This is a genomic window from Sphingomonas sp. TDK1, from assembly GCF_001650735.1.
In the GTDB taxonomy this organism is placed as follows: domain Bacteria; phylum Pseudomonadota; class Alphaproteobacteria; order Sphingomonadales; family Sphingomonadaceae; genus Sphingomonas.
Genome location: NZ_LXVY01000002.1, coordinates 111,953 through 165,707 on the forward strand (window position 1 = coordinate 111,953; position 53,755 = coordinate 165,707).

Consider the following 53,755-nt stretch of genomic DNA (forward strand, 5'->3'; position numbering starts at 1 on the left):
CGCCCTGCCCCGCCTGGGCAACGGCGCCTATGCGGTCGATCTGGTCGGGTCGCTCGGCTATGGCGTGCCCGAAAGCCTGGTCGGCAGCGGCACGCTCAACATCGATTTCCTGCGCGGGGTGATCGTGACCAGCGGCGCGGTGCGGGAAGTATCGACCACCACCGGCAACACCATCACCACCTCGGTGTTCACCGGCCTCGGCCAGCTCGCCTCGAACAGCAACGATTTCGCGGGCATCTTCGCCTTTTCGGGCGGCGACCTGAACGGCCAGATGAATGGCCGCTTCTACGGCCCGGGCGCGCAGGAAGTGGGCGCCTCGTGGAGCGCCGCCAATGCCGATGGCCGCGCCGCCGCCGGCGTGCTGATCGGCCGCCAGTCGGGCGCGCAGACCGGCAATACCGGGCTCGACAATCTCACCGCCGGCCAGATCTTCACCGGCGAGACGACGGCGCTCGCCGCCGCCTATGACGGCACCAGCGGCGCGCTCAACAGCGCTTCGGTGGCCGCGCAGCCGGTGATCGTCAGCTATGATGCGGCCTCGGGCAATTATACGGTGATCGCCGGCGCCCGCAGCGGCGTATTCCCCGCCAGCCCCACCGCCGGCACGCCGGACCAGCTGACGCTCGATGCGCTGAACGGCCTGCGCTATGTCCGCGCCGGGCGATGGGCGACCACGGCGAGCGGCAACGGCGTCAACGCCTATCTCACCGACGCTTTCGCCTTCGGCATGCCGACCACCGTCGCCGGCCTGCCGCGCACCGGCTCGGCCAGCTACGATGTCCGGCTCGCCGGCGCGCTGGCGGATGGCGGCCAGCCGGGCCCCTATACGCTGAGCGGCACCGGCACGCTGACGGCCGATTTCGCCAGCGGCGCCATCGCCACCAACGGCACCGCGACCGCAAGCTTCATCGATGCGAGCAACGCCACCACCACCGCCAATGGCAGCTTCACCGGATCGGCTACGCTGTCCAGCAGCGCCAACAGCTTTTCCGGCAACCTCAACCTCGCCCTGTTCGCCGGCTATAACGGCGCGCTGGTCGGCCACTTCTATGGTCCCAACGGCGAGGAAGTCGGCGCCAGTGCCGCGCTGACCGATGCCGCAGGCGAGGCTGCCGCGATCAGCCTGGTCGGCGGCAAGTCGGTGGGCAGCAGCGCCGCGGGCGCCGTGCTCGCCGCGCCCGACTTTTCGGGCGACGCCGCCAACGGCTATGGCGTCGTCGGCCTGCCCGGCCTTGCCGAGACGTTGGTACTGCTCACCGCCGCCGATCGCGAGGCGATCACCAGCGATGTCGGGTTCGATGTCTACCGCAAGACGCTCGCCGCCGGCGCGGTGCAGGCGCGGATCTACGATGCGGGCAAGGGTCCGCTCGCGCTCAGCTATGCCAGCTTCGCCGAGCTCGCCTATCTGGCGAATACCGCGCCCGCGGGCAGCGATCCGCAGCGTTGGTACCTGCCCTTCGGCCAGCGTACGACGGCCGACCAGATGCCGCGCACCGGCACTGCCAGCTATACCGGCCTGGTGTTCGGCACCGGCACGGCGGGCGGCGCCAGCTACACGCTGGGCGGCACCAGCGGCTTCGCGGTCGACTTTGCCCGCGCCAGCGCCAGCGGCAGCCTCACCATCACCGGCGCCGGAGCGGCGGGCAGCCGCGACTTCGGCAGCTTCGACTTCAGCGGCGCAGGCGTATCGGCCAACGGCTTCACCGGCTCGCTGAACGCCGCGGGCGGCTCGGGTAGCCTGACCGGCTGGTTCTTCGGTCCGCAGGCGCAGGAGATCGGTGCGAAGTTCGATGCGGTCCGCACGCTGGCGAATGGCGACAAGGCGGTTCTCAACGGCGCAACGCTGGCTAAGAAGGCGCAGTGACCCACAGGACGCTGCTCTCCCTCGCGCTGGCACTGCTCGCACCGCTGCCGGCGCTTGCCCAGGCGACCGCGCAGCGGCAGGTCTCGGCGGTCGAGCTGTTCGCGCTGGCCGCCAAGGCCGAGACGGGCGGCCAGCCGGGCGATGCCGAGACCATGTACCGCGCCCTCGCCAAGGACCCGGATGCCGAGGTCCGCGCCGAGGCCCGTTTCCGCCTTGGCCAGCTGCTCGAGCGGCTCGGCCGCAAGCGCGAGGCGGCGACAACCTATCGTGCACTGCTCGACGAGAAGCCGGATGCCGCCCGGGTGCGGCTGGAACTCGCCCGGCTGCTCACGCAGATGGGCGACGAGGGCGCCGCGCGTCGTGAACTGCGCCAGGCCCAGGCCGGCGGCCTCCCGCCACAGGTCGCGCAGCTCGTCGATCAGTTCGCCGCCGCGCTCCGCTCACGCAAACCCTGGGGCGCCAGCCTCGAGGTTGCGCTGGTGCCGGACAGCAACGTCAACCGCGCCACCGATGCCGCGACGCTCGACACCGTGCTCGCCCCGCTCCAGCTTTCGCGCGACGCCCGCGAGCAATCCGGGATCGGCGCGCATGCGGGCGGCCAGCTCTACGCCCGGGTGCCGATCGCCGAGAATCTGTCGCTGGTCCCCCGCGTCTCCGGCCAGGGCGATTTCTACCGCCAGGCCCGGTTCGACGACGTCTCGACCTCGGCGCTGGTCGGTCTTGAATGGAGCCTCGGCCGTGACCGGCTGCGCCCCTCGGTGGGCGGCACCCAGCGCTGGTATGGCGGCACCCCCTATGCGCGTACCGCTACCGCCGCGCTGGATTGGCAGCACCCGCTCGGCAGCAAGGCGCAGCTCACCACCAGCGCGACGATCGCCGACACCCGGTATCGCGGCAATGCGCTGCAGAACGGTGTGCTGCTCAACGGCGCGGTCACCTATGAGCGTGCCTTCAGCGCCCGCGCGGGCGGCAGCATCACCGTCTCCGCCACGCGCCAGACCGCCAAGGACCCCGGCTATGCCACCGCCTCGGGCGCGGCGAGCCTGCTCGGCTGGCGCGAATTCGGCCGTACCACCGTCTATGCCACGGCGGGCCTGCGCCGGCTGGAAGGCGATGCCCGACTGTTCCTGTTCCCCGAACGCCGCAGGGACTGGAACATCAGCCTCGGCGCCGGCGCCACCTTCCGCCGTCTCCAGATCCACGGCTTCGCGCCGATCGTGCGGCTCGATTGGGAACGCAACCAGTCGACCGTCGGCATCTACGACTATAGCCGCAAGGCCGCGACGATCGGATTCACCCGCGCCTTCTGAGCCCCACGCTCAGATCTCCGCGAAGAAGTCCGGCTGCACCCGCACCCGCTCGATCACGACCGGCTCCACCCGCACACCCATCGCGCGCTCCTTGAGCAGTTCGCACAGCGCCGCGCCGTCGATCAGGTCGATCGCCGGGGCGCCGTCGCGGGTGGCCTCCCGCCTGGCATCGGCGGTAAAGCTGCCGGTGGTAAGGATCAGCCCCTTGTCCGCCCGCCCCTGCATCGCCCCGCGGAAGTCGCGCACCGTCGGCGACGACACCGACCCTGCATAACGCTTGCACTGGAACAGCACGTGGAAGCTGATCAGGTTCATCCGCAGCACGCCGGTACCGTCGATACCGCCGTCGCCGGAACGCCCGGTCACCTCCACCTTCACGAAGCCGCTTTCGCGCAGCAGCCGGTGGCACAGCCGCTCGAACGCAGCGGGGGTCAGCCGGCGCAGCACCGATAGCAGCTGGTCCGCCCAGTCGGCACTGCCTTCGGCGATGTCGTAGAATTCCGACAGCGCTGTCGCCGAACCGCCTTCCTCCCCGCCGGGCGGCCGCTTGCGAAAGGCGGCGCGCGCGACCTTATGCGCATCGAGTACATGACGCTTCACGTCCTCGGCCCGGTTTTCGGCCGCGCGCCATCCTTCCTCGGTCAGCAGCCACACCCCGCGCCCGCCGCTCTCCACCAGGCCCGCATTCTTGAGATAGGTCCGCGCCCAGGACATGCGATCCGACACGATCGGCGCACCGCTTTTCGGATAGGTCTCGTGCAGCAGATTTTCGTGCAGGCCCAGCCGGGCGATCAGCGCATCCTCGATCTCCTCGACGGCGCCCGATCCGCCCAGATCGCGCAGGATCTGCAGCGTGGGTAACATATAGTCCGCATATTTGGGCATCTGTGGCATTGCGTACGCTCCCCCTAACGTGGCGCGGCACCCTCCCCTGGCGCGCGCCGGATGCGGCGATGCTTGCATGCAACCCCTGCCAAAATGATGCATAGCCATGCCGTCTGCCCCCGGAGCCCCATGCGCCGCCTTCTCCCACTGCCCCTGCTCCCGCTCCTCGCGCTCGCCGCCTGCAAGCCCGCGACGGCCCCGCCGAAGCTGATCGTCTGGGCCTGGGAACGCCCCGAGGACCTTCGCTTCCTGCCGGGGGATGCCGAAGTGGCAGTGCAGACCGGCTTTCTCGAGCTTTCCGGCGATAACTTTCTCGCCCGGGGCCGCCGCTATCCGCTGCGTACCGGTCGCCAGCCGGGCACCGCCCTGGTCCATATCCAGATCGATGATTCCCGACCGCTGCACTGGACGCCGATGCTGCGTGCCCGCGTTGCCGCCGCCGTGCTCCATTACGCCCGCGTCGTCCCCGCCCCACGCGTCCAGATCGACTTCGAGGTGCGGCAGTCGCAGCGCCGGATTCTCGCCGACCTCCTGCACGACGTCCGCGCCGGCCTCCCGCGCGGCACGCCGCTCTCGATGACTGCGATCGCCAGCTGGTGCCAGGAAGACTGGCTGGGCAGCCTGCCCGTCGACGAAATCGTGCCGATGCTGTTTCGCATGGGCCGCGGCGATGCCTCGATCCGCGCGCGCATCGAGGGTGGCGGCGACTGGACCGAACCCGCCTGCCGCAAAGCGCTCGCAATTTCCGCCGACACCCCCATTGCCCGCGCGCCCGCCGGGCGTAGGATCTACCTGTTCGCACCGCAAAGCTGGACTCCCTCCACCTTCGATGCGGTACGCAAAAGGGTGGAGCAGTGGCGATGAAGCGCGGGTGGTGGCTGGCGGCGGCGGCAGGCATGGCGGTGCTGGCGGGGACGCAGGCGGTCGGCTCGGGCGATCCGGGGCCGCTGCTCGATTACGTAACCAGCCACGCCCTGCACCCGATCGATCGCGCCGCCCTGGCCGCCGGTCGGGTCGGCATCGTCAAGCCCGATGCGCCCGCCGCGGTCCGCTATCTCGACTGGCGGCTGCTCAACGGGCTCGATACCGGCGCCGACGTCACCGAACAGCTCGCCACGCCCTGTTGCGGGGACTGGCAGGATCTTACCGGCGCGTGGCTCGCCGCCCGCCGCGAGGTGCCCGGCGTCGCGACGGACCTCTACTGGATCTCCACCGAGCGCGACGGCCCCAATTACACCTCCATCCCCACCTGCTTCGGCGACGCCTTCACCACCGCCGCCGCGACGCTGAAGGCACGGGTCGCCGCCCATGGTGCCGGATCGCCCTGGGTCCGCGCCTGGGTGGCCGGGCAGGATGCGGTGTTCGCCGCGTGCAGCAAGCCCGGCGTCTCGCTTCCGCCGCTCGATCCCGCCGCCCCCGCCTGGCTGCGGGCGGACCGGCTGTACCAGCAGGCCGCGCTCGCGCTGTATGACGGTCGCCTTGCCGATGCCGACCGGACCTTCGCCGACATCGGCCGCGATCCCCAGTCGCCCTGGCAGAAGCTGGCGCTCTACCTGCAGACCCGCACCGCGCAGCGCGCCGCCCTCACCACCCGCGATCCCGCCGCCTTCGCGCGCGCCCATGCCGCCATCGCCACCCTCGCCGCCGCGCCGGACGGCACCTATGGCAAGGGCGAGATCGGGCGGATGCAGCAGGTGCTCGACTATAACGAGCACCCCGCCGCGCTGCGCGACCGGCTGGACCAGGCACTGAACGCCAAGCCCGCCACGCCGGACATCGCGGTGAAGTTCAAGGATTACTGGAGCCTTTCGAACGACAAGGCCGAGCGGCCCGAGGCCGCCGACTGGATCGCCACGCTCGGCACCCGTGATCGTGCCGAGGGTCTCGCCCATGCGACCGCGCGGTGGCAGGCCACCCACCGCAATGCCTGGCTGCTCGCCGCGCTGAGCCTTGCCGGGCGAACGGACGCGGGCGCCGCCGCGCTTGCCGACGCGGCCGGGCGCGTGCCGGCCGACGATCCCGCCTGGCTTACCGCCCGCTATCATTGGCTGCGGCTCCGCATGGGTAGCGGAGCGGACGCCCCGCTGCGCGATCAGGCCGATGCGATCCTCGCGCGGACCGATCTCACCCCATCCGACCGCAACATCTTCCTCGCCATCCGCACCCAGCTGGCCACCAGCCTCGCCGATTTCGCCACCCATGCGCTGCGCCAGCCCTATTGCCAGGAAGGCCAGGCCGATTGCCTGGGCTATGCCGGCGCGATCAGCGACGGACAGCTTGCGCGCCGGGGGGCGGGCTGGGTGGCGTTCGGCTCGGACGCCACACTGCTGATCGATCGCCTGCCACTGCCCGTTCGGCTCGAGCTTGCCCGCTCCACCGATCTGCCGACCGAATTGCGGCTGGATCTGACGCTCACCAACTACACGCGGGCAGTGCTGCTACGAGACGACGCGGCGGTGGATGAGACGGCGCGCGCGCTCGTCACGCTGCTGCCCCAGGTGCGCGGCGACTGGCAGCGGATCCTGCGAACCGCGCCGGGCGCCGACAAGCGCTTTGCCGAGATCTTCGTGATGACCAAGATCCCCAGCCTGCGCGCCGATCTTGCCGACTATCACCGCCCTTCCGGCACCACTGCTTCGTTCGGCGGTTATTGGGAAGCATGGCTGGTGCAGCCTCCGCGCGGCCCGAATGCCCTTCGCTTCCCACCCGCCGGCGCCTATGGCGATGGCTGGTGGAACCGCCGGGAGTCGGGCTCGGACGATTCCGCCGTCGACCGCACCTGCGACAGCAAGTGCGGCGCCCCCTTCCCGATCCATCTCGCGCCCTTTGCGGTGCCACTGCAGGATACCGCCCTGCGCGAGCGGAGCGCCTATCGCACGATCGCGGACCTGCCCGAGGGAACGGCCGGCGGCAAAACCCTGTGGGAAGCGGCGCTGGCCTATGTCGCCGCGCATCCGAAGGATCCGCGCGCGGGCGAGACGCTGTATCGGCTGATTCGCGTAGGGCGCTGGGGCGGCAACGCCAACCAGATGGGCAAGCGCGCGTTCCGCCTGCTCCACACCCGCTACCCCGGCACAATCTGGGCCAAGCGCTCGCCCTATTACTACAACTGAGCCAGTCCCGCTCGGCGCGACGAGCAAGCATCGCTGGTGGCGGTAGCGGGTGCAGACGGGGAAGCAGCGGGGCATCGGCGGATGGCGGGGTTTGGGTACCGGCAAATGCAGCGGGCGGGCGTGTCCAGCCCCCCGGCCTGAACATGCCCGCCCGCGTGGATGCCAGGCTTCCCCCGAAGCGCGGCACCCCCGGTAGACCCGTCGCGCCGCGAGCCAATGGGAAAAACTCCGGCGCTGACAGCGCTATACGTCGGCTGGGTCACGCGGTCCTGTGACGGCCGTCACGCCAACGCAACGGTGCCTTCCGACGCGCTGCACCATCGTCCCCCTCGCAGCGGCGGCATCGACTTCCTATCTCCGCTACTGGAAAACCATTCAGAACAAAGCTAGAACCTCGTCTATGGCACTCACCACGATCTCCGTCCGCGGCGCGCGCGAGCATAATCTCAAGGGCGTCGACATCGACATTCCCCGCGACACGCTGACGGTCATCACCGGGCTGTCGGGGTCGGGCAAGTCGAGCCTCGCCTTCGACACCATCTATGCCGAGGGGCAGCGCCGCTATGTCGAGTCGCTCTCGGCCTATGCGCGCCAGTTCCTCGAGCTGATGCAGAAGCCCAATGTCGAGCATATCGAGGGCCTCAGCCCTGCCATATCGATCGAGCAGAAGACCACCAGCCGCAACCCGCGCTCGACGGTGGCGACGGTCACCGAGATCTACGACTATATGCGCCTGCTCTGGGCGCGGGTGGGCGTACCCTATTCGCCCGCCACCGGGCTGCCGATCAGCGCGCAGACGGTGAGCCAGATGGTAGACCGCGTGCTGGCGCTGCCCGAGGGCACCCGGCTGCTGCTGCTCGCCCCCGTCGTGCGCGGCCGCAAGGGCGAGTATCGCAAGGAACTCGCCGAATGGCAGAAGGCCGGGTTCAGCCGTGTCCGCATCGACGGCGAAATGTACCTGATCGAAGAGGCCCCGGCGCTCGACAAGAAGTTCAAGCACGATATCGAGGTGGTGGTCGATCGCCTGGTGGTGCGCGACGATATCGGCACGCGGCTGGCCGAGAGCTTCGAGACGGCGCTCAAGCTGGCCGAGGGGCTGGCCTATGTCGACCTGGTGGATACCACGGTCGAGGCGCTGCAGGGCGCGGGTGCAGTGGTACGAGAAGCACCCCAGACGTTCGCAGCCGAAGGACAGGACGGCCCCCACCCCAACCCCTCCCCTGAAGGGGAGGGGCTGAAGAAGCAGAAGGGGATGAAGAACACCGGCATCCCCGACAACCGCATCGTCTTCTCCGAGAAGTTCGCCTGCCCGGTCTCCGGCTTCACGATTCCCGAGATCGAGCCCCGGCTGTTCTCGTTCAACGCGCCCCAGGGCGCCTGCCCGGCGTGCGACGGCCTCGGCGAGAAGCTGGAGTTCGACGAGGACCTCGTCGTCCCCAACCACGATCTCAGCATCAAGAAGGGCGCGGTGGTGCCCTGGGCCAAGTCCAACCCGCCCTCGCCCTATTACATGCAGGTGCTGGGCAGCCTCGCCCGCGAGTTCGGCTTCAGTCTCGACACGCCGTGGAAGGACCTGCCCGGCGAGGTCAAGCTGATCATCCTCCACGGCACCGGCGGCAAGGCCGTCACCCTCACCTTTGTCGACGGCCGCAAGAGCTACGACGTCAAGAAGCCGTTCGAGGGCGTGATCGGGAACCTCAACCGCCGCATGCTGCAGACCGAGAGCGCGTGGATGCGCGAGGAGCTGGGCAAGTACCAGGCCTCCCACCCCTGCGAGGTGTGCGGCGGCGCGCGCCTCAAGCCCGAGGCGCTGGCAGTGAAGGTCGCCGGACAGGACATCGCCTATGCCACCCATCTCTCGGTGGTCGACGCGCTCGGCTTCTTCCAGACCCTGCCCAAGACCTTCACGCCGCAGCAGCGCGAGATCGCCCGCGCGATCCTCAAGGAAATCGACGAGCGGCTCGGCTTCCTCAACAATGTCGGGCTCGACTATCTCAACCTCGATCGCACCTCGGGCACCTTGTCCGGCGGCGAAAGCCAGCGCATCCGCCTCGCCAGCCAGATCGGCAGCGGGCTGTCGGGCGTGCTCTACGTCCTCGACGAGCCGAGCATCGGCCTGCACCAGCGCGACAACGACATGCTGCTCGCCACGCTCAAGCGCCTCCGCGACCTCGGCAACACCGTGCTCGTCGTCGAGCATGACGAGGATGCGATCCGCACCGCCGACTATGTGATCGACATGGGACCGGGCGCCGGCGTCCATGGCGGCGAGATCGTCGCCAAGGGCACGCTCGACGAGGTGCTGGCCACCGAGGGCAGCGTCACCGCCGACTATCTCAACGGCACCCGCGAAGTGCCGCTGCCGGCCAAGCGCCGCAAGGGCAACGGCAAGAAGATCACGGTGCACAACGCCGTCGCCAACAACCTCAAGGGCGTCACCGCGAGCATCCCGCTCGGCACCTTCACCTGCATCACCGGCGTCTCAGGCTCGGGCAAGTCCAGCTTCACGCTCGACACGCTCTATGCCTCGGCCGCGCGCCAGCTCAACGGCGCGCGCGTGCTCGCCGGCAAGCACGACAAGATCACCGGGCTGGAAAACTGCGACAAGGTGATCGACATCGACCAGTCGCCGATCGGCCGCACCCCGCGCTCGAACCCGGCGACCTATACCGGCGCCTTCACCAACATCCGCGACTGGTTCGCCGGCCTCCCCGAGGCACAGGCGCGCGGCTACAAGCCCGGCCGGTTCAGCTTCAACGTCAAGGGCGGCCGGTGCGAGGCGTGCCAGGGCGACGGCGTGCTCAAGATTGAGATGCACTTCCTCCCCGACGTCTATGTCACCTGCGACGTGTGCCACGGCGCGCGCTACAATCGCGAGACGCTGGAGGTGAAGTTCAAGGGCAAGTCGATCGCCGACGTGCTCGACATGACGGTGGAAGACGCGGTCGAGTTCTTCAAGGCCGTGCCGCCGATCCGCGACCGCATGGCGATGCTCGCCGAAGTGGGCCTCGGCTATGTCAAGGTGGGCCAGCAGGCGACGACGCTGTCGGGCGGCGAGGCGCAGCGGGTGAAGCTCGCCAAGGAACTGGCGCGCCGCGCCACCGGGCAGACGCTGTACATCCTCGACGAACCCACCACGGGCCTGCACTTCGAGGATGTGCGCAAGCTCCTGGAAGTGCTCCACGCGCTGGTGGAACAGGGCAACACGGTGGTGGTGATCGAGCACAATCTCGACGTCATCAAGACCGCCGACTGGATCCTCGACCTGGGGCCCGAAGGCGGCGTGAAGGGCGGCGAGATCGTCGCCGAAGGCACGCCGGAGCAGGTGGCGAAGGTGCCGGGCAGCTACACCGGGCGGTATCTGGCGCCGTTGCTCAAGCCGCGGGGAGGTGACAGGAAAGTCGCCGCAGAGTAGCCTTCCATAGCGGAGGGGCTATGTTCTACATTCACGTTCTTCGAGTTAAATGCGAACGCCATTCTCAAGAGGACTTTTTAAGGTCAATCAGCAATCCCGTGGACGTCATTACGAAATCCTTTCAGGCCAAGCCTACGGCTGACGTCGGGAGGGGCTCGGAATGGCACATTGGGAATGTGGAGGCCATAAAGGGCGGCGGTATAGCCTTCGCAATGGGTCGAACTCAGGCGGTTACAACGCCTCAGTTTGATTGGAGAACTCATGACTTCCTGGAGGAAGAGGCTATGCGCGCACCTTTCACGGTGGGCGTATTCGACCAAGACACCCAGGTTTGCGGCATCATCCGGAAGAGCGGCGTGTCTCAAAATATCAATGAAATCGGGATGAAACTCGCGAGACTGCTTAACTCAACCCCGTACCCCCGCGATTCAAACAGTCAAATAGTGGTTGAGCCAATACCCGACCCTATAAACTTTATTGAGGCTATTCATTCTGCAGCTGCTGTTACGAGATTCAGCTTCACCGTCAGCCGACCCAACCCCCATGACGTGAATAGGCTGATCCAAGGGCCCGCCAAAGAGTTCACTGAAAAGTCTGGCGGCGAGAAAACGAAGATTGAGGTTGAGGGAGCTGACCTTGACCGCGACCTTATTGAGGATGTTGCAAAGGCAGTTGCTGCAGATGGAGAGCAGGCAGCTGCCAATATCAAAGAGAATGAGCGCAGCCGTTCCAAGCGAATCTACCTGAGCGGAAATCCGGTCATTGAAAGGGTTGACCCCGGGGAGGACAAATCGATTTTCGAGGCAATTTTGGAACGCGCAAGGTTCGCATACCGACGCGTCCGCGGACCAGTGGAAAACTAATGGATAGTTTCTGGAAATGGCTATTTGTAAGGAGAGAAAATTCTCCTGCCGGTTTCCGGAATGTAGTCAATTTTTACCTATTACTTCATGCATCGATTGCGATCATTGCAACGTTACTGATTCGAAGCGATCCTTTCTCTTTTGCATCGAAAGCCCTTTTCCCAGCAACCTCGATTTTTATTGGCATGTCGATGGCTTGGACAACTCGCGCATCGACCATTCTCCAAACCAAAGAGCTCCGAGAGGCCCTTTTTAGGAACGATCGATCAGCCGAAGAATATATTTATGGCTTTCAATTAGCCATACTTATAATTCTTCTGATGGTTGGCTTTGTGGCCGTGATGGCCGGGGGCGGAATCAGGATACGCGTTTTCGGAGGTCATATCGATACACTCTTATCGGGATTTTGGCTGTACTTTTTAATTAGCCTTTCGATCCGAGAGTGTTGGGGCGTTATTAATTTCACTAACATGCTAAGTTTGCTTGAATACAAGCGAACTAAGTAACACGCAGCGCTCTTAACGCTGCATCCACTAGCGTAGCAGCGGCTGGATGCGTCGGCAGCCTGACGGAGGGGGACGCCGGAACCTCGCCAGCGTCGGGCTTCCTCCCCCTCCGTCGCGCGGTGCGCGCCACCTCCCCCTGGCGGGGGAGGATTGAGGTGGCTTCGCGCCTCTGCCCTATGCGCGCAAACCCCTTCTGCCGCCCCCGCTTCCGCGCTATATTCCCCAATATGGCCAAGCTCTCGCCCATCGAGTCCGAGTTCGAATCGACCGAAGCGGCCGAAGCCTATAACGCGTGGTTTCGCGCCAGGATCGAACCGCGGCTGGCCTCCAACACGCCGGGCATCCCGCACGACGAAGCCATGGCGCGCGTGCAGGCCATTCTCGATCGGCGCAAAGTGCGCTGATGCGGCCGGTCCTCTGGCACCCTGAGGCGCTGGAGGAATTCGAAGCCATCATCGACTTCATCGATGCGCGAAACCCGCCAGCGGCTGCGCGGCTCGCCGCAACGATCCGCGACGCCGCCGAACGCCTGCCCGATCACCCCTATCTCTACCGCCCCGGCCGCCTTCCCGGCACGCGAGAAGCGGTGGTCCACCCCAACTACATTCTGGTCTACCGCGTTGGCGACGTCATCGAGGTGATGGGCGTCGTGCATGCCCGCCAGCACTATCCCTGATCTGCCGCCCTTATCACCGAGCGCCCAGCCTCACCTACTCACAAACCCCGGCACCCCGCCCGCGGTGAGCGGACGCGCGCAAACCGGCACCGGGAACGTCCCCGATGCCGGCGGTACCGCGGCGCGCGCCTCAGGCGGCGATCTTCTTCGGGTCGATCCAGAGCGCCGACTGCGCCTTGTTCGGCACGAACTGCGGCTCGCCGAACGGGCAGCGGATCAGGCTTTCCTGCTCCAGGCATTCGGGAAAGCTGGCATAGAGCCCCTGCCACTTGCCATATTTGCAGTACAACAGCGCATCATTGCACACATAGGCGGCACGCGCGGCCATCGCCGGCTGACGGGTCGACGTGGCAAAGGTTACGACAACGGCCAGGGCCCCCAACTTCGCTGCGACTTGCATCCACCGCATCGTCTTCTCCCTCTGTTCGGTTTCGACTCTTCGAAGAGTCGCAGCTATCTTCCTGCACTATTTTGCTATTGGCAATGCGTCGAGCGATGCTCGCGCGTTGTTCCTGCCCGCCGCCCGCAAGCGGAAGGGGGTAGAAAGGCCCCGCCCCCGCCCGCTTCGTCGCATCCCGGGACGGCGGCGTCGGCGGCCGGGTTGACACCGCCCTGCCCCGCGCCCATCTCCCGCTGCGGTCGCTCCCCACGGTGCGGCCAAACGCCAACGGATCCGAGAAGGAACCATGCCCAGTAACGATCAAAGTAGACCGACCGCGCCTGTCCGGGCCGCCGCGCTGAACTGATCGTTGCCGATCACCGCACGCGCCGGCCCGGACGGGCCGGTCGGCAGTGAGGTGTTCCCATGAATGCAGCCATTCGTTTCCTGAACGACCTGCGCCGTATGGGCGGCGGGGCGCGGGACCTCAACACGGTGTTCGACGAACGCCTGACCTTCGGCGAGCGCCTCGCCGATCGGGTCGCGGCGGTCGGCGGCTCCTGGGGGTTCATCATCGGCTTCGGCGTGTTTCTCGGCGCCTGGGCGCTGATCAACACCGTCGTGCTGGCAGCGCACGCGTTCGACCCGTTCCCGTTCATCTTCTTGAATTTGATGCTGTCGATGCTCGCGGCGCTCCAGGCCCCGATCATCATGATGAGCCAGAACCGACAGGCGGCGAAGGACCGGCTAGAGGCGCGGCTCGACTATGAGACCAACCTGCGCGCCGAGGCGCAGATCGAGGAGCTGCATGCAAAGATCGATTCGCTGCATGCGGATATCGCCCGGTTGATGGACGTCCGGGCGCCGCGATAAGCGCGCGACAGCCTAGGCCGAGATCAGGGCGCGCGCTTCCTTCTCGGCCTCGTTGAGCGCCCGCTGCGTGGCGACGCGCTCGGCGCGGACGGCCATCGCCTCCCAGGCGGCCTGGGACCGGAGGTGCCGTTCGCGGACATTGTCGAGATCGCTCCGGGCGGCGGCGGTCCCGGCTTCGTCGGCCCGGGCGCGGAACAGTTCGATTTCGGTGGTCATCGGCGAGGCTCTCCGCTGGAGGAGGAAGGTAGTTGATGCGAAAACGGCGGCCCCGGATGGGACCGCCGTCTTGGGATCAGGTCAGTCAGCCGCCTGGAGGTTGACCGCCGCCATCTTGCCGCGGCGATCCTGCTCCAGTTCGTAGGTCACGCGCTGGTTCTGCTGCAGCGTGATCATGCCGGCGCGTTCCACGGCCGTGATGTGGACGAAGGCGTCGTTGCCGCCGGTATCCGGCGCAATGAAGCCATAGCCCTTGTCGGCGTTGAAGAACTTGACGGTGCCAGAAATGGTCATGGGTGTTTTCCTTACATTGTCGGCGCGCCCCGTGCGGGCGGACCTCGCGCTTCAGGGGCAGGGATGGAAGGAAAACGGAGCCGCAAAGCACCAGAGACCAACGATTTGCGACTTCAGCACCCCATATGTGGGCGTTTAGACCGGGGAATGCAATGGCGGTGCGAGGAACGGAGGCAGCACGGCGGCGCTGCGAGGCAATGCCCCGCCCCTGTCGGAGCGGGGCGAAGACCGGTCAGTCGGGCTTTTTGGCGACGGCGACGAGCGCCGGGCGCAGCAGCCGGTCCTTGATCATGTAGCCGGACTGGATCTCCTGCACCACGGTGCCGGGCTCCTTGTCGGCGACGGGCATTTCCATCATCGCCTGGTGTTTGTTGGGATCGAGCACCTCACCCAGCGCCACCACCTTGGAGATGCCGTGGCGGCCGAAGATCGCCTCCAGCTCGCGGCCGGTGGCTTCAAGGCCGGTGACCAGGCCCTTCATCTTCTCGTCCTCGCGCAGCTCGGCCGGAATGGCCTGCAGCGCCCGGCCGAGATTGTCCGCGACGGAGAGGATGTCGCGGGCAAAGCTGGTCGCGGCATAGGCGCGCGCGTCCGCCACTTCCTTCTCGGTGCGGCGGCGCAGATTCTGCATGTCGGCCTGGACGTAGAGATGCGCCTGCTTGGCCTCGGCCAGCTGCGCCTCCAGCTCGGCGACACGGTCCTGCTCGGCAACCTCGGGGGCAGCCGGTGCAGTGTCTTGCCCTAGCGATTCGCCTTGGGTCGGTTCGGTATTTTCGATGTTCTCGGACATGGTTCCCTGTTTTCTTCAGGCCAGCAAACGGGCCAATGTGGCCGCCGTGAAATCCACCATGGGCACGACGCGGGCATAGTTCAACCGGGTGGGGCCGATCACGCCGACGACGCCGACCACCCGGCCGTCCAGCGCCCGCACCGGCTTGGCGATGACCGACGAGCCGGAAAGTGCGAACAGCTTGTTCTCGGAGCCGATGAAGATGCGCGCCGCCTCGCCCTCCCGGGCGCTGTCGAGCAGGCGGGCGATTTCCTCCTTGCCCTCCAGCTCGTCGAGCAGCTGGCGGACCCGGTCGAGATCCTCGGTAGCGCCGGTGTCGATCAGCCGGGCCTGGCCGCGGACGATCAGCACCGGACGCCGGCCGCTATCCTCGCTCCACACGGCAAGCCCGCGTTCGACCAGATCGGCGGCGGCGGCGTCGAGTGCCGCCTGCTGCTGGCGCAGTTCCCGCTCGATACGGCCGCGCGCCTCGGCGAGGGTAAGGCCGGCAAGCGTGGCGCTCATATAGTTCGCCGCCCGCTGCAACGACATCGGATCGACGCCGCCGGGCAGCTCGACCACCCGGTTCTCGACCGAGCCGTCCTCGCCAACCAGCACGGCAAGCGCGCGATCCTGGCTCAAGGGCACGAAGCCGAACTGTCGCAGCACCGTCTCGGCCTTGGGCACCAGCACCAGTCCGGCACAGGCGGACAGTCCGGACAACGCCGCAGTGGTCCCGGCGATGGCGTCTTCCACCGGGCCACCCGCCCCGGCCCGCGCCTCGATCGCCGCGCGCTCCTCCACCGAGGGTTCGCTCGCCTGCATCATGCCGTCGACGAACAGGCGGAGGCCGCTTTCAGTCGGCATACGGCCGGCGCTGGTGTGCGGTGCGGCGAGCAGGCCCAACTCCTCCAGGTCCTGCATCACGTTGCGGATCGACGCCGGGGAGAGATTGAGCGCCGAGATGCGCGAGATGGTGCGCGAGCCCACCGGCGCCCCGTTGTCGAGATAGGATTCCACCACGATGCGGAACACGTCGCGCGCGCGGTCGGTCAGCTCGTGGATCGGCGGCGTGATCATGGTGGCCCGTATCTAGGCGGTGGGACGGCCAGGCTTCAAGGCCGGGCACCGATGAGGCTGGCAATCGGCAGCAGATCCGGCGCGGAGCCGATCGCATCGGCCATGCTGGCGTTCCGCGCTCGCTCGCAGCCGAAATAATAGGAGAGCGCGCGATGCCCTGCCTTTCCGTCCCACTGCACCTCGACGCTCGGCATGTCCGTGGCATGCTGGCCGCAGCTCGGCGTGCCAGGCGCGATCCGGACGCTGCCGCTGCGAGGACGATAGGGCGCGAGACGGGTCAGAAAAGACTCATATTGCCCGGGGGATACCCGGAAATCCCGTGCACCGCTGACGGCGGTGAAGCGCTGCCCCTCGAAGGTGCCGGTCCCGTCCGGCCGGACGGTGACGGAATAGACCGGGCAGGCTCCGCCGCAAGGCGTGGTCGTATAGCGGATCATCTCTCCCCGGACGATCGGCGCCGAGGGTCCGGCGGGCGTGCCGCTGCTGACCGGCGGCGGCGGGGGCGTCGGACGCATGGGCCCGGCAGGTGCCGGACGCGCGGGCCCCTGCGGTGGCGCGACCTGCGGAATGCAGCCGCCGAGCATCGCTCCACCGAAAACCAATGCAACCAGAACCCGCATCTGTGTCTTTCTCCCCCATGCCTTGTGCTCGCCTCTGTGCGACACTGGCGGAACGCGCCGCCACGGTCTAGGTGCCCGGCTCGACCTTTAGGGAGACTGAATCGCATGCGCCCATCCGGCCGCGCCCCCGACGAGATGCGGGAAATCACCATCACTCCGAACTTCACCCGTCACGCCGAAGGTTCGGTGCTGATCGGCTTCGGCGACACCCGCGTGCTCGTCACGGCCAGCGTCGAGGAGCGCGTGCCGCCGTTCCTGCGCGGCAAGGGCGAAGGCTGGGTGACCGCCGAATATGGCATGCTCCCCCGCGCCACCCATACCCGCGGCCAGCGCGAAGCGGCCAAGGGCAAGCAGTCGGGCCGTACCCAGGAAATCCAGCGTCTGATCGGCCGCTCGCTACGCGCGGTGACCGACCTCAAGCTGCTCGGCGAGCGCCAGATCACCCTCGACTGCGACGTGCTGCAGGCCGATGGCGGGACGCGCACCGCGGCGATCTCGGGCGCCTGGGTGGCGCTGCGGCTGGCGGTCAACAAGCTGATGGCGGCAGGCGCGATCACCGCCGATCCGATCACCACCCAGGTCGCCGCAGTGAGCTGCGGCATCTATCAGGGTACCCCGGTACTCGATCTCGACTACCCCGAGGACTCCTCGGCCGATGCAGACGCGAACTTCGTGCTGCTCGCCAATGGCAACATCGCCGAGGCGCAGGCAACTGCCGAAGGCGCGACCTATGACGAGGAAGGGCTGCTGCGACTGCTCCGCCTTGCCCGCATCGGCTGCACCCGCATCTTCGACGCCCAGCTGAAAGCGGTCGGATGAGCGGCGAGGGCGACACGCCCCAGGCGATCCGCAAGCTCGCGCCGGGCCGGCTGGTGATCGCCAGCCACAATGAAGGCAAGGTGCGCGAGATCCGAGAACTGCTCGGTCCCTATGGGATCGAGCCGGTCTCGGCCGCCGAACTCGACCTGCCCGAGCCCGAAGAGACCGGCACCAGCTTCGTCGCCAATGCCGAGCTCAAGGCGCTGCAGGCGGCGGACCTGTCCGGCCTGCCCGCGCTCGCCGATGATTCCGGCCTCTGCGTCGAGGCACTGGGCCTCGCGCCGGGCATCTACTCTGCCCGCTGGGGCGTCGCGGCGCCGGGCATGGACGGGCTCGAGCCTGTCGCCCCCTTCGAGGGCCGCGACTTCGGCCTGGCGATGCAGCGGGTGGAGAACAAGCTGGCGGCCCTCCCGCCCGAAACCAGCCGCGCCGCACATTTCGTCTGCGCGCTCGCCCTCGCCTGGCCGGATGGTCATGTCGAATGGTTCGAGGGCCGCGTGCACGGCGAACTCGTCTGGCCGCCGCGGGGCACCAAGGGCTTCGGCTATGATCCTATGTTCGTCCCGCTCGGTGAGGTGGAAACGTTTGGAGAAATGGATCCAAGCGCCAAGCATGCGATGAGCCACCGCGCCGATGCGTTCCGTCAATTGGTCGCTTCGGTGTTCTGATCGAAGCCGAATTGGCGCTTGCTCAACTTCGCGGGTTCGAAGGTTTAAGCTATCCTAACGACGTCCATATATTGATCGAGTAACGATCGCTGCCTAAGCACGGGCGACGATGGAGGACAAATTGGGGGTGCGCGGCACCGAACTATTCGATGAAGTCGATGCGCGGCTGAGCGAAATCAAGCGACTTTTCACGCAGTTCGCCGGCGAAGCCCCTGCGGCCGCCGGCGAATCAGCGCGTGGGCAGTTCCGCCGGGTGGATCTTGCGCGCATGATTCTATGGGGTCGCACGCTGCTTGAGCGCGAAGTCGCCAAGGACCTGTTTGCCGACCCGGCGTTCAACATTCTGCTGACGCTCTATGTCAGCCGTGCGGAAAGCAAAGACGTCTCCACGTCCGCCGCCTGCACGGCGTCCGGCGTACCGACGACAACGGCGCTGCGCTGGATCAACGCGCTTACCCGCCGCGGCATGATCCACAAGCGCAGCCTCGCCACCGACCGGCGTTTCACCTATTTGGAGCTTAGCGACAAAACGGGCGCCGCGCTGGATCGATATTTCGACCTTATCCTGGATCGCGCGTCGCAGCCGAGGGAACCATAACCCCATATTTGTTGGTGAGCCGTTCGAGCGAGAGCGAGACGTTTGCCGCCTCCGCGTCTTCACCCAATTGATCGAGTAACGCGATCGCGTCCAACAGGTGCGTACACACCGTCTCGATAGCTGCGCCCCGTTCGTCCATTCTGTCAAAAACTCGCGTATCTTTATATCCACATTGGATTTTTTGGTACGCAGCGACAAGTCAGGAATTATCCCGACGCGGGACACACCTAGAACACGGTCGATCGTAACCGCAACCCTTTGCGCATTGCGATAGTATATTCATTATGGATATGAAGAATGGCTCCGCCTGCAAGGAGGGCCAGTGACGCCGCTTTCTACGCTTCTTGAACGTGCCGAGACCATCTATCTGACACATGGCACCGGCAGCGCTGCCTATCTGCTCGAACAGATCGAAAGGGCAATTCGCGAGGGTGCTCCGGTGCAGCACATCTGCGAACTGGACCATTTGCTGCAACTGATCGAATATCGCGATCGCACGCTGGCCATTTACGGCAAGAAGTAATGCACCGCGGTTGGCGGCGCTCCCTCATGCGGCGATCCGGGAAGGATCGCTCGCAGCGGCGGTGGTGGATAGGGATGGATTCGAACCACCGTAGGGCGAAGCCCGGCAGATTTACAGTCTGCTGCCTTTAACCACTCGGCCACCTATCCATGGAGACCGCCGCTTGCGAGCGAGGGGGCCCAATGCCGAAGCGAATCGAACCTGTCAACGCCTTGCGTGCACTCTTTTGCGCGCATAGCGTCCCGCGCTTACATTTTGGGGGGATAACCGATGCGTCGCACCATGCTTGCACTCACCGCCACGCTGCTCGCCAGCGCACCGATCGCGGCCCAGACGATCCAGACCAGTCCGACCGATCGCGTGATCGACCAGGGCACGAACCATTCGGAAGTGATGCGAATCGCGCAGTATCTCACCGACGTGATCGGCGCGCGCCTCACCAACTCGCCCGGCATCCGCAAGGCCGAGGACTGGACCCAGGCCAAGTTCCGCGCATGGGGCCTGGTGAACGTCCACAAGGAGGGGTTCGAGTTCGGCCGCGGCTGGTCGAACGAAAAGCTGGCCGTACGCATGGTAGCCCCCCGCCCGCTCCAGCTGATCGCAGCCCCCCTGCCCTGGACCCCGGGCACCAACGGTGCGATCACCGGCGAGGTCGTGCTCGCGCCGCTCGCCGACGAGGCCGCCTTCGCCCAGTATAAGGGCAAGCTGAAGGGCAAAATGGTGCTGATTACCGAGCCCAAGGAAATCGAGGACCCGACCGAAGCATCCTTCAAGCGCTGGAGCGTCGAGGAAATGGCCAAGCGCGACTTCTATGATCTGCCCAACGGCGGCGGGGAACGCCCCTTCAATTCGGCCCGCCTCACCTTCGCAGGCAAGCGCGACGCCTTCCTCAAGGAAGAGGGCGCGATCGGCTATGCGATCATGTCCAGCCGCAACGGCAAGCTGGTCCACGGCCAGAACAGCCAGTTCCAGGTCGGCCAGTCGGGCGCACTGCCGGGGATCGAGATCGCGGCGGAAGACTATCGTCGCCTCGCCCGCCTCGCCAAGATGGGCGCCAAGCCGACGCTGGAGATCGACGCGGTCAACCGCTTCGACGACAGCGACACCAAGGGCTACAACATCCTCGCCGATATCCCCGGCACCGATCCCAAGGCGGGCTATGTGATGGCCGGCGCGCATCTGGACAGCTGGGCAATGGGCGACGGCGCCGCCGACAACGCCGCCGGCAGCGCGATGGTGATGGAAGCCGCCCGCATCATCCGCGCCTCGGGCATCAAGACCAAGCGCGCGATCCGCTTCGCACTGTGGGCGGGCGAGGAGCAGGGTCTGCTCGGCTCGATGGCCTATGTCGAGGCCCACATCGCCAAGCGCCCGGTCGATCCCAGCGCAACGGGCACCGTCCGCTACATGACGTGGAGCCGTGCCTTCCCGATCACCCCGGGGCCGGACCACGGCAAGCTCGCCGCCTATTTCAACCTCGACAACGGCTCGGGCAAGATTCGCGGCATCTATGCGCAGGGCAACACCGCGGCGATGCCGATCTTCGAGCAGTGGTTCACGCCGTTTCACGCCATGGGCGCCACGATGGTCTCCGCGCGGCGCACCGGCAGCACCGACCATGTCTTCTTCGACGCGGTGGGCATCCCGGCGTTCCAGTTCATCCAGGACCCCCTCGACTATGGCTCCATGGTGCATCATACGGACGTCGATACGTTCGATCATCTGAAGGCCGACGATATGCGCCAGGGCGCAACCATCCTCGCCGCATTCCTGATCAACGCCGCCAACAGCGATCAGCCGCTGCCGCGCGCGCCGCTTGCGACCGCGCCGACCCCGGCCGATCAATTCTATCCCTTCCCGGAGTCCGCACACTGATGAAACGTCGAGGCCATCGTCCCAGCCAAGCCCCTGCATCGCGGCCGCGTTTCTACGGCCGCCACGCGGTGCTCGCGGCACTCGCCAATCCCGAGCGGACGGTGCGCAAGATCTGGGGCACGCGCGAGGCGCTGTCGGCGCTGGACCTGCCCCCGGTCATTCCGATCACCTATGCCGACGCGGCCGATCTTGGGCGCCTCGTGCCGTCCGACGCGCCGCACCAGGGGCTGGTCGCCGAAGTCGATCCGCTCGAGGAGATCTGGCTTGGCGATCTGCTCGAGCAGGGCGCCGAGGACAAGCGCCCGCTGCTGGTGCTGGACCAGGTGACCGATCCGCACAATGTAGGCGCGATCCTGCGCTCGGCGGCAGCGTTCGACGCGCTGGGCATTGTGACGCAGGACCGCCATGCGCCGCCCGAGACCGGCACCCTCGCCCGCTCCGCGGCGGGGACGCTGGAAGTCGTGCCCTGGGTCCGCGTGGTGAACCTGTCGCGCGCGCTCGACGAGATCGCCGAGGCCGGCTTCTGGCGCGTCGGCCTCACCGGTCACGCCAAGGCGACGCTGGGCGAGGTGATGGGCGAAGGCCGCGTCGCGCTGGTGCTCGGCGCCGAGGGCGAAGGCATGCGCCAGAACACCGAGGCGCATTGCGACCAGTTGGCGCGCCTGCCGATCTCGCCCAAGGTGGAAAGCCTGAACGTGTCGAACGCCGCAGCCGTGGCGCTCTACGCGGTGAACACGCGCGACTGAGGACCACGGGCATGACCAGGATGTTGCGAACGCTAGCGGCGGTGGTGCTTGCCCCGCTGGTGCTGGCGAGCTGCCTGTTCGTGCCCGGCAAGTTTGATTCCGCGCTCACCATCCACCGCGATCGCAGCTTCACCTTCACCTACAAGGGCGAGGTGGTCGCCATCGACCTCAAGGGTCTCGGCGGCGACTTCATGAAGATTGCCGAGGAAGAAGGCGGCAAGAAGGGCGGCAAGAACGGCTCGGCCGATCCCGCCAAGGTGAAGGCGGCTGAGCAGGCGAAGCGCGACGAAGAATATCGCAAGCTCGCGATCGAGCTCGCCAAGGAAGCGGGCTATCGCAGCGTCGAATATCGTGGGAACGGCATCTTCTATGTCGATTTCGCGCTTTCGGGCGTGCTCGATCATGCCTTCGTCTATCCGTACAATCAGGACAATGAGATCGTCCTGCCCTGGATCGCGATCGAGCTGCGCGGCAAGGACGCGGTGCGCGTGAAGGCGCAGGGCTTTGCCCGGCAGAAGAACGAGGCGGCGGGCCTGGGCGGCATGGGCGGCGGCCTGTCCGAGGGCGCGGCGGCGGCCGATCGCATGGAGGGAAGCTTCACCCTCACCACCGATGCCGAGGTGATCAGCCAGAACAACGAGGCCGGCGCCGAGACCGTCGGCAGCGAGAAGGTGATCACCTGGAAGGTGAATACCCGCACCAAGGACGCACCGATGGCGTCGCTGCGCGTGGCGCCCTTGCGCTGATGCGAAAACGGGCGGGTGCACCGGCACCCGCCCGCCCTCTCCACACCCCTTTGGGGATAGGGTTCAGGCCAGTTCCCACTCCAGCGCGATCTGGGCCTTGAGCAGCTTGGACACCGGGCAGTTCGCCTCGGCCCCCTTGGCGAGCGCCTCGAACTGCTCCTGGCTGATGCCGGGAACGTCCGCGCGCAGCTTCAGGTCCGAACGGGTGATGGTGAAGCCGTCGCCGTCCTGCTCCAGCTTCACCGCCGCCGTGGTCTCGAGCGTGCCGTCGCTGAACCCCGCCTGGGCAAGCGCGAAGCTCAGCGCCATGGTGAAGCAGCCGGCATGCGCCGCCGCGATAAGCTCTTCCGGGTTGGTGCCCTTCTCGTCGCCGAAGCGCGTGTTGAAGCTGTAGGGCGTAGCCTCGAGCACGCCCGAAGGGCTGGTCAGCTGGCCTTTGCCGGCCTTGCCGAAGCCGGTGTAGCGGGCGGTGGCGGTGCGCGTGGTCATGGCAGGCTCCTGGAAAAGAATGGGCCGGGGAATCGACCCCGGCCCACATGTATCACTTGCACGTGACGTTGTTGCGATCGATCGAGCGACCGGCAGCGGCACCCGCCGCGGCGCCGAGCAACGTGCCCAGTGTCTGCGATCCGCCCGGCGCGATAAGGTTGCCGAGCACGCCGCCGGCGACGCCACCGACGATCAGGCCGGTAGTGCCGTCGTTGCGGCGGCAATAATAGCGGCCGTCCTGCCCACGATAGACGCGGTCGTTGCGCGACAGGCGACGTTCGCGCGCGCGCTGATCCTCGCGATAATAGCGGTCGGCATAATAGCCGTTATAGGCGGGGTCGGGGCGGTTATAGTCGTATTGGCGATAGCCGCCGCCGCCGGCATAGCCGGGGCCGTAGCCGCCCTCGGCGCAGCCGGAAACCAGCGTCGCGGCCGCGACCATGCTAATAGCGAAGATGCGCATCGGGTCTCTCCTGATCGATATGAAAGTGGGTGGCCAATGCACGGCCGCGCCGAAGGTTGCCGCCGCCGTGCCGATCCGGGGAGGATCAGGAAGGTGCGGCGTCGCTGCGGCGAAGCTCGTCGGCCTGACCAGCGACCAGCGTCGGGGCCGAGCCACCGGCCAGCGCGGGCGCAAAGGCCTCGCGCTCCTTGGCCGGAACGGACGCGGTGGGATCCGGACGGAACTGCTCGATCGCGCGCTGGCTGCCATCCGGATGACGTTGCCCCATCAGATCGGTCGGCACCGTTCCGGGCTCGGCGGCAGCGTTGCGACGCGCGCGCAGCACGCCCAGCGCGATCGCACCGATGGCGCCCAGTCCGGTCGCGGCGATCGCGGCGATGCCTGTGCGACGCAACGTCGAGCGCTTCTCGACCTTTGCCGCGGGGGCTGCTGCCTTGGGCGCGCGCTTCGGACGGGCCTTGGCAGCGGGCTTGGCACTGGCAGGGCGACCCTTGGTCTCAGGCTTGGCGACTGCAGCCGTTGCGGCGGCAGCCTTCGGCGTGCGCTTGCGCGGCGTGGTGGACTTCGGCGTCTTGCTGTCGGTGGCCATTTAGGGTTCCTTTCGGTTACGGGGCCGTCAACGGGCCGAGCCGCAGCCCTGTTCCGAGGGCGCTCCGATCACTTCGCGCAGATCCGCGCCCGATCGTTCACCCAGCACCCGTCCCGAAGCGTGACGATACCGAGCGGGTCCATCGCCTTGTCGTCGTCCGGATCCGCATTCCACGAGGCGTCGGCCTTGCCGTCGGCGCGGGTGGTCACCACGGCGAAGTGCGACTGGGCAGGCTTGCCCGCGCTCCAGGTGTTCAGTGTGTAGCCGCCGTCACCCATCGGATAGACCTGGCACCGGCCGTCGAGCAGCGTCTTGCCGTCGACCTCGAAGCGGCATTGCTTGGCGGCGGATTGGGGCGAGGCCTCGTCCTTCGTCACCGGCGTGGTGCTGGAAGTCGGTGTCGGGCTGGGCGTCGCGACGACCGGTGCGTCGACGTTCGCCGTGACGGCATTGTCGGCGGCCTGGGGACCGTTGCAGGCGGCCAGGGGTGCGAGAAGCAGCAGCGTCGCGGCGATGGAGCAGGTCTTCAAGGGCAAACAGCGTCTCCGCATGAGGTTGCCCCGCCCTACCCGCATGGCGTGTGTTTGGTTCCCGAACGATGAAGCAAGCAATAGCCCCTCCCCTTCAGGGGGACGGGTTGGGGTGGGGCATGACGGATGCGCGAGGGCCAAATTTCTCGATCAGCCCCCCACCCCCAACCCCTCCCCTGAAACGGAGGGGCCTAAATCGTCCTCCCCCCTCCCTTCCCGCGTGAACTTGCCCGCAAATCCTCCTATCTGACTCCCCATGCCGACCCGCTTTGCTTCCGTGCCCCATCGCCGTGCCCTGATCGATCGCCGCGCCGTCGCCGAGCGACTTTCTGCTCTTGAGCCCCGCGACACCGCTGCACTGCGCCAGGCGGGTACCGCGGAGCTCAAGGCAGCCCTTGATGCGGGCCAGGCCGAGATTGCCCGCCGCCTCGCCGAACATCCCTCGCGAGGGCTGGAGGCCGCCGCTGCCGGCGCCTTCCTCACCGATCAGATCCTGCGCCTCTTGTGGGATTTCACTGTCGAGCGGCTCCACCCCAATGCCAATCCCACCGCTGCGGAGCGGATGACACTGATCGCTGTCGGCGGCTATGGCCGCGGCGAGATGGCGCCGCATTCGGACATCGACATCGGTTTCCTCACCCCCTGGAAAGTCACCGGCTGGAGCGAGCAGGTGATCGAGTCCATGCTCTACTCGCTATGGGACATGCGGCTGAAGGTCGGCCATTCCTCGCGCTCGCTCGACGAGATGGTCCGCCAGGCCAAGGCCGACGTCACCGTCTGCACTGCGCTGCTCGAGGCGCGCTACGTCTGGGGCGACACCGACCTGTATGACGAGGCGGCGAAGCGCTTCAAGGCGGAGATTCAGGCGGACAGCGCGCGCGGGTTCATCACCGCGAAGCTGGAAGAGCGCAACGCACGTCACAAGAAGATGGGCGACAGCCGCTATGTCGTCGAACCCAATGTGAAGGAGGGCAAGGGCGGCCTGCGTGACCTGCACACGCTCTTCTGGATCGGCAAGTTCGCCTACAATGTCCGCGAACCCGCCGAGCTGGTCGAGGCCGGGCTGCTGACGCCTGCCGAATATCGCCAGTTCCGCCGCGCCGAGAACTTCCTCTGGGCGGTGCGCTGCCAATTGCACCTGATCACCAATCGCCCCGAGGATCGCCTGACCTTCGACGTGCAGCGCGAGATCGCCGAGCGGATGCGCTTCGCCGACCGGCCGGGCATGCCCAAGGTCGAGCGCTTCATGCGCTATTATTTTCTCCAGGCGAAGGTGGTGGGCGACCTCACCGGCGTGTTCCTCGCGCATCTCGACGAGAAGTTCGCCGCGCGCGGCCGGCGTTTCGGCTTCCCGGCGCTGTGGCGCGGGCGGCGCAAGCTGAAGGGCTTCGTGCTGGAGCGCGGCCGCCTCGCCCTGCCGCGCGACACTTTCTTCCGCGAGGATCCGGTACGCCTGATCGAGCTCTTCGCACTGGCCGACCAGCATGAACTGGAAATCCACCCGCTCGCCATGCGCGCCGCCGCCCGCGACGCCAAACTGGTCGACGACGTCCGCAACGATGCACGCGCCAACGCGCTGTTCCTCGAGGTGTTGACCTCGCCCCGCGATCCGGAGACGGTGCTGCGCTGGATGAACGAAGCCGGCGTGTTCGGCCGCTTCGTGCCCGATTTCGGCCGCGTCGTCGCGCAGATGCAGTTCGACATGTACCACCATTATACGGTCGACGAACACTCGATCCGCGCCATCGGGCTGCTCAGCAAGATCGAGAAGGGGCAGCTGAAGGACGATCATCCGCTCGCCACCGGGCTCCTGCACCAGCTGGCGTCGCGCCGTGCGCTCTATGTCGCGGTGCTGCTGCACGATATCGCCAAGGGGCGCAGCGGCGATCACTCGATCCTGGGCGCGGAAGTCGCCGAGCGGCTGTGCCCGCGCCTGGGGCTTACGCCCGGCGAAACCGAGATGGTCGCCTGGCTGGTCCGTTGGCACCTGCTGATGTCGGCCACCGCCTTCAAGCGCGACCTGGCCGACTTCAAGACCATCCTGGATTTCACCGCCCAGGTGCAGAGCGCCGAACGTCTGCGCATGCTGCTGGCGCTAACCGTGGTCGACATCCGCGCGGTAGGCCCCGGGGTCTGGAACGGCTGGAAGCGCCAGCTGCTCGGCGGCCTGTACGAAGCCGCCGAGGAAGTGCTGCGGCTGGGCCACAAGCAGCGCGGTCGCACCGAACGCATTGCCGCCAAGCAGGACGAACTGGCCGCGGCGCTCGGCTGGGAACCGGGCAGGCTCGAAGCGTTCAAGCGCCGTTTCACCGAAAGCTACTGGATCGCCGAGCCGACCGATGTGCTCCAGCGCAACGCGATCATGGTCGCGGAAGCCGGCGACGCGACGCTGCACGTCGAAGCACAGGTCTACCCGGACCGCGGCGCGACACTGGTAACGGTCTATGCCGCCGACCATCCCGGCCTCTTCTACCGCATTGCCGGCGCAATCCATGTCGCAGGCGGCAACATCATCGACGCGCGCATCCACACCACGCGCGACGGCATGGCGCTCGACAATTTCCTCGTGCAGGATCCGTTCGGCCAACCGTTCGACGAGGAGGCACGACTCAACCGGCTGAAAACCGGCATCGCCGATGCGCTCGCGAACCGCGCCCGCCTTTCGGAACGGCTCAAGACCAAGGCACCGGTGCGCCCGCGTGCCGATGCCTTCTCGATCGAACCCAATGTGTTCATCGACAACAAGGCGTCGAACCGCTTTACCGTCATCGAAGTCAATGCACGCGATCGGCCGGCGCTGCTCTATAGCCTTGCCAACGCACTGTTCCAGTCGAAGGTGACGATCCATTCGGCGCATGTCGCCACCTATGGTGAGCGTGCCGTCGATACTTTCTATCTTACAGACCTGATCGGCGATAAGATCAGTTCGACGTCGCGACTCAAGACGATCGAGCGGCGTCTACTGGAAGCCGCGGCGGGCGAGGAGATCGCCCAGGCCGCATGATCGGGGGGATCAAGCATGCCGGTAGTGGGACTTGGGGGCTATTTCTTCCGCGCGAGGGATCCGGAAGGATTGAAGAGCTGGTATCAGGAAATGTTGGGCGTCGGTGGCGGCTGCGGCACCGATGCCAGCGGGCAGGCCAGCCCCTGGTTCTGGTATCCCGAACCAGGGGGCATCGTATTCCAGCCCTTTGCTGCGGACAGCAGCTATTATGCGGCGGACAAACAGGTGATGCTCAACCTCCGCGTCATTGATCTCGACGGCCTGCTGGAACAGCTCAACGCCGCCGGCATTGCCATCGAGACACGACCCGAATGGGACAGCCCCGAAACAGGGCGCTTCGCACGGATCCACGATCCCGAAGGCAATCCTATCGAGCTTTGGGAGGCCCCTGCGGACTGACGCCTGCCGCGTTCTAGCGACGCCCGATCACCGCCTCGATCGATTCGTGGCGGGCGGGATCGCTTTCGCCGAATTCACGCTCCAGCCGGTCGCGAATATCGAGCAATTGCTTCTCGCTCAGGTGCTCGATGCCGATAAATTCGTTGCGCGCTTCGGCAATGGCGCGGATCACTTCGTCCAGCTTGGCCTGCAACGCGGCAGCATCACGGTTCTGTGCATTCTGAATCAGGAACACCATCAGGAAGGTGACGATGGTAGTGCCGGTATTGATCACCAGCTGCCACGTATCGGACCAGTGGAAGATCGGCCCACTCGCGCCCCAGACGATGATGATCACAAAGGCGAAGGCAAAGGCCGGCGGACGACCGGCCCACCCCGCTACGCTCTGCGCGAACCGTTCGAAAATGCGTCCCAAGCCGATGCTCCCGATGCGTGGCGGAGCAGCTATGCGTGGCATCGGCGTACTTGCCAACCAGGGGCATTCCATCGCGCTAACGGGGCCGGCGTTTCCACCGGCCCCATGTCGTCGGCGCAGGTCCTGCGCGGAAGCGCGTCACCCGCCGCAGACGGCCTCCGGCGACTGCCCCGGCAGGGGGACATGCACCGGATAGGAATGACGATCGCCACCGGGGTAGCGATGCAGGCATCCCTGCGCCTCCCGAGGCTGTTTCCTTGCGGCACAGCGTCGAGCGACTGTAAGATACTGATACCGCGGGCGTTTCCGTTCGCGTGATCGGTTGCCTTACCCGTGTGAGGGTCTCATCCAAGACGAGTCGCACCAACGCCAAAGCGATGGCGACGGCCTGTGGATAGTGTGGATAACGGGGATAACCGCTTTAGGCGCCTGGGGGTGCCCAGCCCGGCGCCGCCAGTTCGAACCCTGCGAAATCGAAGCCTGGCACGACGATGCAGCTGACCAAGCCCCAGCCGTTCGGTGCCTCGGTCGCCTGCCATCGGCCCGCCGGCACCCGCGCCTGGGGCGACTGGCCTCCCAGCACGTCCGACCCCAACGCGATCCGCTCCACGCCGCCGTCGGCATGACCTAGCTGCAGTTCCAGGGGCGATCCGGCATGCCAGAGCCACAGTTCCTCCGCGTCGACCCGGTGCCAGTGCGACCGCTGGCCTGCCTCCAGCAGGAACAGGATCGCGGTAGCCGGGGAGCGGCCTCTCCCTTCCCCGCTTGCGCGCCACGTCTCGCGATACCAGCCACCTTCCGGGTGCGACGCCAGTGCCAGCCGCTCGATGATCGCCCGCGCTTCGTCCAACTGCCTGCCTCCTGCCTGAACGGGACGTAGTATCAGGTTCATGCAACCGCAGCTAAACCCGACACGTTCGTTTCATCGATCATATATCGGGGAGTTTATAGATATGCGTACCCTGCTTCTTTCGCTCAGCGCTGCGGCGCTCGCCGTTCCCGCTGTCGCCGTCCTTCCGGCTGCGACCGCCGAGGCCAAGACCGCCATCGCTCAGGATCGCTATTATCGCGACCATGACGACCGCCGCTATCGCGACGATCATCGCCGCTACGCCTATCGCGAGTGGCGCGGCCGGGATGGCCGTCGTTATTGCCGCAAGCCGGATGGCACCACCGGCACGGTGATCGGTGCCGTGGGCGGCGCGCTGCTCGGCCGTACCATCGATACCAGCGGCGATCGCACGGCGGGCACGGTGCTGGGCGGCGTCGCGGGCGCGCTGGCCGGTCGCGCGATCGAGCGTAGCGGCAACAGCTGCCGCTAACGCGCCGAAGCATTAACCCCGGAGCGCTATAGCTCCGGGGCATGCTGCGCGTCGTCGTCCTCTCCACGCTTTTTCCGGATGCATCACGTCCAAATTTCGGCATCTTCGTCGAACGGCAGACGCGGGCACTCGCCGCGCGCGCCGGGGTGGACGTGCAGATCGTCGCGCCACGCGGCCTGCCCCCCTTCCCGCTTTCGCGTCACCCGCGCTATGCGCAGCTTGCCGCCCAGCCGGTCCGCGAGGCGTGGAACGGCCTCATTGTCCATCGTCCCCGCTTCCTCAACTTGCCGGGAACGGGCGGTCGCGCTCACGCGACCATGCTGGCCCACGCACTCCGACCGACGCTGGCCGAGCTGCGCCGCACCTTCCCCTTCGACGTGATCAGCACGGAGTTCTTCTTTCCAGACGGCCCCGCCGCCATCGCCCTCGGCGAGACGTTCGGCGTGCCGGTCTCGATCAAGGCGCGCGGATCGGACATCCATCAATGGACCCGCCGCCCCGCCATCGCCCGGCAGATCGTCGCGGCAGGACAAGCGGCCGACGGCCTGCTGTCGGTCTCGCTTGCACTACGCGACGACATGATCGCGCTCGGCATGCCCGCAGACCGTATCCAGTGCATCGTAACCGGTGTCGACCTAACCCGCTTCGCCCCGCGTGACCGTATCGCAACCAAACATGCATTGGGGGTCGACGGCCCCCTCGTCGCGTCCATCGGCGCGCTGATCCCGCTCAAGGGACATGACCTGCTGATCGACGCGGTCGCCAGCCTGCCCGGCGTCCATCTCGCCATCGCCGGCCAAGGTCCGGAGCGCGAACGCCTCGCCGCACGGATCAGCGCAAGGGGATGCTCAAGCCGCATCCGGCTGTGCGGCCCGCTGCCGCCGGACCAGATCGCCGAACTGCTCGCCGCGGCCGACGTGATGGCATTGGCCTCCTCCTCGGAAGGGCTGGCCAATGCCTGGCTCGAGGCGCTGGCCAGCGGCACGCCGATCGTGATCCCGGATATCGGCGGGGCACGCCAGGTGGTGACGGGCGCCGACGCGGGCCGCATTGTGGACCGCACCCCCGCCGCGATCGCCGCGGGCATCGCGGACCTGCTCGCCGCGCCGCCCGCTGCGACGGCTGTCCGCGCGCACGCCGAACCCTTTACGTGGGCCGCCAATAGCGAACGATTGCATAACTTCCTGAATGGACTCGTCGCCGCGCATCGGGGAACCTGAGCGAATATGCAGGGGTTCGATAGCTGCCCGGGGAGGCAAGGAGTTCCAGATGCAGAAGCCCAAACCGTACCGATCGCCCCGCCGACGCCCCTCGCATGCAACCTCGTTGCCACGCCATTTGCGCCGGGCTGCGCCGTCGCCCGCAGCGGCAGAAACCGAGTTTGAAATCGTCTTCGATTGGGAGTCCGAAGGGCCCACCCATCATTGAGCGCGCTGCCTTAAGTTGACAGCATGACTCGCTTGGCGGAAGCTGATCGCTTCACCCATGGAGGGAGGTGCGGCATGGCCGGCAAGAAAGAGAAGAAGGCGAAGAAGGGCGACAAGAAGTCTTCCCTGCTGCCGAAGGTGATCGACGGCATCAAATTGCCCAAGGACACCCGTCGCCAGCTCAGCAACCTCGCCAAGCATCCGGTGATCGCGGACCTGATCGCCTCCGGCCTGGTCGCGCTGGCGCAGCGGATCAAGGGCGGCGACGCCAAGGCCGTGGCCGAACCCGCCCCGCCGCCCCAACCCGTGGCCGAGACGAGCACCGCCCCGGCTCCGGAGACAACGTCGGAAGCCACGCCAGCGCCCGCCGCCGCGCCCGCCGTCAAGCGCATCCGCAAATCTGCGGCAGCCTCCGCGGAAGCCCCTGCGCCGGCCGAGCCCCTTGCCAAGCCCGCGACGACACGCCGCACGCGGAAGCCCGCCACCCCCGTCGCGAAGCCTGCAGCGGCGACCACCGAAAAGGGTACGGACACCGCGAGCCCGAAGCCCGTCAAGGCGCCCCCGCCTCGTCGGACGCGCAAGGCGAGCGACACGAGCGCCAAGCCGCGCACCCGCCGCACGCAGCCCAAGACGGAGAGCTGACCGCCTGCGATCCTGTCCGTCGGGATAGGGGGACGCGATGCACACGACACACGCGGCCGAGGCGCATCAACCCGAAGTGCATCCGCCCTTCACGGATGCGGCGACGATTCCGCGCTAGAGCAGCGCGAGGAATCGCGCCCCCGCCTCGAAATCCGCGCGCCGCGCTTCCCGGGCACGGGTAGCGAGTTCGTCTTCGCCCCATTGCTCGGCCTGCCAATCCTCGTCGAGCTGGACAGCGCGCCACACCGTGTCGCGATCGGCCGCGCCTTCGAGCAGCGCCAGCGCCGCCACCAGCGAGCCGCTGATCGTCACCAGCGGGTTCAGCGCCGCCAGCCGGAACGGATCGAGCGCTGCAACCACCTCGTTCAGCCGGGCGATCGTCGCCGCGGGCTGGGGGCGGTGCATGATCCCGGCCGTCGTCTCGAAATGCACGTCGTAGCGCGCGCGCGCCCAGTCGAGCAGCGGGTCCCACTGCTCGGCCTGGCGCTCCACCAGCGGTTCCGGCAGCTCGGCGCGGTAACAGAGCAGGTCGCTTTCGCCATAGCGGGCCAAGTCCGCCGCGAAGGGCGCGGGGTTGGGCGCGATCTGGTCGATCGCGGCGTTGGCGAGCCCGGTCAGCGGCATCGCGCGCGGATCGAGTTCCTCGCCGACGCCGCGCCATTCCTCGGCCACCGCTTCGGCCAGCTGCGGTGTCGGCAGTGCAAGGGCGGTGCGGGCGGGGGTCCGGACGGGGCGACCGTCGAGTTCGATGCCGCCATCGACGATGGCAACGGTCTTCCAGAATCGTTTCATGCTTCGGGGGGTGTCCTCCAGCGGCGGGCGAGCATCTTGGGGATCGCCGCCATGACCCAGAACGAGGCGAGCATCAGCGCGATACCCAGCATGGTCAGTTCGGTGGTGGTGGCCCGGCCCAGGATGAGCAGCGCCAGCACCGCGCCCGCCACCCCGACGCAGTTTGCCCCCATCATCAGGAAGTAGCGGTTGCGCGCAATGCGATCGGCTTCGGTCACGATGCCTCCAGTCACAGGGCCTCCAGATGCACCGGAATTGCCGACGCATGCTCCACGACCCGCACCGCGCCGGCCGCATGCAGATCATGGGGCGTGTGGTAGCCCCATGCAACACCCAGAGGATGCGCATCGGCGGCGACCGCCATCGCCATGTCGAAGCTGGTGTCGCCGATCATGACCGTCGTCGCCGCGCTCGCACCCGCCTCGGCGATGGCGGTCTGGATCATCGAGGGATGCGGCTTGGAGGGGTGGCGGTCGGCGGTCTGCAGCGTGATGAAGCGCTGGCGCAGGCCATGCGCCTCCAGCACCCGGATCAGCCCGCGATCCGACTTGCCGGTAGCGACACCGAGCAGCCAGCCATTTGCATCCAGCGTCTCGATCGCCTCGCGGATACCGTCATAGAGCGGCTCGTCCTCGATATGGCCCGAGGTACGCAGCGTGAAATAGGCGCGCTTATATTCCTCGGCGAGGTGGCGGTGGAGGTCGTCCTCGGCCTCCGGCAGCAGCTGGGCGATCGCCTCGACCAGGCTGAGGCCGACGATCCGGCGGATCGCCGCGCGGGTCGGCGGATCGAGCTTCTGGCCGATAAAACAATGTTCCATGGCGAGGCAGATGCTCGCCTGGCTATCGACCAGCGTGCCGTCGCAATCGAAGAGTGCCAAGCGGTTCATGGCTGCCTAATCCCCCCTCCTGCATGCGGGAGGGGACGGAAGGGTGCGTGCTGGAAGCGCGTTGTTCCGATGCGGAGGGAGCCTCCACGACTCCCCCGCCCCTGGCCCCTCCCGCAAGCGGGAGGGGGACTTCAGGGACATCACTTCTTCGCGCCCCGACCCCGCCGTTCGCCGCGGCGTTCCTTGCGATAGGCCTTGGCGTGCGCCTTGGCCTTCTGCTTGAGCAGTTCCTTGCTCATCGGCGGGGGACCGTCGTCGATCTCCAGCGCATTGCCCACCGCCAGATCGAAGCCCAGCGTGTGCATCGATTCCGCGAAATGGTGCGGCAGCTCGGCGCGCACGTCGATCCGGCCGCCATCGGGATGGTCGATGCGGATGCGGCGTGCGTGCAGGTGCATCTTGCGGCTGATCCCGCCGGTAAGGAACGCCTCCTGCAACCCGTATTTCCCGTCGCCGACGATCGGGTGGCCGATCGCCGCCATGTGGACGCGCAGCTGGTGGGTGCGGCCAGTGAAGGGCTGGAGCTCGACCCAGGCGCAGCGATTGCCGGCCATTTCGATCACCCGGTAGCGGGTGCGGGCGGGCTGGCCCTCTTCCATGTCCACCTGCATCTTTTCGCCGCCGGTGCCCGGCTGCTTGCCGATCGGCAGCTCGATGAAGCCGTCTTCGATCTCCGGCACGCCCATCACCAGCGCCCAGTAGATTTTCCGCGCGGTGCGGCTGGAGAAGCTCTTGGAGAAGAAGGCCGCCGCGCGCGCGGACCGCGCGATCAACAGCGCGCCCGAGGTATCCTTGTCGAGCCGGTGGACCAGCTTGGGGCGGCCTTCCGCCTCGAACTGCAGCGCGTCGAGCAGGCCGTCGACATGCTCGAAGGTCTTGGTGCCGCCCTGCGTCGCGAGGCCGGGCGGCTTGTTGAGCACGATCGCCTGGGCATCGCGGTGGATGACCATGGACTGCGCCAGCTCGGTCTGCTCGGCGCTGAGCGGCGGGCGGTTCGACTTGGGTCGGGCCGCGGCGGCGGGCTTGGCAGGCTCGGCCGGGGGTACGCGGATCTGCTGGCCCGCGGCGATGCGGTCGCCCGGCGTAGCACGCGCGCCGTCGACGCGGAGCTGGCCGGTCCGCGCCCAGCGCGAGACGAGGTTGAAGCTGACGTCGGGCAGATGCCGCTTGAACCAGCGGTCGAGCCGGATGCCGTCATCGTCATAGCCGACGACGAACTGGCGGACGCCGTCCTCGCTGCCGCTCATGCCGTCACCGCCCGGGCCAGCGTCATGCCGATGGCGACCGCGCCGATCGCGCCGATCACCGAGGCGAGGACATAGCCCAGCGCCGTCAGCACGTCGCCGCGCTCGATCATCGCGAAAGTTTCAAGCGAGAAGGACGAGAAGGTGGTGAAGCCACCGAGCACGCCGACGCCGAGCAGCAACCGCGCCTGCTCGGCATTCTGGCCGAAGCGGATCAGGCTGGCGCCAAGCAGCCCCATCAGGAAGCCGCCGACGATGTTGACGGCAAGGGTCCCCCAGGGGAAGGCCGGGCCGAGCAGAGCGACGCCGGCGCGACCAACGCCGTAGCGGGCCGCGGAGCCGATGGCCCCGCCGAGCATCACGAGAAAAAGATTGGGCATGCTGTGCCCCTAGCGCGAATCGGGCGAAAGGGGAAGTTTCGGGGTGGGCGGTTGTCGGCGGGCCCCAAACAGCCCCTGCGTCGGCGGGCAGTCACGGGCCCATGTCCACAAAGGTCGCGCATTTGCGCAGTCTGCCAAGGCGTACATCGGGACTGGCGGGCGAGCCAAGTTGCCAAGGTTCACACGCGCGAACGCGTTTGCGGCGGCCTGTCGCACGCGGATGAACTAGCCAGACCGTATCAAAGAACAGGCTTCGCATGGCGAGCGATCAATCGGTAGGCACCGCGAAGGATGGTGTGTGTGTACGGTCCTGACTGTCGCGTCGGTAAGAGCTGCATGCTCCCGCTGTGCATGTTTGGAATTGGTGAGAAGCGGTGAGGCGGATTTCAGGATGAGGCAGGCTATGGCTGCCGTCCGAAGTCGATGGTGTTTCAGGAACGAAAATTCGGTTCCCGAAACTCACCGCTAGATCGACTACCGTCGATCAGTCGGCCAAAGATGGGTGTTGGCTTGGTGCCGGGGCGTCTCGTACCGTGACGGCATGAACATTGGCCAACTTGACGCCGCGATCCGGGCAGGTGCTGTCAGCACGATCCTCCTGCTGGCATGGCTCCTGGTCAGCGCGCGTCACCGGGTTGGCTCGCCTGCGGCACTATTTGCACCTTTGGCGCTCTGCCTCTCTGGCTTTGTCCTCGGCAATACGCCGATCGCCGCGCTGGCCCCCGCCGGAATCGCCGGTGCCATCGCTCACACGGTGAGTGGTTTCGCGGTGGCCTTCCTGTGGTGGTTTTGCCTGTCGTGCTTCGATAGCCGGTTCAGACTGCGAGGCGCCGTGCTGCGCGTCGGTTTAGCCTGGATCGCCATCGCCGCAGCGGATCGCGGGCTGCTCGGCGATACCCTTGCGGGCAAAGGGCTATCGTTGCTGCTGGTCCCTCTAGGCTTCGCGATCGTCGCCCATATGGTCTGGCGCCTGCTGGCCGAACGTCAGGGCGACCTGATCCAGCGCCGTCACGACGCCCGGATCATGGTCGCGGTTCTGCTCGGCGGAATGCTTTTCATCGACCTAGCGGCCGATGCGTTGTTCGGCTTCGCATGGCGTCCGCTCGCGTTCGCCATGACGCAGAACGCGATGGTGCTCGCCTTCGGCCTCTGGCTGGCCGGCCGGCTGCTGACCGTGCGTGTCGATGTGCTGACCTTCGGTGTCATCGCGAACCCGCCGCTGCTGGCGGGACCAACACCGCAGTCCGGCCCCCGACCTGATGGCGCGCTGTATCGTCGACTGTCTGGCCTGATGGAAACCGAGCGCGTGTTCCTCGATCCCGAACTGACCTTCTCCACCTTTGTCGAGCGCATGGGCGCGCCGGAGCGCGCTGTGCGGACGCTCATCAATCACGAGCTGGGCTATGATCATTTCCGTACGTTCCTGAACCACTACCGGGTCGCGGAGGCACGTCGGTTGCTGGGCGATCGAAATTGCGAGGACAAGCTCATCACCGTCGCGCTGGACAGCGGCTTTGCTTCGCTTGCCAGCTTCAACCGCGCCTTCAGGGCGATCGAAGGGCGCACCCCCAGCGACTACCGAACCGCCGTGCGTCAGGGCGAAGCAAACGACACGCACTTGACGAAAGCCGGGTTTTGAGGAGCGAAATGCCGGGTTTTGAGAGGGCAAACCGTTGTCCCGCGGGTAGCACGCTCTCGCTACATGGGTTGAAGGTGGGTGTGTGAACGGTTTGATCGGTTTGGGCGGAACACTGGTTCTGTTCGTCGTCCTGGGGGCGGTGATCGGATTTAGCGATCGGAAACGCTTCTCTCCGCGCTGGCTGCTGATCGCGGCGCTGCTGGTGGCGATCAACGATGCGCTTCTTACCCGCGCCTACGGATTGCTGCCCGATCTGATCGGTGGAGAGTGGAACTGGCAAGGCAAGCTGCTAGCGTTAGCCGCCACCCTCGCCATTGCCGCGTCACCGGCATTCGGGTTTCGTCGTGTCGGTCTAACGATCGCACAGGAACCGGGAAGCGTGAGGGCCGCGTTGCCGGTCGCAATACTCTACTGCGCTTTCTTCGTCGTGATCGCAGTGGCCTTTCCGGACGGCCCATCGCGTGGGGAGGAAATGGCTTTCCAATTGACCATGCCGGGTCTGGAAGAGGAACCCTTCTACCGGGGCGTCCTCCTGTTCGCGCTCGATCAGGCGTTCACCGGCAGGAAGCGGTTTTTCGGGGTCGATTGGGGCTGGGGTTCCGTGCTGTCATGCTTCCTGTTCGGCATGGCGCATGCCTTCGGCTTCTCACACGGCAGCTTCTCCTTCGACCTTATGACAATGGCGCTGACGGCAGTTCCATCATTCATCGCCGTCTGGCTGCGCCTGCGGACAGGGAGCCTGCTTCTGCCGGTCCTGCTGCACAATTTCGGCAACTCATTTTCGCTACTGGCGTAGCAGCGACGTCCCGATCAGGAATCTTTTTCGGGATCGGCGCCCCGGCGTTCGGTCGGCAAGTCGTTCAGCCCATGCGCTTTCCCGAAAAAGGCGCTTCGGATTCCCATTCCCCGAAATAGCACGCCGGGGAGGAGAAATCGGGACAGCACCCGCTCAACGATCGGCATCTTTTGGGATTGCGGGTCGACGATCCGAACGGCCGAGACGGGCGTGAGCCGCTATGGTGCCCCTTCCTCCACCAGCGCTGTGGCGCGCGCATAGCGCGTGCGCGAACTGATGACCCGTGCTATCTTGATAACACACCTCCGCCGCCCCATATCCCCATCCATGTTCAACGCACTCTCGCTGCTGATCGGGCTGGTGGCGCTGCCCTTTGCGCTGGTGGGGATCATCCCGCTTCCCTTCGTGCCGCTGATCAACTGGATTGCCTTTCCGATCGCGGTCACTGGCACGGTCGTCGGGATGCTTTCGCGGGGAACCGCGGGGCGGAACCTCAACCTGCTGATCCTCATCATCAGCGGGGTGCGGCTGATGCTCACCGGCGGCTTCATCTAGGCGACAAAAAAGGGGCCCGGCGAACCGGACCCCTCTTCGTGCAAGCCATGCCGGCTTAGCGGCAGCGGACGTTGCCGCGGTCCACCGAGTGGCCGAGCGCGCCGCCTGCTGCGGCACCAAGGAGCGTGCCGAGGGTCGCATTGCCGCCCGAGGACAGCGCGTTGCCCAGCAGACCACCGGCGACGCCGCCCACGATCAGACCGGTCGTGCCGTCGTTGCGGCGGCAATAATAGCGCCCGTCATTGCCGCGATAGATACGGTCGTTCCGGCTCAGGCGACGCTCCTGATAATAGCGACCGTCGCGATAATATTGGTCCGCATAATAGCGACGCTGGCCCGGCGGCAGGCGGTTATAGTCATAGTTGCGGAAGCGGCGCCAATCGCCGCGTTCCGGGCCGTGACCCCGGCCCGGGCCGCGATCGTTCCAGCGACCGTCGCGGTCGCGGCCATGATCGCGGTCCTGCCAATGGGCGTCGCGGTTTTGCCAACCCTGCGCCATTGCAGGCACCGTCGGCAGGGTCAGCGCCGCCGCCGCGGCGGCTACGAACAGAATGCGCATCGTGACCTAATCCTTGTCGTTATCGATGCGTGCCGAACGTATGCAAGCGGCGGCAGGTTGCGTGAACATGAAACTACGCCCGGTTCATGCAGCGTCCATCGACGGGACACGCGCATCGCCCGGATAGGCGAACAGCAGATCGCTGCCCACCGTCGCCTCCAGCTCGGCATGGCCTTCCACGGTCAGGCACTCGCCCGCCTTGAAGGCGACGCCGTCCACCACGCCCTCCCCCTTCACCGGGATCAGCCAGCCGGTCGTGCCTTCGGGCAGGGTGAAGCGGCGATGCCCGCCTTCCCAACGCTCGAGCACGAACTTCGGCCCTTCGACCAGGATCGTGCGGTTCGGCGCGACCGCGCCCGGCATCGGGTGCGGCACGAACGGCACCGGTTCGGAAACGGCGATGCCTTCGTCCAGGTGCAGCTCGCGCGGACGACCATAGTCATAGAGGCGATAGGTCGTCTCGCTGTTCTGCTGCACTTCGATCAGCGTGATTCCCGCGCCGATCGCGTGCACCGTGCCCGAGGCCGAGTAAAAGAAATCGCCCGCCTTGACCGGCTTCCAGTCCAGCATGCCCTCGATCGAGCCATCCAGCGCACCGGCACGCAGTTCCTCGCGGCTATAGGGTTGCTTGGTGCCGAGCGCGATCGTCGAATCGGGCTGTGCGTCGAGGATCACCCAGCATTCGTCCTTGCCGCGCGGCAGACCGGCGGCGTGCGCCTGCTCGTCGTTCGGGTGGACCTGCACCGACAATTTCTCGCTCGTGAACAGATATTTGATCAGCAGATCGGGGGTGCTGTCGCCCGGCGTCTGGAACCAGACCTCGCCGACCGGGTCGCCATCCTTGGCGGGATCGGCAAAGCCCGGATACAGGGTGTGGCGGCCCCAGGGTTTTTCGACGCGATGGGTGGCGAGAAGCGTTGCGGGCATGGCAGATCCCCTTCGTTGAACGGTACGGAAACGCCAGCGCATGTGGCGCGAAGCGGGTTCCGCCGCAATCCCGCCCCGAAAAGGATTGTTTGCAGCCACTGGCCCGGTCTAAGAACCCCGCCATATGCGTAGTCCTCTGCCTCGCGCGCTTGCGTTCGCGCTCCTTCCGGTGTTCGCCCTTTCCGTCGCCGGCTGTGCCAAGCGCGGCGGGGTGAAGGATCTGCCTTACGTCGCCCGCGACGTCGGCACGCTGTACAGCACGGCCAAGCAGAAGCTGGATCAGCACCAGTACAAGCTCGCCGCCGCGCTGTTCGACGAAGTCGAGCGCCAGCACCCCTATTCGGTCTGGGCCCGCCGCGCACAGCTGATGGGCGCGTTCAGCTATTATCTGAATCGCGACTATGCAGAAGCCATCGCCTCGGCGCAGCGCTTCCTGGCGGTGCACCCTGGTAACCGCGATGCGCCCTATGCTTATTATCTCATCGGCATTTCCTATTACGAGCAGATCAGCGACGTCACCCGCGACCAGAAGATCACCCAGCAGGCGCTCGATTCGCTCGGCGAGCTGATTCGCCGCTACCCGAACTCGAAATACGCTGCCGACGCCCGCCTGAAGCTCGACCTTGTGCGCGACCATCTCGGCGGCAAGGAAATGGAAGTCGGCCGCTTCTACGAGAAGCGCGGCCAGTGGCTGGCAGCGGCGCTCCGCTTCCGCACCGTGGTCGACAATTACCAGATGACCACCCATGTGCCGGAAGCGCTGATGCGCCTCACCGAGAGCTATCTGGCGATGGGCGTGCCCGAGGAAGCGAACAAGGCGGCCGCCGTGCTCGGCGCCAACTATCCGGGCACCGACTGGTACAAGCACGCCTATGAGCTGATGCAGGAAAACCAGGACAAGCTGGCCGCCGCCGCCAAGGCGAGCCCGCCGCCCAAGCCAAAGAGCTGATTCCAGCGTAAAACCACTTCCGTTCTACTCCTGTTCCTGCGATAGGGGGCCCCGATGCTGACCGCGCTATCCATTCGCGACGTGGTGCTGATCGAGGCGCTGGACCTGGAGTTCGGCGAAGGGCTCGGCGTGCTGACCGGCGAGACCGGGGCGGGCAAGTCGATCCTGCTCGATGCGCTGGGGCTTGCGCTGGGTGCCCGCGCCGATAGCGGCCTGGTCCGCAGCGGCGCGGCGCAGGCGGTGGTGGTCGCGAGCTTCCTGCCGCCCGCTGCCGACAGCGCCATCGCCAACCTGTTTGCGCAGAACGGCATGGAGCTGGAGCCGGGCGAGCCCCTGCTGATCCGCCGTCTGGTCAAGGCCGATGGCGGCAGCCGCGCCTTTGTCAACGACCAGCCCGCTTCGGCCGGGTTCCTGCGCGAGCTGGCGCCGCATCTCGTCGAAATTCACGGACAGCACGACGATCGCGGCCTGCTCAACCCGCGCGGCCACCGGGTGCTGCTGGATTCCTTCGGACGCTGCGATAGCGGGCCGGTGTCGATCGCCCACCGCGCCTGGCGCGCGGCCGAGGATGCGCTGGCGGTGGCCCGCGCCGAACAGGACAGCGCCGAGCGGGACCGCGAATGGCTCGAACACGCGGTCACCGAACTCGCCGCGCTTGCGCCGGAGGAAGGCGAGGAGGAACGGCTCGCCGAACGCCGCGCCTCGATGCAGCGCGGCGAGAAGATCGCGACCGACCTGCAGGGCATCGCGGATCTGCTCGAAGGCTCGGACGGCGGGCTCGCGCGGCTACGGCAGGCGGCGCGGATTCTGGAGCGCGTGTCGGACGATCACGAGGCGCTGGCCGAGGCACTGGCAGCGATCGATCGCGCGATCACCGAAGGCAGCGAGGCGCAGGCGCAGGTCGATGCCGCGGCCGAGGCGCTGGCATTCGATCCTGCCGCGCTCGAGGCGGACGAGGCCCGGCTGTTCGAACTTCGCGCGGTCGCCCGCAAGCACCGGGTCCAGCCGGACGAACTCCCCGCGCTGCTCGCCGAGCTTTCCGGCCGGATGGAGCGGCTGACCAGCGGCGGCGCAGGCATCGCCAAGCTGGAGAAGGCGGCGACACAAGCACACGCCACCTATCGCGAGGCGGCACAGACCCTCTCCGCCATGCGCACCATGGCGGCGGCGCGGCTGGATGCGGCGGTGGCGACCGAACTCAAGCCGCTGAAGCTGGATGCGGCGCGCTTCCGCACCGTGGTGGAGCCGCTGGAGGAGAATCAGTGGAGCGCCGCCGGCATGGACCGGGTGGAGTTCGAAGTCTCGACCAACCCCGGCGCACCGTTCGCGCCGCTAATGAAAATCGCCAGCGGCGGCGAGCTGTCGCGCTTTATCCTTGCGATGAAGGTGGCGCTGGCCGAGGAAGGCGGCGCCCGCACGCTGATCTTCGACGAGATCGATCGCGGCGTGGGCGGCGCGGTGGCGGATGCGATCGGCGAGCGGCTGGCCCGCCTCGCCCAGGGCTCGCAGCTGCTGGTGGTGACGCATAGCCCGCAGGTCGCGGCGCGCGGGGCGCGGCACCTGCTGATCGCAAAGCGCCACGACGGTATCGTCACGCGCACCGGCGTCACGCCGCTCAGCCCCGAGCAGCGCCGCGAGGAGATTGCACGCATGCTTTCCGGAGCGGAAATCACCCCCGAGGCACGTGCCCAGGCGGAGCGACTGCTCGCCGCCTGAACCTGAACGAACCGCTCCGGCTTGCGACAATTGGTGACGCAAAACCGCAGGTGGTGGGACAAAATCGCGACATCGGCGTTCCACAACGGCTCTCGACCGCAGGGGCGGTCCAGTTGAAGTGAGGAGTACCCGATGAAGAAGTTCATGCTGCTGATTGCCGGTCTGGGTGTTGCCACCGCCGCCGTGCCCGCGTCGGCCGCTGCCTATCAGCCGGGCTGGCAGAACATCAACGCTCGTCAGGCGCGCATCGAGCAGCGCATCGACCAGGGGATCCGCTCGGGTTCGCTCAGCCGCCGTGAGGCGACGCAGATCCGCAACGAGTATCGCGGCTTGGTCCGCCTGGAAGCCCGCTATCGCGCCTCGCGTCCCGGCCTGACGATGCAGGAACGCCGCGATCTCGACCGCCGCTACGACGCGCTGTCGGCGAAGATCCGATATGAAAGGCACGATCGCAACAACCACCGTCGCTGATCGCTGCACCTATCAGACAAACGGGCCTCGCCGAAAGGCGGGGCCCGTTTTCCTTGTGTCTCGAGGCGAGATGCATTCTCGCGCCCGGGCGCTTTACAGGACGTCCGACTCCCCGGTGGGATCGCCGCGCTTCATCAGGCCGCGGATGAAGCCGATCAGCCCGGTCTGGCGCGAGCGCTTCAGCCGCTCGGCCTTGAGGATGGTGTGGACGGCCTCGAAACACTTGTCGGCGTCGTCGTTGACCAGGACATAGTCATAGCCGTCCCAGTGGCTCACCTCGTTCGAGGCGCGGGCCATGCGGTGGGCGATGACCTCCGGCGAGTCGGTACGACGGCCTTCGAGGCGGCGGTGCAGCTCGGCCATCGACGGCGGCAGGATGAATACACGGACCACGTCGCCGCCCATCGTCTGGTGCAGCTGCTGTGCGCCCTGCCAGTCGATGTCGAACAGCATGTCGCGGCCGGTGGCGAGCACCGCGTCGACCGGGCCCTTGGGCGTACCGTAGCGATGCTTGAAGACGTGCGCCCATTCGATGAAATGGTGCTGCGAGACCATCTCGCGGAACCGGTCGACGCTGACGAACGTATAGTCGACCCCGTTCACTTCGCCTGGCCGCGGCTCGCGCGTGGTTACCGAGACGGAGACGGCGAGATCGGGTTCGGCGGCCAGCAGCTTGCGGGCGATGGTCGACTTGCCGGCGCCCGAGGGCGACGAAAGGACAAACAAAACCCCGCGGCGATGGAATCCATGCGGGTCGTTCTGGTGCGTATGGGCCATGCGCGCCTTTGGCGTAGCGGTACCCGGGCCGTCAAGCCCGGGCACCGTTTCGCGATTTACGCGCCGAGCCCCGTATCGGGACCGTGCTCGGTCGTCAGCTTGCGCTTGAGATAGGCCGCGCCCACCGCGCCAGCGCCCAGCACGAACGCCGCCGGGACGACGCGCTTGGCGACTTCCCAGGTCGCGACGCCGACCGCCGCGCCGACCGCGCCGCCCTCGCCGTCGCGCCGGTCGATCTTGCTGCCGACCCAGCCTGCAATCAACTTGCCGATCATCGTCTTCTCCTTCCCCGCAAGAACGGTGGTGCGGCGGCAGCGTTCCCGCCGCTCGCCGCAGCTGATCAACGGCCGATCATCGTCTCCGGCTTCACGAACTTGTCGAAGGTCGCTTCATCGACAAGGCTGAGCGCCAGGCCGGATTCCTTGAGGGTCAGCCCCTTCTCGTGCGCGTTCTTGGCGATCTTCGCCGCCGCGTCGTAGCCGATCGCCGGCGCCAGCGCGGTGACCAGCATCAGCGAGCGATCGACCAGCTCCTTGATCCGCGCCTCGTTCGCCACCGCGCCGTCCACCGCGCGCTCGGCGAAGTTGGTCATGCCGATCGCCATGAGGGTGATCGAGCGCAGGACGTTGGCGCCGATCAGCGGCTTGAACACGTTGAGCTCGAAATGGCCCTGCATGCCGCCCACGGTGACGGCGGTGTGGTTGCCGATCACCTGCGCCGCGACCATCGTCAGCGATTCGCTCTGCGTGGGATTGACCTTGCCGGGCATGATCGAGCTGCCCGGCTCGTTCGCCGGCAGTTCCAGTTCGCCGAGGCCGGAGCGCGGGCCGGAACCCAGCAGGCGGATGTCGTTGGCGATCTTGGTGAGCGACACCGCCAGCGTGTTGCAGACGCCGGACAGGTTCACCAGCTGGTCCTTGGTCGCCAGCATCTCGAATTTGTTCGGCGCCGAGACGAAGGGAAGGCCGGTGATCTTGGCGATCTCCGCCGCCACATCTTCGGCATAATGGGGCGGCGAGTTGAGGCCGGTGCCCACCGCCGTGCCACCCAGCGCCAGTTTGAAGATGTCGAGCTCCAGCACGCTCTGAAAGCGCGCCCGCGCCGAGGCGAGCATCGCGGCATAGCCGGAGAATTCCTGGCCGAGCGTCAGCGGCGTCGCGTCCTGCAGATGGGTACGGCCGATCTTGACGATATGATCCCAGTCGTGCGCCTTGCGGTCCAGCGCGGTGTGCAGCCGCTCCAGCGCGGGGAACAGGTCCAGCGTCACCGCGCGGGCAGCGGCGATGTGCAGCGCGGTCGGGAAGCTGTCGTTTGACGATTGCGCCATGTTGACGTGATCGTTGGGGTGAATCGGGCTCTTGCCGCCACGCTTTCCCGTGAGGATCTCGTTGGCGCGGCCGGCGATCACCTCGTTGACGTTCATGTTGGTCTGGGTGCCGCTGCCGGTCTGCCAGATCACCAGCGGGAACTGGTCGTCCAGCTTGCCGTCGATCACTTCCTGCGCGACCTGGTCGATCACCTCGGCGATCTTGGGGTCCAGCCCGTGCTTCACGTTCACGCGGGCGGCAGCCTGCTTCACGATCGCCTGGGCATGCACGATGCCGATCGGCATCCGCTCCTCCGGCCCGAAGGGGAAATTCTGGATCGATCGCTGGGTCTGGGCGCCCCAATAGGCGTCGGCGGGAACTTCGATCGCGCCGATCGAATCGGTTTCGGTGCGCGTGCCGGTCATGTGCTTCTCCGCTTGTTTGGCCGCGATGTAGGCCTCCCGCCCCGCCCCACAACCCGTACGACGGTCGACATTTCAGCGGCGCCGGCCAAGCCCCCGGAAACACTTGGTAACTTGCATTGGGGCAAAGACGGCGCGCAAAGACGCGGTGCCACCGGCGACAACAGCCGGGGCGACCGCAGGAGAAGAGCCATGATCCCGTTAATTCTGGGGCTGCTGCTCGCCGCCCCCTTTTCCGAGATCGCGCACAGCGTGCGCATCGACCACCCCGCCGGCCCGGTTCACACTGACTATCGTGCGCAGATCGACATTCGCCACCAGCAGCTCGGCGTGGCGGCGCCCGGCGGACGCGCCTCGACGTTGCGGTGCCGCTGGCAGGCGGATCTGGTGGTCGACCGTCAAGCTCGCCACGCCGCCGGCACGCTGCAGCGCGAGTTGCGGCAGGAGGCCGTCGCCTCGGGCAGTCGTCCCGGCTGGTGCACCGCCAACCGCGCGGCCATCACCAAGGACGTTGCCAGTGCAACGAAGGACATGCGAGGCGCGGTCGAAGCGCTGGCGGCCCGGGATGCCGAAATGCTGCGCGCCGAACTCGATCAAATAGGACGTGTAAACACCTGATGCGTATCCCGATTGCTATTGCCGCGTTTGCCGCGCTCGCCCTTCCGCTCGCTGCCCAGGCCCAGGTGCTGCCGAAGGTTTCCGGCGGCGTCGAGCTTTCGACCGACGAGAGCCGCCGCGGCCTAAGCTGGAGCGAGAATCAGTTGAGCGCCTCCGCCGACGCGAGTGCCGGTATCCTTGGCTTCGACGCCTCCGCCCGCGTCGCGATGGTACGCGAATCCAGCCGCCATGCCGGCGCCGATACGGTGTTCGATCTAGAGGCCGGTCATGGCTTCGGCATCGGCGCATTCAACCTGCGCGGCTTCGTGACCGGCCATGTCTTTACCGGTGCGGCGCGGGCGATGGACTATGTCGAGGTCGGCGCCGACGGCAGTTTTTCGCTTGGGCCGCTGCGGCTGAACGGGGGCGCAACCTATGCGCCCGACCAGGGGCCGATCGGCGGCGACAATCTCTATCTGCACGCCGGCGCAGCAGTAGGAATCCCGACAACGCCGTTCACCGTGTCCGGGTCGATCGGCCACACGACCGGCAGCACCGACGACGCCCGCGCAGCCCGGCTGCGCCCAACCGGCGACTATACGGACTGGCGGATCGGCGTGGAACATGTCACCGGGCCGCTGACACTAGGCGTTGACTATGTCGGGACGGACATCGACACCAACCGTGCCGTCACATCCCCTTATGCGGACCTGCGACACAGCGGCAACCGCGTTCTGGGCCGCGCACGGTTGTCCTTCTGAGGCCGGCACTCCCCTCCCATAGGCGGGAGGGGAGCCAGTAAACCCTACCGTCCCTCGGCGCCGGGCACCGCGACATCCGCCTCTGCCGTAAGCGTGTGTCCACTGGCGAAGCGCAATGTCAGCGGCACCTTCTCGCCGCCATGGACGTTCGGCACCATCCCGAATAACATGATATGCTTGCCGCCCGGCGCGAACTTCACCTCCGACCCCACCGGCAGGTCGATGCTGGCAAGCGGTGTCATCTTCACCACCCCACCGGCATCCTTCACGCTCTCGTGGATTTCCGCCCGGTCCGCCGCGCGGGTAGAGATCCCGACCAGCGTCTCCGCCTCGCGTCCGCCGTGCAGCGTGAAGTACGCGGCACCGGGCTGGCCGGCCACCGCCGGCAGGCGTATCCAGGCGCCGTCGACCTTCACGCCGTCCGATTGCGGCGAACAGGCCGCCAACATCGTCACCGCCAATAGCCCCGCCAGACTCCGCATCGGCATCCTCCCTCTTTGATTTGGGAAATCTTGTAGAAAGACGGGCGTCTTGCGGCAAGGCACGACGCACCTATATCCCCCCTCGGACATCTGGACGACGGCCGCCTCTTCTGGGGCCGGCATCCGGACAACGCTTATGAACCCTTTTGTTTCGATTGTGGGGGCCAACGAGGACCATGGCTAAAGTTATCGGTATCGACCTGGGCACGACCAACAGCTGCGTCGCCGTTATGGAAGGCGGCAAGCCCAAGGTCATCGAGAATGTCGAAGGTGCGCGCACCACGCCGTCGATCGTCGCCTTCGCCAAGGATGGCGAGCGCCTGATCGGCCAGCCGGCCAAGCGCCAGGCGGTGACCAACCCGGACAACACCATCTTCGCGGTGAAGCGCCTGATCGGCCGCCGCTTCGACGACCCCGTGACCAAGAAGGACACCGAGCTGGTGCCCTACACGATCGCGCGCGGCTCGAACGGCGACGCCTGGGTCAAGGCCGGCGGCGAAGAGTACAGCCCGTCGCAGATCTCGGCCTTCATCCTACAGAAGATGAAGGAAACCGCGGAGTCGTACCTCGGTGAGAGCGTGACGCAGGCCGTCATCACCGTGCCGGCGTACTTCAACGACGCGCAGCGCCAGGCGACCAAGGACGCCGGCAAGATCGCGGGCCTCGAAGTGCTGCGCATCATCAACGAGCCGACGGCAGCGGCGCTCGCCTATGGCCTCGACAAGGACAACAACAAGACCATCGTGGTCTATGACCTTGGCGGCGGCACCTTCGACATCTCCGTGCTCGAAATCGGCGACGGCGTGTTCGAAGTGAAGGCAACGAACGGCGACACCTTCCTCGGCGGCGAGGACTTCGACAACAAGATCGTCGATTACCTGGCCGATCAGTTCAAGAAGAAGGAAGGTCTCGACCTTCGCACGGACAAGCTGGCACTGCAGCGCCTGAAGGAATCGGCCGAGAAGGCGAAGATCGAGCTGTCGTCGGCGGCGACGACCGAGATCAACCTGCCCTTCATCACCGCCCGCATGGAAGGTGGCGCGACCACCCCGCTGCACCTGGTGGAGACGATCACCCGCGCCGATCTGGAGCGCCTGGTCGACGACCTGATCAAGCGCACCCTCGAGCCGTGCCGCAAGGCGCTGGCCGATGCGGGCGTCAAGGCCGAGGCGATCGACGAAGTCGTGCTCGTCGGCGGCATGACCCGCATGCCCAAGGTCCGCCAGGTCGTGAAGGACTTCTTCGGCAAGGAGCCGCACACCGGCGTCAACCCGGACGAAGTCGTCGCCATCGGCGCGGCGATCCAGGCCGGCGTGCTCCAGGGCGACGTAAAGGACGTGCTGCTGCTCGACGTGACCCCGCTGTCGCTGGGCATTGAGACGCTGGGCGGCGTGTTCACCCGCATGATCGACCGCAACACCACGATCCCGACCAAGAAGTCGCAGGTTTACTCCACCGCTGACGACAATCAGCAGGCGGTGACGATCCGCGTCTTCCAAGGCGAGCGCGAGATGGCGGCCGACAACAAGATGCTCGGCCAGTTCGACCTGGTGGGCATCCCGCCGGCGCCGCGCGGCGTGCCGCAGATCGAAGTTACCTTCGACATTGACGCAAACGGCATCGTCAACGTCTCGGCGAAGGACAAGGGCACCGGCAAGGAGCAACAGATCCGCATCCAGGCCTCGGGCGGTCTTTCGGACGGCGACATCGAGCAGATGGTTCGCGATGCCGAGAAGTTCGCCGACGAGGACAAGAAGCGCCGTGCGGCGGCCGAAGCGAAGAACAACGCCGAGAGCCTCGTCCACACCACCGAGCGTCAGCTCGCCGAGAATGGCGACAAGGTCGACGCGTCGCTGAAGGGCGAGATCGAGGCGGCGATCGCCGAGACCAAGTCGGCGATCGAGAGCGGCGACGCCGATGCGATGACCGCCAAGGCGCAGAACCTCGCCCAGGTGGCGATGAAGCTCGGCCAGGCGATCTACGAGAAGCAGGCTGCCGAGAACGCCTCGCCGAACGCGGGTGCCGCGGCCGGCAGCGAAGCCGGTGGCGAAGAAGTGGTCGACGCCGAGTTCTCGGAAGTGGACGACAACAAGGCGTAACTATTGCCCCTCCCTCTCCCCGTTGGGGGAGAGGGCCGGGGAGAGGGGGAGTGCGGCGAGATGACGCGTACCGTGTCGGACAGGCTCCACTCCCAACCCTCTCCTCGCAAGCGGGGAGAGGGCTTTTTTGAATGACCACCGAAGTCGATTATTACGAACTGCTCGAAGTCGAGCGCACCGCCGATGATGCGACGATCAAGTCGGCCTATCGAAAACTGGCGATCAAATATCACCCGGACAAGAATGGCGGGTGCAAGGAACATGAAGACAAGTTCAAGGCGATCAACGAAGCCTATGACTGTCTGAAGGATCCACAAAAGCGCGCAGCATATGATCGCTTCGGCCATGCCGCGTTCCAGAATGGCGGCGGCGGCCATCACGGCGGCAACGGCGATTTCGGCGCGTTCAGCGACATTTTCGAAAGCGTGTTCGGCGAATTCATGGGCGGCGGGCGCGGCAGTGGCCGGCCCCAGCGGCGCGGCGCGGACCTACGCTACGACATGGAAATCTCGCTCGAACAGGCCTTCCACGGCCATTCCACTGAGATCACCATCGACGTCTCGGGCCCCTGCGACAGCTGCAACGGCTCCGGCGCCACGCCCGGCACCAAGGCCAAGACCTGCACCACCTGCGCCGGCCACGGCAAGGTGCGCGCGCAGCAGGGCTTTTTCATGGTCGAGCGCACCTGCCCCACCTGCCATGGTGCGGGCGAGGTGATCGCCGAACCCTGCCGCAGCTGCCGCGGCGAGGGCCGGACCGACAAGACCAAGACGCTCAAGATCGAGATTCCCCCCGGCGTCGACGAAGGCACCCGTATCCGCCTGACCGGCGAGGGCGAGGCCGGCGCACGCGGGGCACCGGCGGGCGATCTCTACATCTTCCTCCATGTGACGCGCCACTCGCTCTATGAGCGGCAGGGCACGACGCTGTACGCCCATGCGCCGATCAGCTTCACCACGGCGGCGCTGGGCGGCGAGATCCGCATCCCGGGGCTCGACGGCGAGGAGCATGTGATCAAGATCCATGCCGGCACCCAGTCCGGCCGCGAGATGCGCCATCGCGGCGCCGGCATGCCGGTGCTGCAGGGTCGCGGTCGCGGTGACCTGGTGGTCCGTCTGGAGGTGGAGACGCCGACCAAGCTGACGGCCAAGCAGCGCGAGCTGCTCGAGGAATTCCGCAAGACCGAGACGGGCGAGGAATGCCCGCAATCGAGCGGCTTCTTCGCTAAGTTGAAGGCGGCGCTCGGTTGATGGCTTTTACCCGTACCCATCAGTCGTCATTCCGGCGAAAGCCGGAATCCATTGGGGTCGCCGTCCAAGCTCAAGCTGGAACCGAGTGGCGAATGGATCCCGGCTTCCGCCGGGATGACAGCTTGGGGTTAGCCGCATGACCCCCCGCGAATTGCTCGACACCGCCGACGTCCCCGGCGGCGAGCCGCTACGGCTGTTCCGTCGGGGCGACGATCACATGATCGTGCTCGAACGCAACGAGCTGATGAACAGCCGGATGAGCGGTTCGGAAGAAGCACTGGCGGTGATGACGCTCGAACGGCTCGGCAAGCGCGAGGCGCGGGTGCTGATCGGCGGCTATGGCATGGGCTTCACCCTCCGCGCCGCGCTGGGCGTTCTCGGGAGCAACGCCAAGGTGACGGTGGCCGAGCTGGTCCCCAAGATCGTCGACTGGGCGCGCGGACCGATGGCGGCGCTGACCAATGGGTGCCTCGACGATCCGCGCGTCAAGATTGTGTTCGACGATGTCGGCCGGGTAATCGCCGATGGCCAGAATGCCTATGACGCGGTCCTGCTCGACGTCGACAACGGCCCGGACGGGTTGACCCGTATCGGCAATGATAGCCTCTATTCGATGCGCGGCCTCGATTCCGCCCGCCAGGCGCTTCGCCCCGGCGGCATCCTCGCGGTGTGGTCCGCAGCACCCGACGCGCCCTTCGCGCGCCGGATGCGCGACAGCGGGTTCCAGGTGGAGGAAGTCGCCGTGCGCGCCCGCCAGAACGGCAAGGGCCCGCGCCATGTCATCTGGTTCGGCAAGCGGCGGTGATGCGCCGCCGGGGCTGAGCGCCGTCGGCACTCCCGCCCACACCGTCGGCGGAAGTGCGACGCGCGCCTGCCTCAACCCACCGTGTGCGCCGTGATCGCATAGCCGAACGGATCGCGGAACGCGAAATAGCGGCCGAATGGTCCGTCCTTCGGCGCGAAGACGATCGACGTGCCGTTCGCTACCAATTGCCCGTGCAGCGCATCGGCATCGTCGCAGCCGAACCAGAGCGCGACGCCCTCCCCCAGCGCATTCTCGGTATTCAGCGGCCCGACCGGCGTGCGGACGGCGAACGAAACCGCGCCGGTATCGAACACGACCGCGCCCGGAGGGCTTTGCGGCGCGAGCTTCAGCCCGACCACCTCGTTGTAGAAGATCCGGGCAGCATCGAGGTCCTGCGTCTGGATGCTGATGAAGTCGGGACCGAGGAGGTGGGCCATGGCGTGCTTCCTTTTTTTGTGACACATAATGTATCAGCACCCTGATAATATATAAGGACCCTGATATGTCAAGCCAAAAGCTGGAGACGGAAATGGCTGACCCGTACGCCACCATTGGATTTGCATTGAAGCTGGCGCAGCAGGCATTGCGCACGCATATGGACGCCGGGCTCCAGCGGATCGGGCTCACCACGCCGCAATATGCGGTGCTCAACTTCCTCAAGGCGAAGCCGGGCGCTTCGAACGCCGAGCTCGCGCGGCGATCTTTCGTGACGCCGCAAACGATGCAGGGAATCGTGGTGGCGCTCGAGCGTTCCGGATTCATCGTCCGCGCGCCGCATCCCGACCATGGACGCGTACAGACTACCGAACTGACCGAGCGCGGACGCGAGGTGCTGGCTGCGGCGTCCGGCATCGTGTCGGAAGTGGAAGCGCGGCTGCGTAACGCTTCCGCCCCGCTCGATCCCGGGACGATCGCCGCAGCCCTGTTGCGGCTTGCCGAAGCGCTTCGCTGAAGTCGGATGGCTATGGCGTCCTAAACGCAATCTGGGCGCGCCCTCCACCAGCGTGCAGCGGAAACTTGGTACGGGTCGTCCCGTCTGCGGAACGAGGTTCGGGGCTCGTGCATTCCGAAGAGCGCAAGTTCCAGAAGGAAGTCCGACCATGTCCGATACGCCCGAAACCACCAGTCTGCTCGTCACCGCCCGCGTCGACGGGCTAAAGGTGCGCAGCCGCGACGGGGACTCGCTGGGCCAGGTACAGGCCTTCATGGTCGAAAAGGGCACCGGCCACACACTCTACGCGGTGCTCAGCCTGGGCGGGTTCCTCGGCATGGGCAAGAGCTATTACCCCCTGCCCTTCGAGCTGATTGCCTACGACGCGACGGGCGACGACTATGTCGTCACGATCGACCGCCGCGTGCTCGAAGGTGGCCCAAGCTGGGCGAGCAACGCACCGGAATTCACCCAAGCCTATGCCGATCGCGTGTCCAACTATTACGGCCTCTCCGCCGCGCGCGTGGACCGCGTGCTAGGCTAACCGCGTCGCAGGCGCCGGGAGATCCGTTCGGCGCCGACCCATTGAATGGCACGCTTGGCTAGCGCCACGCCGCTGTCGAACCCCGCCAGCGAAGCGATCAGCGCCCGGTTGCTCAGCGTTGGGCGCAGCATCATCAGGTCGAGGCAGGCTACCCCGCCGCTCGCCATCTGGCGCTTGTGCTGCCCCTCGCCCTCGGTGAAATCGAACCAGGCGAAGCGACCTTCGGCGAACAGGTCGCGCAGCGCTTCCAGCTGCAGCACCGCGCCGGGCGACAGCGCGGCGAACTCCGGATCATGTCCGACATGCGCATAGATCAGCGTGTCGCCCTCCGCCGGGCAGCAGAGATAGGCCACCGGCCGCTCGCCGAGCATCAGCAGCCAGGCGCGCACTGCATCCGCTGCCGCAAGCCGCTGCAATCCGACCGGGTCCTCTGGCAACCCCGCGCCCAGTAATCGCTCCTGATAGGTCCGCGCCGAGACCGCCCGCGCCAGGGGGTGGAAGACCGCCATTTCCTCGGGGGTACGGAAGCGCCGCACCTCCCCCCCGATCCGGCGCGCCTTGCGCTTCAGTCCTTGCCGCGTGTTCGCCGACAAGCCCGCCCCCCAGGCATCGAACCCGAGCGACAGGTCGACATGAAAGCGAGTGTAGCGCTGCCGGACGAGCCCGAGCATCCCATTGCCAAGCAATGAATCGCACGCCGCTTCCGGCAACGACGTCACCAGATAGCCTTCGGCGTCCGCCGGCA

General features: G+C 66.7%; 61 protein-coding genes and 1 tRNA gene (2 of these 62 cut by a window edge). 35 read left to right on the top strand and 27 right to left on the bottom strand.

Annotated features, from left to right (window positions below):
* Positions 1-1,864, top strand: the 3' portion of a protein-coding gene (locus tag A7X12_RS25815; protein WP_064309925.1) for a transferrin-binding protein-like solute binding protein. Its footprint begins 764 nt before the window's first position; only the last 1,864 of its 2,628 coding nucleotides appear in the window; its start codon lies off the left edge, out of view; it ends in the stop codon at positions 1,862-1,864.
* Positions 1,861-3,174, top strand: coding sequence for a surface lipoprotein assembly modifier (locus A7X12_RS01770; protein ID WP_064309926.1), 1,314 nt, complete (start codon positions 1,861-1,863; stop codon positions 3,172-3,174). The genes A7X12_RS25815 and A7X12_RS01770 overlap by 4 nt, the downstream gene beginning before the upstream one ends.
* Before the next feature lie 9 nt (positions 3,175-3,183).
* Here A7X12_RS01770 and A7X12_RS01775 read toward each other — a convergent pair whose 3' ends face one another.
* Positions 3,184-4,068, bottom strand: a complete 885-nt coding sequence (locus A7X12_RS01775) for a restriction endonuclease (protein ID WP_064309927.1) — start codon at positions 4,066-4,068, stop codon at positions 3,184-3,186.
* A 120-nt stretch (positions 4,069-4,188) separates the two neighbouring features.
* Between A7X12_RS01775 and A7X12_RS01780 the strand changes: the two genes are divergently transcribed.
* From A7X12_RS01780 to A7X12_RS01810, 7 genes are all read left to right on the top strand, one after another.
* Entirely contained in the window at positions 4,189-4,923 is a 735-nt protein-coding gene (locus tag A7X12_RS01780) for a hypothetical protein (protein WP_064309928.1), read from the top strand.
* Positions 4,920-7,172, top strand: coding sequence for a hypothetical protein (locus A7X12_RS01785; RefSeq protein ID WP_064309929.1), 2,253 nt, complete (start codon positions 4,920-4,922; stop codon positions 7,170-7,172). Before A7X12_RS01780 ends, A7X12_RS01785 begins: the two co-directional genes overlap by 4 nt.
* Positions 7,173-7,572: 400 nt before the next feature.
* On the top strand, positions 7,573-10,587 hold the full coding sequence (uvrA, locus tag A7X12_RS01790) for an excinuclease ABC subunit UvrA (RefSeq protein WP_064309930.1): 3,015 nt from the start codon (positions 7,573-7,575) through the stop codon (positions 10,585-10,587).
* Positions 10,588-10,607: 20 nt separating this feature from the next.
* Positions 10,608-11,450, top strand: a complete 843-nt coding sequence (locus tag A7X12_RS01795) for a hypothetical protein (RefSeq protein ID WP_157105471.1) — start codon at positions 10,608-10,610, stop codon at positions 11,448-11,450.
* The gene (locus A7X12_RS25360) at positions 11,450-11,956 is read left to right on the top strand and encodes a hypothetical protein (protein WP_157105472.1); all 507 of its coding nucleotides are present in this window, start codon (positions 11,450-11,452) and stop codon (positions 11,954-11,956) included. The genes A7X12_RS01795 and A7X12_RS25360 overlap by 1 nt, the downstream gene beginning before the upstream one ends.
* 227 nt (positions 11,957-12,183) lie before the next feature.
* A complete protein-coding gene (gene relB / locus A7X12_RS01805) occupies positions 12,184-12,360 on the top strand; it encodes a type II toxin-antitoxin system RelB family antitoxin (RefSeq protein WP_064309933.1) in 177 nt (58 codons plus the stop codon).
* Entirely contained in the window at positions 12,360-12,632 is a 273-nt protein-coding gene (locus A7X12_RS01810) for a type II toxin-antitoxin system RelE/ParE family toxin (protein ID WP_064309934.1), read from the top strand. Before relB ends, A7X12_RS01810 begins: the two co-directional genes overlap by 1 nt.
* 130 nt (positions 12,633-12,762) lie before the next feature.
* Here A7X12_RS01810 and A7X12_RS01815 read toward each other — a convergent pair whose 3' ends face one another.
* Positions 12,763-13,041 carry a hypothetical protein gene (locus A7X12_RS01815; protein ID WP_157105473.1) on the bottom strand — a complete coding sequence of 93 codons (279 nt, stop codon included), beginning with the start codon at positions 13,039-13,041 and terminating at the stop codon, positions 12,763-12,765.
* Between the two features lie 396 nt (positions 13,042-13,437).
* Here A7X12_RS01815 and A7X12_RS01820 point away from each other — a divergent pair, with 396 nt between their 5' ends.
* Entirely contained in the window at positions 13,438-13,884 is a 447-nt protein-coding gene (locus tag A7X12_RS01820; protein WP_064309936.1) for a DUF1003 domain-containing protein, read from the top strand.
* A 12-nt stretch (positions 13,885-13,896) separates the two neighbouring features.
* On the opposite strand, the gene A7X12_RS01825 is transcribed toward A7X12_RS01820, so the two are convergent.
* The 5 genes from A7X12_RS01825 to A7X12_RS01845 all read right to left on the bottom strand — a co-directional run bounded on the left by A7X12_RS01825 (position 13,897) and on the right by A7X12_RS01845 (position 16,863).
* On the bottom strand, positions 13,897-14,100 hold the full coding sequence (locus tag A7X12_RS01825) for a hypothetical protein (RefSeq protein ID WP_064309937.1): 204 nt from the start codon (positions 14,098-14,100) through the stop codon (positions 13,897-13,899).
* An 81-nt stretch (positions 14,101-14,181) separates the two neighbouring features.
* On the bottom strand, positions 14,182-14,394 hold the full coding sequence (locus tag A7X12_RS01830) for a cold-shock protein (protein ID WP_064309938.1): 213 nt from the start codon (positions 14,392-14,394) through the stop codon (positions 14,182-14,184).
* Between the two features lie 232 nt (positions 14,395-14,626).
* A complete protein-coding gene (grpE, locus tag A7X12_RS01835; protein WP_064309939.1) occupies positions 14,627-15,184 on the bottom strand; it encodes a nucleotide exchange factor GrpE in 558 nt (185 codons plus the stop codon).
* Positions 15,185-15,199: 15 nt separating this feature from the next.
* Positions 15,200-16,243: a heat-inducible transcriptional repressor HrcA gene (gene hrcA, locus A7X12_RS01840; RefSeq protein ID WP_064309940.1), complete on the bottom strand. Its 1,044-nt coding sequence runs from the start codon at positions 16,241-16,243 to the stop codon at positions 15,200-15,202.
* 35 nt (positions 16,244-16,278) lie between these two features.
* Entirely contained in the window at positions 16,279-16,863 is a 585-nt protein-coding gene (locus A7X12_RS01845; RefSeq protein WP_064309941.1) for a DUF6438 domain-containing protein, read from the bottom strand.
* Positions 16,864-16,968: 105 nt separating this feature from the next.
* On the opposite strand from A7X12_RS01845, the gene rph reads away from it, so the two are divergent.
* The 4 genes from rph to A7X12_RS01865 all read left to right on the top strand — a co-directional run bounded on the left by rph (position 16,969) and on the right by A7X12_RS01865 (position 19,471).
* A complete protein-coding gene (gene rph, locus A7X12_RS01850; protein ID WP_064309942.1) occupies positions 16,969-17,682 on the top strand; it encodes a ribonuclease PH in 714 nt (237 codons plus the stop codon).
* On the top strand, positions 17,679-18,350 hold the full coding sequence (gene rdgB, locus A7X12_RS01855) for an RdgB/HAM1 family non-canonical purine NTP pyrophosphatase (RefSeq protein WP_064309943.1): 672 nt from the start codon (positions 17,679-17,681) through the stop codon (positions 18,348-18,350). Before rph ends, rdgB begins: the two co-directional genes overlap by 4 nt.
* Positions 18,351-18,477: 127 nt before the next feature.
* The gene (locus tag A7X12_RS01860) at positions 18,478-18,948 is read left to right on the top strand and encodes a transcriptional regulator (RefSeq protein WP_232318246.1); all 471 of its coding nucleotides are present in this window, start codon (positions 18,478-18,480) and stop codon (positions 18,946-18,948) included.
* A 322-nt stretch (positions 18,949-19,270) separates the two neighbouring features.
* Positions 19,271-19,471, top strand: a complete 201-nt coding sequence (locus A7X12_RS01865; RefSeq protein ID WP_064309945.1) for a hypothetical protein — start codon at positions 19,271-19,273, stop codon at positions 19,469-19,471.
* Positions 19,472-19,533: 62 nt separating this feature from the next.
* Here the strand turns inward: A7X12_RS01865 and A7X12_RS01870 are convergent.
* Positions 19,534-19,620 (bottom strand) — tRNA-Tyr (locus A7X12_RS01870).
* 121 nt (positions 19,621-19,741) lie between these two features.
* Between A7X12_RS01870 and A7X12_RS01875 the strand changes: the two genes are divergently transcribed.
* Genes A7X12_RS01875 through A7X12_RS01885 form a run of 3 tightly spaced genes read left to right on the top strand, consistent with a single transcriptional unit; the run spans position 19,742 to position 22,838 of the window.
* The gene (locus tag A7X12_RS01875; RefSeq protein ID WP_064309946.1) at positions 19,742-21,346 is read left to right on the top strand and encodes a M20/M25/M40 family metallo-hydrolase; all 1,605 of its coding nucleotides are present in this window, start codon (positions 19,742-19,744) and stop codon (positions 21,344-21,346) included.
* Entirely contained in the window at positions 21,346-22,092 is a 747-nt protein-coding gene (rlmB, locus tag A7X12_RS01880) for a 23S rRNA (guanosine(2251)-2'-O)-methyltransferase RlmB (RefSeq protein ID WP_064309947.1), read from the top strand. The genes A7X12_RS01875 and rlmB overlap by 1 nt, the downstream gene beginning before the upstream one ends.
* An 11-nt stretch (positions 22,093-22,103) precedes the next feature.
* Positions 22,104-22,838 carry a hypothetical protein gene (locus tag A7X12_RS01885; RefSeq protein WP_064309948.1) on the top strand — a complete coding sequence of 245 codons (735 nt, stop codon included), beginning with the start codon at positions 22,104-22,106 and terminating at the stop codon, positions 22,836-22,838.
* Between the two features lie 63 nt (positions 22,839-22,901).
* On the opposite strand, the gene A7X12_RS01890 is transcribed toward A7X12_RS01885, so the two are convergent.
* From A7X12_RS01890 to A7X12_RS01905, 4 genes are all read right to left on the bottom strand, one after another.
* Entirely contained in the window at positions 22,902-23,327 is a 426-nt protein-coding gene (locus A7X12_RS01890; RefSeq protein ID WP_064309949.1) for an OsmC family protein, read from the bottom strand.
* Between the two features lie 52 nt (positions 23,328-23,379).
* Positions 23,380-23,790 (bottom strand): glycine zipper 2TM domain-containing protein, encoded by a 411-nt coding sequence (locus A7X12_RS01895; RefSeq protein ID WP_064309950.1) that lies wholly within the window; start codon positions 23,788-23,790, stop codon positions 23,380-23,382.
* An 85-nt stretch (positions 23,791-23,875) separates the two neighbouring features.
* The gene (locus A7X12_RS01900) at positions 23,876-24,379 is read right to left on the bottom strand and encodes a hypothetical protein (protein WP_064309951.1); all 504 of its coding nucleotides are present in this window, start codon (positions 24,377-24,379) and stop codon (positions 23,876-23,878) included.
* A gap of 68 nt (positions 24,380-24,447) precedes the next feature.
* Positions 24,448-24,909, bottom strand: a complete 462-nt coding sequence (locus A7X12_RS01905) for a hypothetical protein (RefSeq protein ID WP_064309952.1) — start codon at positions 24,907-24,909, stop codon at positions 24,448-24,450.
* A 256-nt stretch (positions 24,910-25,165) separates the two neighbouring features.
* Here A7X12_RS01905 and A7X12_RS01910 point away from each other — a divergent pair, with 256 nt between their 5' ends.
* Positions 25,166-27,913 carry a [protein-PII] uridylyltransferase gene (locus A7X12_RS01910; protein ID WP_064309953.1) on the top strand — a complete coding sequence of 916 codons (2,748 nt, stop codon included), beginning with the start codon at positions 25,166-25,168 and terminating at the stop codon, positions 27,911-27,913.
* A 15-nt stretch (positions 27,914-27,928) separates the two neighbouring features.
* Positions 27,929-28,312, top strand: coding sequence for a VOC family protein (locus A7X12_RS01915; protein ID WP_064309954.1), 384 nt, complete (start codon positions 27,929-27,931; stop codon positions 28,310-28,312).
* Between the two features lie 13 nt (positions 28,313-28,325).
* Here the strand turns inward: A7X12_RS01915 and A7X12_RS01920 are convergent, their stop codons facing one another.
* Entirely contained in the window at positions 28,326-28,727 is a 402-nt protein-coding gene (locus A7X12_RS01920) for a low affinity iron permease family protein (protein WP_064309955.1), read from the bottom strand.
* A gap of 421 nt (positions 28,728-29,148) precedes the next feature.
* Positions 29,149-29,577: a cupin domain-containing protein gene (locus A7X12_RS01930; protein ID WP_232318248.1), complete on the bottom strand. Its 429-nt coding sequence runs from the start codon at positions 29,575-29,577 to the stop codon at positions 29,149-29,151.
* Between the two features lie 103 nt (positions 29,578-29,680).
* Here A7X12_RS01930 and A7X12_RS01935 point away from each other — a divergent pair, with 103 nt between their 5' ends.
* The 3 genes from A7X12_RS01935 to A7X12_RS01945 all read left to right on the top strand — a co-directional run bounded on the left by A7X12_RS01935 (position 29,681) and on the right by A7X12_RS01945 (position 32,118).
* Positions 29,681-30,049, top strand: coding sequence for a glycine zipper 2TM domain-containing protein (locus A7X12_RS01935; RefSeq protein WP_064309958.1), 369 nt, complete (start codon positions 29,681-29,683; stop codon positions 30,047-30,049).
* A gap of 41 nt (positions 30,050-30,090) precedes the next feature.
* The gene (locus A7X12_RS01940; protein ID WP_064309959.1) at positions 30,091-31,269 is read left to right on the top strand and encodes a glycosyltransferase; all 1,179 of its coding nucleotides are present in this window, start codon (positions 30,091-30,093) and stop codon (positions 31,267-31,269) included.
* A gap of 282 nt (positions 31,270-31,551) precedes the next feature.
* Positions 31,552-32,118 (top strand): hypothetical protein, encoded by a 567-nt coding sequence (locus A7X12_RS01945; protein ID WP_064309960.1) that lies wholly within the window; start codon positions 31,552-31,554, stop codon positions 32,116-32,118.
* Between the two features lie 114 nt (positions 32,119-32,232).
* On the opposite strand, the gene A7X12_RS01950 is transcribed toward A7X12_RS01945, so the two are convergent.
* The 5 genes from A7X12_RS01950 to crcB all read right to left on the bottom strand — a co-directional run bounded on the left by A7X12_RS01950 (position 32,233) and on the right by crcB (position 35,423).
* Positions 32,233-32,910, bottom strand: coding sequence for an ATP12 family chaperone protein (locus A7X12_RS01950; protein WP_064309961.1), 678 nt, complete (start codon positions 32,908-32,910; stop codon positions 32,233-32,235).
* Complete coding sequence (locus A7X12_RS01955; protein ID WP_064309962.1) at positions 32,907-33,128, bottom strand: hypothetical protein; 222 nt, start codon at positions 33,126-33,128, stop codon at positions 32,907-32,909. Before A7X12_RS01955 ends, A7X12_RS01950 begins: the two co-directional genes overlap by 4 nt.
* An 11-nt stretch (positions 33,129-33,139) precedes the next feature.
* Positions 33,140-33,799 carry an HAD-IA family hydrolase gene (locus tag A7X12_RS01960; RefSeq protein WP_064309963.1) on the bottom strand — a complete coding sequence of 220 codons (660 nt, stop codon included), beginning with the start codon at positions 33,797-33,799 and terminating at the stop codon, positions 33,140-33,142.
* Between the two features lie 140 nt (positions 33,800-33,939).
* A complete protein-coding gene (locus tag A7X12_RS01965; RefSeq protein ID WP_064309964.1) occupies positions 33,940-35,046 on the bottom strand; it encodes an RluA family pseudouridine synthase in 1,107 nt (368 codons plus the stop codon).
* Entirely contained in the window at positions 35,043-35,423 is a 381-nt protein-coding gene (gene crcB / locus A7X12_RS01970; RefSeq protein WP_064309965.1) for a fluoride efflux transporter CrcB, read from the bottom strand. The genes A7X12_RS01965 and crcB overlap by 4 nt, the downstream gene beginning before the upstream one ends.
* Before the next feature lie 541 nt (positions 35,424-35,964).
* Between crcB and A7X12_RS01975 the strand changes: the two genes are divergently transcribed.
* The 3 genes from A7X12_RS01975 (at position 35,965) to A7X12_RS01985 (ending at position 38,413) form a co-directional block, all read left to right on the top strand.
* Positions 35,965-37,062: an AraC family transcriptional regulator gene (locus tag A7X12_RS01975; protein ID WP_064309966.1), complete on the top strand. Its 1,098-nt coding sequence runs from the start codon at positions 35,965-35,967 to the stop codon at positions 37,060-37,062.
* 82 nt (positions 37,063-37,144) lie between these two features.
* Positions 37,145-37,858 carry a CPBP family intramembrane glutamic endopeptidase, BDIM_20840 family gene (locus A7X12_RS01980; RefSeq protein ID WP_064309967.1) on the top strand — a complete coding sequence of 238 codons (714 nt, stop codon included), beginning with the start codon at positions 37,145-37,147 and terminating at the stop codon, positions 37,856-37,858.
* Positions 37,859-38,185: 327 nt separating this feature from the next.
* Positions 38,186-38,413, top strand: coding sequence for a hypothetical protein (locus A7X12_RS01985; protein WP_064309968.1), 228 nt, complete (start codon positions 38,186-38,188; stop codon positions 38,411-38,413).
* A gap of 55 nt (positions 38,414-38,468) precedes the next feature.
* Here the strand turns inward: A7X12_RS01985 and A7X12_RS01990 are convergent, their stop codons facing one another.
* Positions 38,469-38,972, bottom strand: coding sequence for a glycine zipper 2TM domain-containing protein (locus A7X12_RS01990; RefSeq protein WP_064309969.1), 504 nt, complete (start codon positions 38,970-38,972; stop codon positions 38,469-38,471).
* A gap of 84 nt (positions 38,973-39,056) precedes the next feature.
* Positions 39,057-39,899: a class I mannose-6-phosphate isomerase gene (locus tag A7X12_RS01995; RefSeq protein ID WP_064309970.1), complete on the bottom strand. Its 843-nt coding sequence runs from the start codon at positions 39,897-39,899 to the stop codon at positions 39,057-39,059.
* A gap of 124 nt (positions 39,900-40,023) precedes the next feature.
* Between A7X12_RS01995 and A7X12_RS02000 the strand changes: the two genes are divergently transcribed.
* The 3 genes from A7X12_RS02000 to A7X12_RS02010 all read left to right on the top strand — a co-directional run bounded on the left by A7X12_RS02000 (position 40,024) and on the right by A7X12_RS02010 (position 43,035).
* Positions 40,024-40,848: an outer membrane protein assembly factor BamD gene (locus tag A7X12_RS02000; RefSeq protein ID WP_064309971.1), complete on the top strand. Its 825-nt coding sequence runs from the start codon at positions 40,024-40,026 to the stop codon at positions 40,846-40,848.
* A gap of 54 nt (positions 40,849-40,902) precedes the next feature.
* Positions 40,903-42,564: a DNA repair protein RecN gene (recN, locus tag A7X12_RS02005; protein ID WP_064309972.1), complete on the top strand. Its 1,662-nt coding sequence runs from the start codon at positions 40,903-40,905 to the stop codon at positions 42,562-42,564.
* 132 nt (positions 42,565-42,696) lie between these two features.
* A complete protein-coding gene (locus tag A7X12_RS02010) occupies positions 42,697-43,035 on the top strand; it encodes a hypothetical protein (protein ID WP_064309973.1) in 339 nt (112 codons plus the stop codon).
* 93 nt (positions 43,036-43,128) lie between these two features.
* Here the strand turns inward: A7X12_RS02010 and gmk are convergent, their stop codons facing one another.
* The 3 genes from gmk to fumC all read right to left on the bottom strand — a co-directional run bounded on the left by gmk (position 43,129) and on the right by fumC (position 45,544).
* Positions 43,129-43,812 (bottom strand): guanylate kinase, encoded by a 684-nt coding sequence (gene gmk / locus A7X12_RS02015; RefSeq protein ID WP_064309974.1) that lies wholly within the window; start codon positions 43,810-43,812, stop codon positions 43,129-43,131.
* A 56-nt stretch (positions 43,813-43,868) separates the two neighbouring features.
* Complete coding sequence (locus A7X12_RS02020) at positions 43,869-44,087, bottom strand: hypothetical protein (protein WP_064310010.1); 219 nt, start codon at positions 44,085-44,087, stop codon at positions 43,869-43,871.
* A gap of 65 nt (positions 44,088-44,152) precedes the next feature.
* Positions 44,153-45,544, bottom strand: coding sequence for a class II fumarate hydratase (gene fumC / locus A7X12_RS02025; RefSeq protein ID WP_064309975.1), 1,392 nt, complete (start codon positions 45,542-45,544; stop codon positions 44,153-44,155).
* A 189-nt stretch (positions 45,545-45,733) separates the two neighbouring features.
* On the opposite strand from fumC, the gene A7X12_RS02030 reads away from it, so the two are divergent.
* Positions 45,734-46,159 (top strand): hypothetical protein, encoded by a 426-nt coding sequence (locus A7X12_RS02030; RefSeq protein ID WP_064309976.1) that lies wholly within the window; start codon positions 45,734-45,736, stop codon positions 46,157-46,159.
* Positions 46,159-46,899, top strand: coding sequence for a TorF family putative porin (locus A7X12_RS02035; RefSeq protein WP_064309977.1), 741 nt, complete (start codon positions 46,159-46,161; stop codon positions 46,897-46,899). Before A7X12_RS02030 ends, A7X12_RS02035 begins: the two co-directional genes overlap by 1 nt.
* A gap of 44 nt (positions 46,900-46,943) precedes the next feature.
* Here A7X12_RS02035 and A7X12_RS02040 read toward each other — a convergent pair whose 3' ends face one another.
* On the bottom strand, positions 46,944-47,381 hold the full coding sequence (locus A7X12_RS02040) for a copper chaperone PCu(A)C (protein ID WP_084444970.1): 438 nt from the start codon (positions 47,379-47,381) through the stop codon (positions 46,944-46,946).
* A 176-nt stretch (positions 47,382-47,557) separates the two neighbouring features.
* Between A7X12_RS02040 and dnaK the strand changes: the two genes are divergently transcribed.
* From dnaK to A7X12_RS02055, 3 genes are all read left to right on the top strand, one after another.
* On the top strand, positions 47,558-49,480 hold the full coding sequence (gene dnaK, locus A7X12_RS02045; RefSeq protein ID WP_064309979.1) for a molecular chaperone DnaK: 1,923 nt from the start codon (positions 47,558-47,560) through the stop codon (positions 49,478-49,480).
* Between the two features lie 131 nt (positions 49,481-49,611).
* On the top strand, positions 49,612-50,730 hold the full coding sequence (gene dnaJ / locus A7X12_RS02050) for a molecular chaperone DnaJ (protein WP_064309980.1): 1,119 nt from the start codon (positions 49,612-49,614) through the stop codon (positions 50,728-50,730).
* 136 nt (positions 50,731-50,866) lie between these two features.
* Positions 50,867-51,535, top strand: coding sequence for a spermidine synthase (locus tag A7X12_RS02055; RefSeq protein ID WP_064309981.1), 669 nt, complete (start codon positions 50,867-50,869; stop codon positions 51,533-51,535).
* A gap of 71 nt (positions 51,536-51,606) precedes the next feature.
* Here the strand turns inward: A7X12_RS02055 and A7X12_RS02060 are convergent, their stop codons facing one another.
* On the bottom strand, positions 51,607-51,972 hold the full coding sequence (locus A7X12_RS02060) for a VOC family protein (RefSeq protein ID WP_064309982.1): 366 nt from the start codon (positions 51,970-51,972) through the stop codon (positions 51,607-51,609).
* A 92-nt stretch (positions 51,973-52,064) separates the two neighbouring features.
* Between A7X12_RS02060 and A7X12_RS02065 the strand changes: the two genes are divergently transcribed.
* Together A7X12_RS02065 and A7X12_RS02070 are read left to right on the top strand one after the other, a co-directional pair.
* Positions 52,065-52,487 (top strand): MarR family winged helix-turn-helix transcriptional regulator, encoded by a 423-nt coding sequence (locus A7X12_RS02065; RefSeq protein WP_157105475.1) that lies wholly within the window; start codon positions 52,065-52,067, stop codon positions 52,485-52,487.
* A gap of 148 nt (positions 52,488-52,635) precedes the next feature.
* Positions 52,636-53,010: a PRC-barrel domain-containing protein gene (locus A7X12_RS02070; protein WP_064309984.1), complete on the top strand. Its 375-nt coding sequence runs from the start codon at positions 52,636-52,638 to the stop codon at positions 53,008-53,010.
* Here the strand turns inward: A7X12_RS02070 and A7X12_RS02075 are convergent.
* Positions 53,007-53,755, bottom strand: the 3' portion of a protein-coding gene (locus tag A7X12_RS02075) for a GNAT family N-acetyltransferase (protein ID WP_084444961.1). The gene runs 136 nt beyond the window's last position; only the last 749 of its 885 coding nucleotides appear in the window; its start codon lies off the right edge, out of view; the stop codon is at positions 53,007-53,009. The genes A7X12_RS02070 and A7X12_RS02075 overlap by 4 nt on opposite strands.

What these genes read in the sequence shown, in the direction of transcription:
- A7X12_RS01890 (WP_064309949.1), bottom strand. Translation starts at nt 23,327, where the DNA reads ATGACCACGCGCACCGCCACCGCCCGCTACACCGGCTTCGGCAAGGCC.
- A7X12_RS01885 (WP_064309948.1), top strand. Translation starts at nt 22,104, where the DNA reads ATGACCAGGATGTTGCGAACGCTAGCGGCGGTGGTGCTTGCCCCGCTG.
- recN (WP_064309972.1), top strand. Translation starts at nt 40,903, where the DNA reads ATGCTGACCGCGCTATCCATTCGCGACGTGGTGCTGATCGAGGCGCTG.
- A7X12_RS02040 (WP_084444970.1), bottom strand. Translation starts at nt 47,381, where the DNA reads ATGCGGAGTCTGGCGGGGCTATTGGCGGTGACGATGTTGGCGGCCTGT.
- A7X12_RS02010 (WP_064309973.1), top strand. Translation starts at nt 42,697, where the DNA reads ATGAAGAAGTTCATGCTGCTGATTGCCGGTCTGGGTGTTGCCACCGCC.
- A7X12_RS01845 (WP_064309941.1), bottom strand. Translation starts at nt 16,863, where the DNA reads ATGCGGGTTCTGGTTGCATTGGTTTTCGGTGGAGCGATGCTCGGCGGC.
- A7X12_RS02055 (WP_064309981.1), top strand. Translation starts at nt 50,867, where the DNA reads ATGACCCCCCGCGAATTGCTCGACACCGCCGACGTCCCCGGCGGCGAG.
- A7X12_RS01785 (WP_064309929.1), top strand. Translation starts at nt 4,920, where the DNA reads ATGAAGCGCGGGTGGTGGCTGGCGGCGGCGGCAGGCATGGCGGTGCTG.
- rph (WP_064309942.1), top strand. Translation starts at nt 16,969, where the DNA reads ATGCGCCCATCCGGCCGCGCCCCCGACGAGATGCGGGAAATCACCATC.
- A7X12_RS01775 (WP_064309927.1), bottom strand. Translation starts at nt 4,068, where the DNA reads ATGCCACAGATGCCCAAATATGCGGACTATATGTTACCCACGCTGCAG.
- A7X12_RS01935 (WP_064309958.1), top strand. Translation starts at nt 29,681, where the DNA reads ATGCGTACCCTGCTTCTTTCGCTCAGCGCTGCGGCGCTCGCCGTTCCC.
- A7X12_RS01875 (WP_064309946.1), top strand. Translation starts at nt 19,742, where the DNA reads ATGCGTCGCACCATGCTTGCACTCACCGCCACGCTGCTCGCCAGCGCA.
- A7X12_RS02035 (WP_064309977.1), top strand. Translation starts at nt 46,159, where the DNA reads ATGCGTATCCCGATTGCTATTGCCGCGTTTGCCGCGCTCGCCCTTCCG.
- A7X12_RS02020 (WP_064310010.1), bottom strand. Translation starts at nt 44,087, where the DNA reads ATGATCGGCAAGTTGATTGCAGGCTGGGTCGGCAGCAAGATCGACCGG.
- A7X12_RS01900 (WP_064309951.1), bottom strand. Translation starts at nt 24,379, where the DNA reads ATGGCCACCGACAGCAAGACGCCGAAGTCCACCACGCCGCGCAAGCGC.
- A7X12_RS25360 (WP_157105472.1), top strand. Translation starts at nt 11,450, where the DNA reads ATGGATAGTTTCTGGAAATGGCTATTTGTAAGGAGAGAAAATTCTCCT.
- A7X12_RS01995 (WP_064309970.1), bottom strand. Translation starts at nt 39,899, where the DNA reads ATGCCCGCAACGCTTCTCGCCACCCATCGCGTCGAAAAACCCTGGGGC.
- gmk (WP_064309974.1), bottom strand. Translation starts at nt 43,812, where the DNA reads ATGGCCCATACGCACCAGAACGACCCGCATGGATTCCATCGCCGCGGG.
- crcB (WP_064309965.1), bottom strand. Translation starts at nt 35,423, where the DNA reads ATGCCCAATCTTTTTCTCGTGATGCTCGGCGGGGCCATCGGCTCCGCG.
- fumC (WP_064309975.1), bottom strand. Translation starts at nt 45,544, where the DNA reads ATGACCGGCACGCGCACCGAAACCGATTCGATCGGCGCGATCGAAGTT.
- A7X12_RS01945 (WP_064309960.1), top strand. Translation starts at nt 31,552, where the DNA reads ATGGCCGGCAAGAAAGAGAAGAAGGCGAAGAAGGGCGACAAGAAGTCT.
- A7X12_RS02065 (WP_157105475.1), top strand. Translation starts at nt 52,065, where the DNA reads ATGGCTGACCCGTACGCCACCATTGGATTTGCATTGAAGCTGGCGCAG.
- A7X12_RS01990 (WP_064309969.1), bottom strand. Translation starts at nt 38,972, where the DNA reads ATGCGCATTCTGTTCGTAGCCGCCGCGGCGGCGGCGCTGACCCTGCCG.
- A7X12_RS01895 (WP_064309950.1), bottom strand. Translation starts at nt 23,790, where the DNA reads ATGCGCATCTTCGCTATTAGCATGGTCGCGGCCGCGACGCTGGTTTCC.
- A7X12_RS02030 (WP_064309976.1), top strand. Translation starts at nt 45,734, where the DNA reads ATGATCCCGTTAATTCTGGGGCTGCTGCTCGCCGCCCCCTTTTCCGAG.
- A7X12_RS01960 (WP_064309963.1), bottom strand. Translation starts at nt 33,799, where the DNA reads ATGAACCGCTTGGCACTCTTCGATTGCGACGGCACGCTGGTCGATAGC.
- uvrA (WP_064309930.1), top strand. Translation starts at nt 7,573, where the DNA reads ATGGCACTCACCACGATCTCCGTCCGCGGCGCGCGCGAGCATAATCTC.
- A7X12_RS01910 (WP_064309953.1), top strand. Translation starts at nt 25,166, where the DNA reads ATGCCGACCCGCTTTGCTTCCGTGCCCCATCGCCGTGCCCTGATCGAT.
- hrcA (WP_064309940.1), bottom strand. Translation starts at nt 16,243, where the DNA reads ATGATCACGCCGCCGATCCACGAGCTGACCGACCGCGCGCGCGACGTG.
- A7X12_RS02060 (WP_064309982.1), bottom strand. Translation starts at nt 51,972, where the DNA reads ATGGCCCACCTCCTCGGTCCCGACTTCATCAGCATCCAGACGCAGGAC.
- A7X12_RS01810 (WP_064309934.1), top strand. Translation starts at nt 12,360, where the DNA reads ATGCGGCCGGTCCTCTGGCACCCTGAGGCGCTGGAGGAATTCGAAGCC.
- grpE (WP_064309939.1), bottom strand. Translation starts at nt 15,184, where the DNA reads ATGTCCGAGAACATCGAAAATACCGAACCGACCCAAGGCGAATCGCTA.
- A7X12_RS01780 (WP_064309928.1), top strand. Translation starts at nt 4,189, where the DNA reads ATGCGCCGCCTTCTCCCACTGCCCCTGCTCCCGCTCCTCGCGCTCGCC.
- A7X12_RS01940 (WP_064309959.1), top strand. Translation starts at nt 30,091, where the DNA reads ATGCTGCGCGTCGTCGTCCTCTCCACGCTTTTTCCGGATGCATCACGT.
- rlmB (WP_064309947.1), top strand. Translation starts at nt 21,346, where the DNA reads ATGAAACGTCGAGGCCATCGTCCCAGCCAAGCCCCTGCATCGCGGCCG.
- A7X12_RS01825 (WP_064309937.1), bottom strand. Translation starts at nt 14,100, where the DNA reads ATGACCACCGAAATCGAACTGTTCCGCGCCCGGGCCGACGAAGCCGGG.
- A7X12_RS01815 (WP_157105473.1), bottom strand. Translation starts at nt 13,041, where the DNA reads ATGCGGTGGATGCAAGTCGCAGCGAAGTTGGGGGCCCTGGCCGTTGTC.
- A7X12_RS01915 (WP_064309954.1), top strand. Translation starts at nt 27,929, where the DNA reads ATGCCGGTAGTGGGACTTGGGGGCTATTTCTTCCGCGCGAGGGATCCG.
- A7X12_RS01985 (WP_064309968.1), top strand. Translation starts at nt 38,186, where the DNA reads ATGTTCAACGCACTCTCGCTGCTGATCGGGCTGGTGGCGCTGCCCTTT.
- A7X12_RS02070 (WP_064309984.1), top strand. Translation starts at nt 52,636, where the DNA reads ATGTCCGATACGCCCGAAACCACCAGTCTGCTCGTCACCGCCCGCGTC.
- dnaJ (WP_064309980.1), top strand. Translation starts at nt 49,612, where the DNA reads ATGACCACCGAAGTCGATTATTACGAACTGCTCGAAGTCGAGCGCACC.
- A7X12_RS01830 (WP_064309938.1), bottom strand. Translation starts at nt 14,394, where the DNA reads ATGACCATTTCTGGCACCGTCAAGTTCTTCAACGCCGACAAGGGCTAT.
- dnaK (WP_064309979.1), top strand. Translation starts at nt 47,558, where the DNA reads ATGGCTAAAGTTATCGGTATCGACCTGGGCACGACCAACAGCTGCGTC.
- A7X12_RS01975 (WP_064309966.1), top strand. Translation starts at nt 35,965, where the DNA reads ATGAACATTGGCCAACTTGACGCCGCGATCCGGGCAGGTGCTGTCAGC.
- A7X12_RS02000 (WP_064309971.1), top strand. Translation starts at nt 40,024, where the DNA reads ATGCGTAGTCCTCTGCCTCGCGCGCTTGCGTTCGCGCTCCTTCCGGTG.
- relB (WP_064309933.1), top strand. Translation starts at nt 12,184, where the DNA reads ATGGCCAAGCTCTCGCCCATCGAGTCCGAGTTCGAATCGACCGAAGCG.
- A7X12_RS01795 (WP_157105471.1), top strand. Translation starts at nt 10,608, where the DNA reads ATGTTCTACATTCACGTTCTTCGAGTTAAATGCGAACGCCATTCTCAA.
- A7X12_RS01965 (WP_064309964.1), bottom strand. Translation starts at nt 35,046, where the DNA reads ATGAGCGGCAGCGAGGACGGCGTCCGCCAGTTCGTCGTCGGCTATGAC.
- A7X12_RS01820 (WP_064309936.1), top strand. Translation starts at nt 13,438, where the DNA reads ATGAATGCAGCCATTCGTTTCCTGAACGACCTGCGCCGTATGGGCGGC.
- rdgB (WP_064309943.1), top strand. Translation starts at nt 17,679, where the DNA reads ATGAGCGGCGAGGGCGACACGCCCCAGGCGATCCGCAAGCTCGCGCCG.
- A7X12_RS01950 (WP_064309961.1), bottom strand. Translation starts at nt 32,910, where the DNA reads ATGAAACGATTCTGGAAGACCGTTGCCATCGTCGATGGCGGCATCGAA.